We start from the raw sequence: 53,457 nt of genomic DNA on the forward strand, positions 1-53,457 counted from the left end.
ACTCTTTCTCATGGGCTCCTCGGGGGATGGAGCCATCTTCTCTTGGAATCAGTGTCTCGAAGAATCCGGGCAGGTCAGGAGCACGTAACAGCAGCCGTGGCGTTCGCAGCTCGGTGCTGGCGCTCATTGGAGCTGCGCTTTCAGAAAGGCCAGCATCTGCGCACGCGAGGCCTCCCTCGCCGCAGCGTTGCCGCCCACGTGGACGCCCTGGCCCGGATGCACGCCATTCGGCACGTCCTTGCGCAACTTGACGGGCGCACTCGAGTCAAAGCCGTGATAGGCGCCGGCATAGCTGTGGAGCTGCAACTGCGGCTCCGGCTTGGCAGCCGCAACCAATGCCGCGCAGGGCTCGGCCGGGGTCCAGTCATCGGCCGCGCCCACCAGCAGCTGCAGCGGCGCCGCCGGCGTATAGCCGCGCTTGAGTTCGGCCTCGCAGCCTGGGTAGAAGGCCACCGCGGCGCGCGGCCTGCGGCTGGCCTGCGCCACCTCGGCATGGGTCAGATTGGTGGCCGCCAGCACGGTGCTGCCGCCATTTGACCAGCCCAGCAGCGCCAGGCGCGCGGCGTCCACATCGCTGCGCTGCGCCAGCCAACTCAGGGCCCCGAGCACGTCCAGACGGCGATTTGCCATCGTCACCACGCGCGTGCCGATGCGCTGCGTGCAGAGCTCCGTTTCTCCACGCGCGCTGAGCGAGTCGAGGACCAGCACATGCCAGCCCTGCTGGTTCAGCAGGGCGCTGTAGTCGCGCATGCGGATCGAAAGCTTGCCTCGGCCGTCATAGGGGCCACCGCAGCCATGCAGCAGCACGACGGCGGGGCGAGCGCCCGGCGCCTCGGCGGCGTACCAGTAGGCCCGCAGAGGCAAGGCCTGACCCCCGCGCTGCTCCAGGCTGGGCACCGATAGCGGCACGGCAGGCGTGGCAGCGTTGGCCGCCATTCCCATCAGCAGTGCGCCGGCAAGCAGGTAATGGCGCTGCCGCTTCATGCTGCTGGGCGCGGCAGTGGCGGCGTGAAGCGCAGCGCTACCGCGATGCGGTTCCAGGCATTGATGTTGGCCACCGCCGCGGTGAGGTAGCCCAGCTGTGCCGGCCCGAACTCGGCCAGGGCCTCTGCATAGAGTGCGTCGCCGACGCCGTCGGCCGGCTTGCAGAGCGCCTCGGTCCAGGCCAGGGCGATGCGCTCGCGCGGGCTGTAGACCGGCGCCTCGCGCCAGGCCGCTAGCAGGTCGAGCTTGGCGGCCGGCATAGCGAGCCCGCGCGCCATATTGAGGTGGAACTGCAGGCAGAAGGCGCAGGCATTGATTTGCGACGCACGCAGCTTGATCAACTCCAGCAGGTCCTTGGGCAGGCTCGATTCGTTGATGGCCTTGCCCAGGGCGAGCAGGGCTTCGGACACACCGGGTGTCAGGCTGGCGAATTCGGGGCGGTCTATGCGTGCTTCAGTGCTCATGGCGTTCTCCTTGGCTCGCCATTATTCAGGAGCCGTGTTGCTGCTTGTCGGTGTGTGCCTGCCGGCGGGCGCCCCTCGCGCAAGGCCTTGCCTCGGGCTCAGGCATTCCAAATTTCTTTGTGAAAGTTCAGTAAATACTGAAAATACAGCAATACCTTGAGATGGATTAAACGAAGAGTGCCGGCGCTTTGCCCTGGCGCAAGGAGTGAAATGCAATGTCGTCAACAACCATGAGTCCCCTGGTGCGCAGCTTTGTGGCGCACTTCGGCGAGATGGGCAGCCGCTGGGGTATCAACCGCACGGTGGGGCAGATCTACGCGCTGATCTACGTCTCGCTGCGACCGCTGAATGCCGATGAGATGGCCGAGGCCTTGGAGTTCAGCCGGTCCAATGTGAGCATGGGCTTGAAGGAGTTGCAGGCCTGGCGCTTGGTCAAGCTCAGGCACCTCCCGGGGGATAGGCGCGAGTACTTCGAGGCTCCCAGCGACGCCTGGGAGATCTTCCGCACCCTGGCGGAGGAGCGGCGCCGGCGCGAGATCGAGCCGACGCTGTCGATGCTGCGCAATGCCCTGCTGGAAGCGCCGGCGAGCGAGGAGGACCGGGTGGCGCAGGAACGCATGCGCAGCATGCACGACCTGATCGAGCTGATGACGACCTGGTTCGACGATGTGCAGCGCATGGACTCGCAGACCCTGGCCCAGCTGATGAAGATGGGTTCCAAGGTGCAGAAGCTGCTGGAGTTCACCGGCAAGGTCAAGGTGCTCAGCGGCGGCAAGGAGGCACGTTGATGGATGCCGTCCTGCTCGCGCGCCTGCAATTCGCGCTCAACATCAGCTTCCACATCCTGTTCCCCACCATCACCATCGCACTCGCCTGGGTGCTGCTGTTCTTCCGCTGGCGCTGGCTGGCCACGGGCGCGGCCAGCTGGCTCTCGGCCTACCGTTTCTGGACCAAGGTGTTCGCGCTCAGCTTCGCGCTGGGCGTGGTCAGCGGCATCACCATGAGCTTCCAGTTCGGCAGCAACTGGCCGGGCTTCATGGAGCGGGCCGGCAATATCGCCGGGCCTCTGCTGGGCTACGAGGTGCTGACGGCCTTCTTTCTCGAGGCCAGCTTCCTGGGCGTGATGCTGTTCGGCCATGGCCGCGTCAGCGAGCGTGTGCACCTGATCGCCACCGCCCTGGTGGCCGGTGGCACCACGCTCAGCGCCTTCTGGATCCTGAGCCTGAACTCCTGGATGCAGACACCGCAGGGCTTCGAGATCATCCAGGGTGAATTCCATGCCAAGGACTGGCTGGAGGTGATCTTCAACCCGTCCTTCCCCTACCGCCTGGCGCACAAGCTGCTGGCCTCGGGCCTGACCGTCGCCTTCCTGCTCGCGGGCGTGAGCGCCTGGCAGTTGCTCAAGCAACGCGTGCAGCCGCATACCGGTGCGGTGCTGCGCGTGGGCCTGACCCTGGCGGCCGTGCTGATCCCGTTGCAGATCTTCATGGGCGACCAGCATGGCCTCAACACGCTCAAGCATCAACCGCAAAAAGTCGCGGCGATGGAGGGCTTGTGGGAGACCGAGCGCGGCGCGCCGCTGCTGCTGTTCGCATGGCCGAATGAGCAGACGCGCCGCAACGACTACGCGATCGAAATTCCGCGCCTGGCGAGTCTGATCCTGACCCATGAGGCCGATGGCGAGCTGCGCGGGCTGAACGAGTTCCAGGGCGCGCATCCACCGGTGGCACCGGTGTTCTTCGCCTTTCGCGTGATGGTGGGCATGGGGCTGGCGATGCTCGCTGCGAGCTGGCTGGCCTGGTGGCTGTACCGCCGCCGGGGCTGGCGACCCGAGGAACTGCCGAGGCCGCTGCTGCGGCTGCTCGCCTGGATGAGCTTCTCCGGCTGGGTGGCCACGCTGGCGGGCTGGTATGTCACCGAGATCGGCCGGCAACCCTTTCTGGTCTATGGCTGGCTGCGCACCGCCGAGCTGGCTTCCGCCACGCCGGCGCCCACCATCGCCCTGAGCCTGGCCGGCTATGCCGCGCTCTATCTGGGCCTGCTGCTGGCCTATGTGATGGTGGTCAAGACCATGGCCGAGAAGACGGCCGCGGCGGAGCCCGTTGCACCGGTCAATTTCAATCGGAGGGTGGCCGCATGAGCGCCGAACAATGGATGCCGCTGGTTTTCATGGCGCTGATGGGTTTCGCCCTGCTGCTCTACGTGGTGCTGGATGGCTATGACCTGGGCGTCGGCCTGCTGATGCTGGGCGCCAGCGATGCCGACAAGGATCGCATGATCGCCTCCATCGGCCCCTTCTGGGATGCCAACGAGACCTGGCTGGTGCTTGGCGTGGGGGTGCTGCTGATCGCCTTCCCCAAGGCCCAGGGCGTGGTGATGCAGGCGCTCTACCTGCCCATCGTGCTGATGCTGATGGGCCTGATGCTGCGCGGCGTGGCCTTCGACTTCCGCGTCAAGGTGCAGGCCGAGTGGAAGCCGCTGTGGAACCGCGCCTTCATGGGCGGCTCTCTGCTGGCCGCACTGGCGCAAGGCTGGATGCTGGGGCGCTATGTGACGGCGTTCCAGCCCGGCGGCTGGTTCGATGCCTTTGCCCTGCTGATCGCGCTGGCGCTGACGGCGGCCTATCTGCTGCTGGGCGCGACCTGGCTGATCATGAAGACCGAGGCCCAGCTGCAGCAGCGCGCCATCCGGCTGGCCAAGCGCGCCTGGCCCTTGCTGCTGCTGGGGCTGGCGGCCATCTCGGTGGCCACGCCCTGGCTCAGCCCGACGGTGCGCGAGCGCTGGTTCACCATGCCGGGCTTCATCGCCTTGCTGCCGATTCCGCTGACCAGCGCGCTGGCATTGCTGGCGCTGCGCGGGCTGCTCAACTCCAGCCGCATCGTCGGCAAGCTGTGCTGGGCGCCGTTTGCGCTCACGGTGCTGGTGATGCTGCTGGGCTTCTTCGGCCTGGCCTACAGCCTCTATCCCTATGTGGTGATGGACCGCATCACCGTCTGGCAGGCGGCCGCGGCTCCCAAATCGCTGCAGTTCATCCTGGTGGGCTGTGCCATCACCGTGCCAGCCACACTCGCTTACACCGCCTTTGCCTATCGGGTGTTCTGGGGCAAGGCCGGGGAGCTGAGCTATGCCTGAAGTCATTGCAACTCGTCGCGCTGCACCGCAAGTCGCGCCGGAAAGCCGGCAGTTCGTCACCTCCCCCTGGCAAGCCGGCGCGTGACTTCAGATACTTCTTCCAACGCTTCGAAGAGGGGGAGTCATGTTGCAAAAAGAAACCAGCAGGTCACGCAGCGCAATACGGGCACTGGGCATCGCCGCATTGAGCGCCGCCTGCCTGGCACCGAGCCTGGCGCAGGCCAGCGAGGTCGTCAAGCTGGCACGCCTGGTCATCACCGGCAAGCGCGCCAGCGCCGAAGCCACACTGCCGCGCGGCACCGAAGCGCAAACCGTGCAGCAATTGCCGCGCGTGCTGGTCGAAGGGCAGCGCCTGCAGCCCGAGGCCTCATTCAGCCCCATGGCGGTGCTGTTCGGTTCACGCCCGGTGGTCAAGCCGATCTGAGCTTGACCCGCGCTCAGGCCCAGGTCGGTGGCCTGGGATGCAGCCTCGCCATCGCCAGGCTGTCCACATACTGGCCGTCGCGCAGCGCATAGGCGCGCATGCGGCCCTCATGCTGAAAGCCGCAGCGCTCATAGAGGCGGATGGCACGCGTGTTGTCCGCGTAGACCCCCAGCTCGATACGCAAGACCTGACCCCAGTTGTCGGCATAGTCGAGCAGGGCATCCATCAGGGCCCGGCCAATGCCCTGGCCCTGGGCGGCCGACGCCACCGAGATGCCCAGCGACATCACATGGCGGCGCCGCAGCGCCAGCCCCGCGGGATGCAGCCCGGCCATGCCCAGCACCTTGCCATCGAGTTCGGCCACCAGATTGATGTCGCTCTTGCCCGGCGCCGAGGTTTCGAGCAGGCGCTGGCGCCACAGTTCCTCGGTGGGGTAGGGCAGTTGCAGCAGCCCGGCGTAGACCTCGGGCTCGCGCATGAACTGCATGACCGCGCTGGCATCGCTGGGCAGGGCGCGGCGTAAGGTCAATGGCATCTCGGCAGTCCTCGTCGTGAGCAGGGGGCTCCATAATGCCGTACGCCAGCGTCCCTGACCAAATGCCACGCCTCACCGAACTTCCCAGCCCAGCCGCGCTCACTGCGGCGCCATCGCCCTTGCCCAAGGGGCAGCCGCAGCCAGCGGAGAAATTCGCCTTGCATGCCGGCCCGTCGCGCATCGACGGCCAGGGCGTGTTTGCCGACGAGGCCATTCCGGCGCGCCGCAAGATCGGCGAGATGCGTGGCGAGCTGATCTCGGTGGCCGAGGCACGCCGCCGCATCAAGGGCCGCGAGCGCATCCATGTGGTCGAGCTGAGCGAGAAGCGCGCGGTCGACGCTACGCATGATGCGGGCGTGATGCGCTTCATCAACCATTCCTGCAGCCCCAACGCGGTGCTGCGCATCCGCCAGGGCCGGGCCGAGTTCTATGCGCTGCGCGATATCGAGCCGGGGGAGGAGCTCACCGCCCACTATGGCGAGAGCCACCACGAGGGGCGGCTGCGCTGCCGCTGCGGCGCGCCGAATTGCAGCGGCAAGCTGTGAGCCTGTTGGGCCCGCGGCTCAGGAGTTGAGCTGGGCGCCGGCGGGCGGTTGCAGCCAGAACAGGCGCAGATCCTGCGCCGCATAGAGCGCATCGTCCACCAGCACGTCCTGGTCCACCTCGTCCTCGGGCTCGTAGGCCTCGTTGATATAGGCCTCGCGCTGCTCGCCGGCCGGCATCGCCACGGCGGCGATGGCCATCAGCAGCGAGTCCAGCATCTGGCCGGCTTCGCCCTCGGCATCGTGGGCGTACCAGCTTTCCTCGAAATCATCCACGGCCTGCATAAAGCCCTCGGCCCACATCACGCCGGGGGCGGGCAGCTCGTCGAGCTGGTCGGCGGTGAGCACGCCTTGCGAGAGCAGGGAGGCGCGCGTGGCCTCGTCGAACTCGGTGATCAGCGGCGAGAGGCGCAGCGCGTCGGCGTTCTCCATCAGGGCCTCGGGATCGAGCGCCTCGGCGATCTCGTTCCACCGCTCGTGCAGCACTTCCATGAATTCGTCCACCGCCTCGCGCTCTTCCAGCACGGCCGGCCAGTCTTCGCCGAACAGGGCGTCCATGGCCTGCAGCGGCGAGGCATCGGCGGGGCCGCAGATGAGCGCCGTCATATAGCCGTCCAGCGTGTCGATGGGCACGGCGTCCTCATCGTCCTCCACGGCGGCAGCCAGGATGTTCAGCAGGGCGGCCAGGCGCTCTGCGTTGTCGTGGTCGATCTCTTGGCTCATGCGCGTTTCCTTGGCTACAGAAAGAACAAGGGCCCCCGCTTGAACCGGGGGCCCTTGCTGAAGTGATTGTCTATCGGATCAGAGCTTGCCCGCTACCCAGGCCTGCACGCCGGCCAGGGCCTGGGGCAGGGCCTTGGCATCGGTGCCGCCGGCCATGGCCAGATCGGGTTTGCCGCCGCCCTTGCCGCCGACCTGCTGCGCGACGAAGTTCACCAGCTCGCCAGCCTTGAGCTTGCCCACGCTGTCAGCCGTGACGCCCGCGGCGAGCTGGACCTTGTCGCCATCGACGGCGGCCAGCACGATGGCGGCGCTCTTGAGCTTGTCCTTGAGCTTGTCCATGGTCTCGCGCAGGGTCTTGGCGTCGGCGCCCACCAGGGTGGCGGCCAGCACCTTGATGCCCTTGACGTCCACCGCCTGGGCCAGCAGTTCGTCGCCCTGGGCCGAGGCCAGCTTGCTCTTGGCGGCGCCGAGTTCCTTCTCCAGCGCGCGCAGCTGATCCAGCACCGCATGCACGCGGCTCTCCAGCTCGGCGGGGGCGGCCTTGAGCGTGCCGGCCACCGCCTGCACGGTGGACTCCAGCGACTGCAGATAGGCCAGGGCGTTGTCGCCGGTGACCGCCTCGATGCGGCGCACGCCGGCGGCCACGCCGCCTTCTGCCACCACCTTGAACAGGCCGATGTCACCGGTGGCCTTCACATGCGTGCCGCCGCAGAGTTCCTTGGAGCTGCCGATGGAGAGCACGCGCACGGTCTCGCCGTACTTCTCGCCGAACAGCATCATCGCGCCGCTCTTCTGTGCATCGTCCAGCGCCATCACCTCGGCCTTGGCCCCGGCGTTGGCGAGGATCTCGGCATTCACGATGGCTTCCACGCGCTTGACTTCAGCCGCGCTCAGCGGCGCGTTGTGGGCAAAGTCGAAACGGGTGCGCTCGGCATTCACCAGCGAGCCCTTTTGCTGCACATGGGCGCCCAGCACCTCGCGCAAGGCCTTGTGCATCAGGTGGGTGGCGCTATGGTTGCGCACGGTCTTGGCGCGCGCCTCGGCATTCACGCGGGCCACGAACACATCGCCGGCCTTGATCGCGCCTTCCAGCACGCGGCCATGGTGGCCGAACACATCGGCCTGGATCTTCAGCGTGTCTTCCACGGCGAAGCGGCTCGTGTTGTTGCGCAGCTCGCCGCTGTCGCCCACCTGGCCGCCGCTCTCGGCATAGAAGGGGGTGTGGTCCAGCACGATGACGGCATCGTCACCGGCCTTGGCCTCGGCCACCGCCGCGCCATCCACGTAGACGGCCGTCACCACCGAGGTCTCGCAGACCAGATGCTCATAACCGTGGAAAGCGGTGGGCTGGCCCTGGTACTCCAGACCCTGGGCCATCTTGAACTTGCCGGCCGCGCGGGCCTGCTCCCGCTGGCGGTTCATGGCGGCCTCGAAGCCGGCCTGGTCCACTGTCACGCCGCGCTCGCGGCAGACGTCGCCGGTCAGGTCGACCGGGAAGCCATAGGTGTCGTGCAGCTTGAAGGCGGTTTCGCCATCGATCTGCTTGGCCCCGCTGGCCAGCGCGGCTTCCAGGATCTCCATGCCGTTGGCAATGGTCTGGAAGAAGCGCTCCTCTTCCTGCTTCAGCACCTCGGTGACGCGAGCCTGAGCCTGGCGCAGCTCGGGATAGGCGTCGCCCATCTGCTGCACCAGCTCGGCCACGATCTTGTGGAAGAAGGGGGTGCGGGCGCCCAGCTTGTAGCCATGGCGGATGGCGCGGCGGGCGATGCGGCGCAGCACATAGCCGCGGCCCTCGTTGCCGGGAATGACGCCGTCCACGATGGTGAAGCTGCAGGCGCGGATGTGGTCGGCGATCACCTTCAGCGAGGCGCTGTCCTTGTCACAGTCTTGTGCGCCGGCACTGTCGACGGCGGCCTTGGCCGCGGCCAGCAGGCCGACGAAGGTGTCGATCTCGTAGTTCGAGTGCACATGCTGCAGCACCGCAGCCAGCCGCTCCAGGCCCATGCCGGTGTCCACGCTGGGCTTGGGCAGCTTGTGCATCACACCGTCTTCGGTGCGGTTGAACTGCATGAAGACGTTGTTCCAGATCTCGATATAGCGGTCGCCGTCTTCATCGGGGCTGCCCGGGGGGCCGCCGGCGATCTCGGGGCCGTGGTCGTAGAAGATCTCGGTGCAGGGGCCGCAAGGTCCGGTATCGCCCATCATCCAGAAGTTGTCGGACATGTAGCGGCCGCCCTTGTTGTCGCCGATGCGCACGATGCGCTCGGCGGGCACGCCCACCACCTTGTTCCAGATGTCAAACGCCTCGTCGTCCTCGGCATAGACGGTCACCCACAGCTTCTCGGCCGGCAGCATGAAGTGCTTGGTCAGCAACTCCCAGGCATAGCTGATGGCGTCATGCTTGAAGTAGTCCCCGAAGCTGAAATTGCCCAGCATTTCGAAGAAGGTGTGGTGGCGCGCGGTGTAGCCGACGTTGTCCAGGTCGTTGTGCTTGCCGCCGGCGCGGATGCACTTCTGGCTGGTGGTGGCGCGGGTATAGGCGCGCTTGTCGAAGCCCAGGAACACATCCTTGAACTGGTTCATGCCCGCATTGGTGAACAGCAGCGTCGGGTCGTCGCCGGGCACCACCGGGCTGGATGCCACGATCTGGTGACCCTTGGATTCGAAGAACTTCAGAAATGTCTGGCGAATCTCAGCTGCTTTCATTCCGGGCGCTTTCTCGTCAACCCTCAGCGTGGCTGGGGTAAATGCTTGATTTTTGGGGGCCGTTGATTATAGGGGCGGGTGTTGCCCGGGCCACCCTCGGCGGCGGGGTAGAGTGCTGTCTCCAATCCCTGACGATCGACGGAGTTTTCGATGGACAGCAAGCCCACCCCCCTGGCCGCCCTGGATGACGCCAGCCTGCTCAAGACCCAGAGCCTGATCAACGGCGAGTGGGTGGCCGGCGGCGCGCGTTTCGCGGTGCACGACCCTGCCACCGGGGCCTTGCTGGCGGAGGTGGCGAACCTGGGTGCGGCCGATACCGAGGCGGCGATCGCCGCCGCCAACGCGGCCTGGCCGGCCTGGCGCAGCAAGCCGGCCAAGGAGCGCGCGGCCATTCTGATGCGCTGGCATTCGCTGCTGATCAAGCACACCGAGGACCTGGCCCGCATCATGACGGCCGAGCAGGGCAAGCCCCTGGCCGAGGCACGCGGCGAGGTGGCCTATGGCGCCAGCTTCATCGACTGGTTTGCCGAGGAGGGCAAGCGCGTCTATGGCGAGACCATCCCCACCACCGACAACAACAAGCGCTACATCGCCATCAAGCAGGCGATGGGCGTGTGCGCGGCGATCACGCCCTGGAACTTCCCGATCGCAATGATCACCCGCAAGGTCGCGCCGGCGCTGGCGGCCGGCTGCACCGTCATCATCAAGCCGGCCGAGCAGACCCCGCTGTCGGCGCTGGCGGTGGCCGAGCTGGCGCAGCGTGCCGGCATGCCGGCCGGCGTGCTGAACGTGCTGACGGGCGATGGCGAGCAATCCATCGCCATCGGCAAGGCGCTGTGCGAAAGCGATGTGGTGCGCCACCTCTCCTTCACCGGCTCCACCGAGGTGGGGCGCATCCTGATGCGTCAATGCGCGCCCACCATCAAGAAGCTCTCGCTGGAGCTGGGCGGCAACGCCCCCTTCATCGTGTTCGACGATGCCGATCTGGATTCGGCCGTCGAAGGCGCGATGGCCAGCAAGTACCGCAATGCCGGCCAGACCTGCGTGTGCGCCAACCGGCTCTATGTGCAGGAGGGCGTCTACGACGCCTTCGTCACCAAGCTGGCCGCCAAGGTGGCGGGGCTCAAGCTGGGCAATGGCTTCGAGCCCGGCGTCAACCTGGGCCCGCTGATCGACGCCCAGGCGCTGGCCAAGGTCGAAAGCCATGTGGCCGATGCCCTTGCCAAGGGCGCGCGTCTGGTGGCCGGCGGCAAGCCTGCCGAGGGGCAGGGCGGCGGCCAGTTCTACGAGCCCACCCTGCTGGCCGACGTTACCAGCGAGATGCTGTGCGCGCGCGAGGAAACCTTCGGCCCGGTGGCGCCGGTGTTCCGCTTCCAGACCGAGACCGAGGTCATCGCCCTGGCCAACGACACCGAGTTCGGCCTCGCCAGCTATTTCTACAGCCGCGACATCGGCCGCATCTTCCGCGTCGGCGAGGCGCTGGAGTACGGCATGGTGGGCGTCAACACCGGCCTGATCTCCACCGCCGAGGTGCCCTTCGGCGGCGTCAAGCAGTCGGGCCTGGGCCGCGAGGGTTCGCGCCATGGCATCGAGGACTATGTGGAGCTGAAGTACCTCTGCCTGGGTGACATCCAGAAATAACATCAGAGCCACGCGCTGAAAGGTCGATGATGGCGGATGGCAAACGGGGCGTCCATGTGGCTTTCAGCGCCTGGCTGCGCAGCCTGCGCTTTGTCGACGCCTCGCACGCCTCCGCCATGGCGGTGCTGGTGTTGGTCACCGGCATGGTGCTGAGCTGGTGGGTGGCGCTGTGGGTGGGCGAACAGAACCAGCGCGAGGCGCAGCAGCGCTTCGACGCCCATGCCCAGCGTGTCGAGCTCGAGCTGGAGCGGCGCCTGGCCGTGCCCGTCTACGGGCTGCACGGGGCGCGCGGCGTCTATGCGGCCAGCAGCGAGGTCAATCGCGATGAATTCAGGGCCTATGTGGCCTCGCGCGATCTTCCCGCCGAATTCCCCGGCATCCGCGGCTTCGGCTTTGTGCAGCGCGTGGTGCGCCAGGACCTTGCCGCCTTCGAGGCCGAGGTGCAGCGCGAAGCGGGCATGCCCTTCAAGGTGCGCAGCAGCGGCCAGGCCGCCGACCTGTACGTCATCAAATACATCGAGCCCCTGGCCGACAACATGCCCGCCTGGGGCTTTGACCTGGGCAGCGAGCCGGTGCGCCGCGAGGCGATCGAGCGCGCCATGCGCAGCGGGCAGAACGCGCTCACCGGCAGCATCGTGCTGGTGCAGGACGCGCAGAACCACCGCCCCGGTTTCCTGCTGCTGGTGCCGATCTATCGGCGCGGCGCCGACCCCATCACGCCCGCGCAGCGTGAACAGGCCCTGATCGGCCTGGTCTACGCCCCCATCGTCGCGGCCGAGCTGTTCAAGGGCCTGTCGGCGGTGGCCGAGCAGATGCTGACGGTGCAGGTCTACGAGGGCGCGCAGGTCGCGCCCGAGCATCTGTTGTTCGATTCGGCGCCCGAACGGCAAGACGATATGTCCGCGCTGACGGTGACGCGCGTGCTGCAGTTCGGTGGCCGCGAGTTGCTGCTGCGCCTGCGGCCCTCGGCGCAGTTCGAGCGCGCGCAGTTCGGTTCGACGCCCTCCTGGGTGGCGGCCATGGGCAGTCTGCTGGGCGCCTTGCTGGCGCTGACGGTGTGGCTGTTGGCGGTGGGCCGGCAGCGCGCCGAGCTGCTGGCCCGGCAACTCACGCAGGACCTGCAGCGTCTGGCCATGGTGGCCGAACGCACCACCAACGCGGTGATCTGCACCGACACGCAGCTGCGCGTCACCTGGGTCAACGAGGGCTTCACGCGCATGACCGGCTATGGCGCCGAGGAGGCGCTGGGCCGCATGCCCAACGACATCTTCGGCCATCCCGGGTCCGACCCGGCGGTGCAGCGCGCCTTTGCCGAAGCTGGCCGGGCCGGCCGGGGTTGCCGGCAGGAGGTCTGCAACCGGCGCAAGGACGGCAGCCTCTACTGGGTCGACACCGACATTCAGCCGGTGCACGACGACAACGGCCAGCTGACCGGCTTCATCGAGATCGCGCTGGACATCACCCAGCGCAAGCAGCATGACCTGCTGCTGGCCAATGTCATGCGCGAGAACGAGTCGCTGCTGGACACCATACGCAAGCACGCCATCGTCTCGATCACCGACCGCGCCGGCACCATCATCAGCGCCAACGAGGCCTTCTGCCGCATCAGCCAGTACAGCGAGGCCGAGCTGCTGGGGCAGAACCACCGCATCGTCAAATCGGATGTGCAGCCGCCGGTTTTCTGGGAGACGGTGTGGGGCGTCATCAGCCGTGGCAACTCATGGCGCGGGCAGATCTGCAACCGCGCCAAGGATGGCTCGCTCTACTGGGTGGACAGCATCATCGCGCCCATCCTCGGCGCGGACGGTCAGATCGAGCGCTATGTCTCGATCCGCCACGACATCACCGCCAGCCGCATGGCCGCGCGCGAGCTGCAGCGCGAGCGCGAGCGCCTCAGCAACATCATCGAGGGCACCAATGCCGCCACCTGGGAGTGGAATCTGCAGACCGGCGAGGTGGTGCTGAACGAGCGCTGGGCCGAAATGATCGGCTACCGCCTGGAGGAGTTGCAGCCGCTCAGCGTGGCCACCTGGCGCAGCCATGTGCATCCGGGCGATCTGCGCGAATCCAGCCAGCAGGCCAAACGCCATGTAGCCGGCGAGCTGCCCAGCTACGAGGCCGAGCTGCGCCTCAAGCACCGCGACGGGCACTGGATCTGGGTGCTGTCGCGCGGCAAGCTGACCTCGCGCACCGACGATGGCAAGCCGCTGTGGATCTCGGGCACCCATCTGGACATCACCGCGCGCAAGCTGGCCGAGGAGAGCCTGCGCAAGAGCAAGTCGCTGCTCAGCCGCGCCGAGCGCCTGGCCGGCGTGGGCGGCTGGGAGCTGGACCTGGACAGCCATGAGCTCAGCTGGTCGGCCGGTTGCTGGCGCCTGTTCGATCTCGAGCCCGGCGACATCACGCTGGAGCGGTCGCTGAGCTATTTCTCCGAGCGCGACCGCCAGCAGCTCAAGGACGCGATGTACCTCGCCATCCACGAGGGGCAGAACTGGGACATCGAGCTGGACCTGACCACCGCGCTGGGCCGCTTTGTCTGGCTGCGCGCCGTCGGCGAGGTCGAGCGCAATGCCGAGGGCAAGCCGGTGCGCCTGGTCGGCGCCTTTGCCGATGTCACCGCGCGCCGCGAGCTCGAGGCGCGCACCCGGCGCAACAACTCGGTGCTGCGCTCGGTGCTGGACAACCTGCCCTGCGCGCTCAGCGTGTTCGACGGCGACCTGGTGCTGGTGGCGCACAACCAGCAGTTCCGCGATCTGCTGGGCTTCCCGGACCAGCTCTTCGACGGTGCGAGCACCAAGTTCGAGGACATCATCCGCTTCAATGCCGCGCGCGGCGAGTATGGCGAGCATGAGGACCTGGAGCCCACCATCAGCGCCATCATCGAGCGCGCGCGCCACCCCGAGCAGCACCAGCTCGAGCGCACCCGGCCGAATGGCGTGACGCTGGAAGTGCGCGGCTCGCCGATGCCGGATGGTGGCTTCGTCACCACCTATGTCGACATCACCGAGCGCAAGCGCCTGGAGTCCGAGCGCCAGCGCAGCAACGAGCTGCTGCGCGTGGTGCTGGACAACCTGCCCTGCGGGCTCACCGTGATCGATCCGCAGTTCCAGGTGGTGCTGCACAACAGCATGTACACGCGGCTTTACGAGCTTGAGCAGGAGCCGGCGTTGCACGGGCTGGAGCGCTTTGGCGTGGATGAGTTGACGCGCTCGCGCTGGCGTGCGGGCGACTATGGCCCGATCGGCGAGGCCGATGCGGTCGAGTTGGCGCGCGCGCGGGTGCGCGAGGCCTTGCAGCAGCCGCATTTCTGGGAGCGCGTGCGCCCCGACGGCAGGTGCCTGGAGATCCGCAGCTCGCCGGTGGCCGGCTTGGGCTTTGTGTCCACCTACACCGATGTGTCCGAACAGCGCCGCGCCGCCCAGGAGCTGGCGCGCACCGTGTCGCTCTTGAACGCGGTGCTGGACTCCACCACCAAGGTGGCCATTGTGGCCACCGGCCAAGATCGCCTGGTCACGGTGTTCAATCGCGGCGCCGAGCAGATGCTGGGCTACAAGGCCGAGGAGGTGGTGGGCAAGCTCAGCTCGGCGGTCTTCATGCCCGAGGGCGACATGCGTGCCCTGGGCGAGCGAGTCTCGGCCGAGACCGGTGAGCCGCTCAGCGGCTTTGCCGCCCTGGTGCACCCCAGCCAGCTCAACCGAGAGCTGGAGGGCAGCTATCAGCGCAAGGACGGGCAGCAGTTCCAGGTCTTGCGCGTGGTCACCGAGCTGCGCGGCCGCGACGGCGCGCGCTACGGTTATCTGGGCGTCTTCATCGACATCACGCGCCAGAAGGAGTACGAGGCCAGCCTGCAGGAGGCGCGCATCGAGGCCGAACAGGCCAGCGTGGCCAAGAGCCAGTTCCTGGCCAATATGAGCCACGAGATCCGCACGCCCATGAACGCCATCCTGGGCATGCTCAGGCTCTTGCAGAAGACCGGGCTGGATGCGCGGCAGCGCGACTATGCGGGCAAGACCGAAGGGGCGGCGCGCTCGCTGCTGAACCTGCTGAACGACATCCTGGACTTCTCCAAGGCCGAGGCCGGCAAGATGACGCTGGACCCGCACCCCTTCCGCCCCGACCACCTGCTGCGCGACCTGGCGGTGATCCTGGCGGCCAATGTCGGCAACAAGCCGGTGGCGCTGCTGTTCGAGCTGGACCCGCAACTGCCCGAGCTGGTGCAGGGCGATGCACTGCGGTTGCAGCAGGTGCTCAACAACCTGGGCGGCAATGCCATCAAGTTCACCGCCCAGGGCGAGGTGCGCGTGTCGGTGCGCTGCCTGCGGCGCGAGGGCCATCAGCAGGAACTGGAGTTCGCGGTGCGCGACAGCGGCATCGGCATCGCGCCCGAGCACCAGGCGCGCATCTTCACCGGCTTCACCCAGGCCGAGGCCTCCACCACGCGGCGCTTCGGCGGCACCGGGTTGGGCCTGGCGATCAGCCGCAGCCTGGTGGAACTGATGGGCGGCGAGCTCAAGCTCGAGAGCGCGCCCGGCCAGGGCAGCCGCTTCTATTTCAGCCTCAAGCTGCCGGTGCTGGCCGAGGCCAGCCAGCAGCGCCCGGCCGGCGCCGATGGTCAGCCCATCAGCGCCGACATGCTGAACCAGCTGGTGGATGAATTGAGTGGCCGCCAGCTGGACGCGGCCGCCGTGGCGGCCGCTCACACGCAAGCCGGCCCGCGTCTGAGCGGGCTGCGCCTCTTGGTGGTGGAAGACAACGCCAACAACCAGCAGGTGGCGCGCGAGCTGCTGGAAGACGAGGGCGCCCGCGTCACGCTGGCCGAGCATGGGCAGCGCGCCGTGGACCTGCTGCAGGCCGACCCGCGCGCCTATGATGCGGTGCTGATGGACGTGCAAATGCCCGTGATGGATGGCTACACCGCGACTCGCCTGATACGTCAGCAGCTGGCCCTGACCGAGCTGCCGATTCTGGCGATGACGGCCAACGCCATGGCCTCCGACCGCGAGGCCTGCCTGGCCGCCGGCATGAACGCCCATGTGGGCAAGCCCTTCGATCTGCAGGAGCTGGTGGACTGGCTGTGCAAGCTGACGGGGCACGATGCGGGCGCCGGTGATGGCGTGCCGCGGGCCGCCGAGCCAGGTCGGGGCCTCACCCTGATCGACGACGCGCTGCAGGCGCAGGGCGAGGCCCAGGGCCTGGACCTGCGCGATGCGCTGGGCCGGCTGATGGGCAAGACCGAGCTACTGCAGCGCATGTGCAAATCCTTCCTGCCGCAGGCCCTGGCCCTGCCCGCCAGCCTGCGCGGCCAGGCGGATCTGGGCGCCGCGGCGCAGGCGCTGCACAGCTTCAAGGGGCTGGCCGCCACGCTGGGAGCGAAGCGGCTCGCCGCGCTGGGCGCCGAGGGTGAGCGTCAGGTCTTGCAGGGCCAGGCGCTGGATGCCGGCTGGCTGGACGCGCTGCAGGCCCGCATCGAGGCCGATGCGCGCGCCCTGCTGGCGCATGCCGAGGCCTTGCAGGCGCTGGCCGCGCCGGCCGAAATCGTTGTAGCGGCCGAGGCTGACGCCGCCGCGCTCGGCACTGGTCAACTCGGCGCCGGGCTCGATGGCCTGATCCGGCTGTTGCGCGCCTCCGACCTGGCGGCCCTGGACGCCTGCAGCCAATGGCGCGCCGAACTGCCGGCCGCCTGGCGTCAGGCGCAGCGCGAGGCCCTCGACCAGCTCGATGAAGCGATGGCGAACCTGGACTTCGCCGCCGCGCTGGCGGTGTGCGAGCGCTGGCGCGCGGCGGCCGGGGAGGGCAAGGCATGAGCGCAGCGCAGGGCCGCCCCAAGCAAGCTCGCTCCCGCTTGGCGGGACAGGCCGCAGGCCGAAGGGTGCACCAATGAGCCAGGCCAACTTGCCCAAGCGCCGCCTGCTGCTGGTGGACGACCAGCCCATCAATATCCAGGCCCTGCACCAGCTGTTCGCGGCCGACCACCAGGTCTTCATGGCCACTTCGGGCGCCCAGGCCCTCAAGGTCTGCGCCGAGATGCAGCCCGACCTGGTGCTGCTGGACGTGCAGATGCCGGGCATGGACGGCCATGAGGTGTGCCGGCGCATGCAGGCCGATCCGGCGCTGCGCGACATCCCGGTGATCTTCGTCACCGCCCACAGCGAGGCCGAGGCCGAGACCCAGGGCCTGGCGCTGGGCGCGGTGGACTTCATTTCCAAGCCCTTCAACCCGGCGGTGGTGCGCGCGCGCGTCAAGACCCATCTGACCCTCAAGGCGCAGAGCGATCTGCTGCGCCAGCTCGCCTACCTGGACGGGCTCACCGGGGTCTACAACCGCCGCCACTTCGACACCCAGCTGCCGATCGAGTACCAGCGCTGCATACGCAGCGGCGGCAGCCTGGCGGTGCTGCTGGTCGATGTGGACCATTTCAAGCGCTACAACGACTGCTACGGCCATCTGGCCGGCGACGACTGCCTGCGCCGCGTGGCCCAGACCCTGGCCCAGACCCTGCGCCGGCCCGGCGACCTGATGTGCCGCTACGGTGGCGAGGAGTTCGTCTGCCTGCTGCCCGACACCGACCTGGCCGGCGCCGTTACGGTGGCCGAGAGCCTGGTGAGCCGGGTCAGCGCGCTGGCGCTGCCGCATGCGCAGTCCGAGCTGGGCCAGATCGTCAGCGTCAGCGTGGGCGGTGCGGCCAGCCATCCGGTGCCGGGCGGCGAGCCGGCCCTGCTGCTGAGCAGCGCCGACCAGCAGCTCTATGCTGCCAAGCAGGCGGGCCGCGCGCGCGCCCTGTGCTGCGAATGCTGAGCGGCGGCGCTTCGACCTGCCGCCCCTAGCGCCGGGGCGGCCCATGCCGCATGGCGATGGCTGTTGGCGATTTCCTGCCTTGGCATGACGGCAAGGCCTGTCCACAATCGCCCCCAGGCTGGCAGCCAGGAGACCGCCCCGTGCGACAAACCGCGATTCCCTGCCTCTTGATGCGAGGCGGCACCTCCAAGGGGCCGTTCTTTCGCGCGGCCGATCTGCCGGCCGATGCCGCCACCCGCGACCGCGTGCTGCTGGCCGCGCTGGGCTCGCCCGACAAGCGCCAGATCGACGGCCTGGGCGGCGCCCATCCGCTCACCAGCAAGGTCGGCATCGTTTCACCCAGCCAGCGCCCCGGGGTGGATCTGGAATTCCTGTTCGCCCAGCTGCAGCCCGAGCTGGCCACGGTGGACACCACGCCCAACTGCGGCAATATGCTGGCCGCCGTCGTGCCCTTCGCGCTCGAGACCGGCATGGTCAAGGCGCAGGGCCCTGTCAGCACCTTCCGCGTGCTGACGCTGAACACCGACATGGCCTGCGACATCACGGTCCGAACCCCCGACGGCCTTGTGGCGTACGAGGGCGAGGCCCGCATCGACGGGGTGCCGGGCACGGCCGCGCCCATCAGCATCAATTTCCTGGACACCGCGGGTTCGGTCTGCGCGGGCCTGCTGCCCACCGGCCGCGTGCGCGATGTGATCGACGGCATTGCCGTGACCTGCATCGACAACGGCATGCCGCTGGTGATCCTGCGCGCCGAGGCGCTGGGCCGCAGCGGCTACGAGACGGTGGACGAGCTGAATGCCGACGGCGCGCTGAAGGCGCGCATCGAGCGGCTGCGCCTGGCGGCCGGGTTGGCCATGGGCCTGGGCGATGTGAGCGCCAAGAACTACCCCAAGATGACGCTGATCGCGCCGCCGCGCGCGGGCGGCTCGATCTGCACGCGCAGCTTCATCCCGCATGTCTGCCACGATGCCATCGGCGTGCTGGCCGCCGTCACCGTCGGCACGGCCTGCGTGCTCAGGGGCTCGGTCTGCGAGGGCGTGGCGCGGCTGGACGATGCGGCCCGACCCACCGTGGCGGTGGAGCATCCCAGCGGTGAGTTCAGCGTGGCGCTGGCTACCGACCCGCAGGATGGCCAGAAGGTCACCCAGGCGGCCCTGCTGCGCACCGCCCGGCTGCTGATGCGCGGCGAGGTGATGGTGCCCGCCACGCTGTGGCGCGGCGATTGAAAACGGATCGCGAACCGGAAGGCCCGCCATGATCATCGACGTCCACGGCCACTACACCACCGCCCCCGCCGCCCTGGGGGCCTGGCGCGAGCGGCAGATCGCCGCGCTGCATCATCCCGCCCAGGCGCCCAAGGCCGCCGAGCTGAACATCAGCGACGACGAGCTGCGCGAATCGATCGAGAGCAACCAGCTCAGGCTGATGCGCCAGCGCGGCAGCGATCTCACCATCTTCAGCCCGCGCGCCAGCTTCATGGCCCACCACATCGGCGACTTCAACACCTCGTCGAGCTGGGCCGCGATCTGCAACGAGCTCTGCTACCGCGTCTCGCAGCTCTTCCCCGATCACTTCATCCCCGCAGCGATGCTGCCGCAGTCGCCCGGCGTGGACCCGGCCAGCTGCATCCCCGAGCTGGTGAAATGCGTGGAGCAGTACGGCAATGTCGGCATCAACCTGAACCCCGATCCATCGGGCGGCCACTGGACCAGCCCGCCGCTGTCGGACCGCCACTGGTACCCGCTCTACGAGAAGATGGTGGAGTACGACATCCCCGCGATGATCCATGTCTCGACCAGCTGCAACGCCTGCTTCCACACCACCGGCGCGCATTACCTGAACGCTGACACCACCGCCTTCATGCAATGCCTGACCAGCGATCTGTTCAAGGACTTCCCGAGCCTGAAGTTCCTGATCCCGCATGGCGGCGGCGCCGTGCCCTACCACTGGGGGCGCTTCCGCGGTCTGGCGCAGGAGCTCAAGAAGCCGCTGCTGCAAGAGCATCTGCTGAACAACATCTTCTTCGACACCTGCGTCTATCACCAGCCCGGCATCGACCTGCTGACCAAGGTGATCCCGGTGCGCAACATCCTGTTCGCCAGCGAGATGATTGGCGCGGTGCGCGGCATCGACCCCGAGACCGGCCATCACTACGATGACACCAGGCGTTATGTCGAGGCCAGCGTCAACCTCAGCGACGCGCAGCGCCAGCTGGTGTTCGAGGCCAATGCGCGCCGCGTGTTTCCGCGCCTGGATGCGGCGCTCAAGCAGAAGGGGAAGTGAGATGTACGAGCTTGGCGTTGTCTATCGCAACATCCAGCGCGCCGAGCGCGCCGCCGCCGACGGCCTGGCCGCCCTCGGCTCGGCCACGGTGCACGAGGCGCTGGGCCGGGTGGGCCTGCTCCAGCCCTATCTGCGCCCCATCTATGCCGGCGCCCAGGTCTCGGGCACGGCGGTGACGGTGCTGCTGCAGCCCGGCGACAACTGGATGATGCATGTGGCGGCCGAGCAGATACGGCCCGGCGACGTGGTGGTGGCGACGGTCACGTCCGCCTGCTCGGACGGCTATTTCGGCGACCTGCTGGCCACCAGCTTCCAGGCCCGCGGCGCCCGCGCCCTCATCATCGATGCCGGCGTGCGCGACGTGAAGACGCTGCAGGCCATGGGCTTCCCGGTCTGGGCCAAGGCCATCAGTGCCAAGGGCACGATCAAGGCCACGCTGGGCTCGGTCAACATCCCCATCGTCTGCGCCAGCATGCTGGTGACGCCGGGCGATGTGATGGTGGCCGACGACGACGGCGTGGTGTGTGTGCCGGCCGCGCGCGCCGAGGCGACGCTGGCGGCCGCCCTCAAGCGCGCGAGCTTCGAGGGCGAGAAGCGCGCCAGGCTGGCCTCCGGTGTGCTGGGCCTGGACATGTACCAGATGCGCGAGCCGCTGGCCCAGGCCGGCCTGCGCTACGTCGACTGAGATGAGCGCCTTTGCCAAGACACCGGGTTGGCTGGACTGGTGCGCCAAGCCCAGCCAACCCCGCTTCCGGCTGCCGCCCGGCGCGGTGGACGCGCATTGCCATGTGTTCGGCCCCGGCGCCGAATTCCCCTATGCGCCGGAGCGCAAGTACACGCCCTGCGACGCCGGCAAGCAGCAGCTGTTCGCCTTGCGCGATCACCTCGGCTTCGCACGCAATGTGATCGTGCAGGCCACCTGCCATGGCGCCAACAACGCCGCGCTGCTGGACGCGCTGCGCGCCGCAGGGGGCCGGGCGCGCGGCGTGGTGACGCTGAAGCGCAGCGTCAGCGACGCCGAGCTGCAGGCCATGCACGCGGCCGGCGTGCGCGGCGTGCGCTTCAACTTCGTCAAGCGCCTGGTGGACTTCACGCCCAGGGACGAGCTGCAGGAGATGGCCGCGCGCATCGCCGGGCTGGGCTGGCATGTGGTGGTCTATTTCGAGGCGGCGGACCTGCCCGAGCTGTGGGACTTCTTCACCACCCTGCCCACCACCGTGGTGGTGGACCACATGGGCCGGCCCGACGTCGGCAGGCCGGTGGACGGCCCGGAGTTCGCGCTGTTCCTGCGGCTGATGCGCGAGCATGAGAACGTCTGGAGCAAGCTCAGCTGCCCCGAGCGGCTTTCGCTCAGCGGCCCGCCGGCGCTGCATGGCGAGCAGCGTGCCTACCGCGACGTCGTGCCCTTTGCGCGCCGCGTGCTGCAGGACTTCCCCGAGCGCGTGCTCTGGGGCACGGACTGGCCGCACCCCAATCTGAAGGACCATATGCCCGACGACGGCCTGCTGGTGGATTTCATCCCACAGATCGCGCCCAGCGCCGAGCTGCAGCAGCGCCTGCTGGTCGACAACCCGATGCGGCTCTACTGGCCCGAGGAATGCTGAGATGGCGCTCGACAAACCCTACCAGGACATCCCCGGCACCATCATCTTCGATGCCGAGCAGGCGCGCCGCGGCTACTGGCTCAACCAGTTCTGCAGCTCGCTGATGCAGGCCGAGAACCGCGCCCGCTTCAAGGCCGACGAGCGCGCCTATCTGGACGCCTGGCCGATGAGCGAGGAGCAGAAGCAGGCGGTGCTGGCGCGCGATCTCAACTGGTGCATGCGCACCGGCGGCAACATCTATTTCCTGGCCCGGCTGGGCGCCACCGACGGCCTGAGCTTCCAGCAGATGGCCGGTTCGATGACCGGCATGAGCGAGCAGGCCTACCGCGACATGATGATCAGCGGCGGCCGCAGCCCCGCCGGCGTGGTCGGCACGCTGCCCGCGCCAGGCCCGTGCAGGCCGGGCCCCGGGCTGGCCCGCATCAGCGCCAGCGTCTACACCTCGCACGTGCCCGCCATCGGCGTGGCGATCGATCAGGGCAGGACCGAAGAGCCCTATTGGCAGCCGCTGTTCGCCGGCTACGCGGCGAGCCGGCAGTGGATGCTCGAGAACCGGCCCGACGTCATCCTGCTGGTCTACAACGACCATGCCACGGCCTTCAGCCTGGACATGATCCCGACCTTCGCGATCGGCTGCGCGCCCGAGTTCAAGCCGGCCGACGAGGGCTGGGGGGCGCGCCCGGTGCCGGTGGTGCAGGGCCATCCGGAGCTGGCGGCGCATATCGCGCAGTCACTCATCCAGCAGGACTTCGACCTCACCATCGTCAACCGCATGGAGGTGGACCATGGCCTCACCGTGCCGCTCTCGCTGATGTGCGGCCAGCCGCCCGCCGACCATTTTTCCTGGCCCTGCAAGGTGATCCCGATCGCCGTCAACGTGGTGCAGTACCCGGCCCCGTCGGGCCGGCGCTGCTTCCAGCTGGGCCAGGCGATACGGCGCGCGGTCGAGAGCTTCGACGAGGCGCTGACGGTGCAGATCTGGGGCACGGGCGGCATGAGCCACCAATTGCAGGGCGCGCGCGCCGGCCTCATCAACCGTGCCTGGGACAACGCCTTCCTGGACCAGCTGATCGCCGACCCGGCCACGCTGGCGCAGCGGCCGCATATCGACTACGTGCGCGAGGCCGGTTCCGAGGGCATCGAGCTGGTGATGTGGCTGATCGCGCGCGGCGCCATGGCCGATGTGGCCGGTGGCCCGCCGCCGCGCCTGCGCCAGCGCTTCTATCACGTGCCGGCGTCCAACACGGCGGTGGGCCATCTGATCCTGGAGAACACATGAATAGCGGCCAATCCAAGCCCATCAAGGTCGCCCTGGCGGGCGCCGGCGCCTTCGGACTCAAGCATCTGGACGCGCTGCGGCAGATCGATGGTGTCGAGGTGCTCGCCCTGATCGGCCGCGAGCTGGACAAGACCCGCGAGGTGGCGCGCCGCTACGGCATTGACCATGCCGGCACCGAGCTGGGCGAGGTGCTGGCGATGCCCGCGGTGGACGCGGTGATCCTGTGCACGCCCACCCAGCTGCATGCCAGCCAGACCCTGGCCTGCCTGCGGGCCGGCAAGCATGTGCAGGTGGAGATTCCGCTGTGCGACATGCTGGCCGAGGGCGAGGCGGTGGTGCGCCAGGCCCAGGCCAGCGGCCTGGTGGCGATGTGCGGCCATACGCGGCGCTTCAACCCCAGCCACCAATGGGTTCACCAGCAGGTGCGAGCCGGCAGGTTCAACATCCAGCAGATGGATGTGCAGACCTATTTCTTCCGCCGCAGCAATATCAACGCGCTGGGCCAGCCGCGCAGCTGGACCGACCACCTGCTATGGCACCACGCCGCGCACACGGTGGACCTGTTCGCCTACCAGTGCGGCAGCCCGATCGTCAAGGCCAATGCCGTCCAGGGCCCCATTCACCCGACCCTGGGCATCGCGATGGACATGTCGATCCAGCTCAAGGCGGCCAATGGCGCGATCTGCACCCTGAGCCTGTCCTTCAACAATGATGGGCCGCTGGGAACCTTCTTCCGTTACATCGGCGACAGCGGCACCTATATCGCCCGCTACGACGATCTGTTCAACGGCCGCGACGAGAAGATCGACGTCTCACAGGTGGACGTGTCGATGAACGGCATCGAGCTGCAGGACCGCGAGTTCCTCGCCGCCATCCGCGCGGGCCGCGAGCCCAACGCCAGCGTGGCGCAGGTGCTGGACTGTTACCGCGTGCTGGACCAGCTGGAGCGGCAGCTGGGCTGATCGCAATGAGGCCTGTCCGCATGCTTGCCGCCGGTCTGCTGAGCTGGCTGTGCCTGCAGCCGGCCGGCGCGGCGGAGCCCGGCTGGACCGTGCTGACGCACAGCACGGCCGATGCGGTGCAGCAGGTGGACGGGCAACTGGTGGGCCGCGCGCATGGTGGCAAGCGCGCCTTCTACGTGGAGCTGGTGCGGGCCCTGCTCGCCGAGCTGGGGCTGGTGGCGCAGATCGAAACCGTGCCCCTGGCGCGCGGCTTGAAGTGGCTGGCCGCGGACGCGCATGTGGCCCTGTTCAACCTCAGCCGCACGCCGGCGCGCGAGGCGCTGTTCCGCTGGGTCGGCCCGATTTCGCATGAGCGGGATTACCTCTACCAACGCGCCGACGACGCGCTTGAATTGCGACAGCTGGACGACGCCAGACAGGGCGGCATCTGCGTGGTCAACCAGAACGTGCACGACCAGTTGCTGAGCGACAAGAAGTTCACCGACCTGACACGCGTGCGCAGCGTTGAGCAATGCCTGCGCATGCTGATGGCCGGCCGCGTGCGCTACCTCGCGGCCGCCGAAGCCGGCATGGAGCGCCGCCTGCAGCTGCTGGCCATCGCACCGGCGGCGGTGCGCAAGACGGCCGTGATGCTGTTGGAGTCACCGGGCTATATCGCCCTGTCGGCGCAGACGCCCGAGAGCGAGGTCGAGCGCTGGAATGCGGCGCTGCGCAAGCTGCAGCGGGACGGGGTGGTGGAGAGGCTGCAGGGGCTGTATGGGAGGTGAGGGGGCTGGGCTTTGAAGCCCGATGCCGTGTGCCAACTCGGGGCGATTGATGGTGAGTGCGATATCTGAGGTAGATTGAGGCGGCAGCGGGGTGCCCGGTCGGCGTCCACCGCGCGGCCAGCGAAGCCCAGCCGAGCACACAGGGGGAGCCATGGACCAACTCTTCAAGAGTCTGCCCGACATCATCAAGGCAGCGGCACAGAGCCAGTTGGGCATCCTCGCACTGCTGGTCGTTGCGCTGTCGATCTTGGCCTATGTCTTCTTTGCGAAGGCGGCGGTGAAGATCCGCGTCGGCATCTTTGTCTTGCTGTTTGCGGGCGTGTTCGGCTTCGGCGTCGCCATGTTTCACGCCTCGGATGCCAATCCGTCAAAGCTGCCGGGCGTGGGGGCTCCCGCGCCCGTGTTGTCGAAGGAGGCGCGCAGCTTGCTCGTGGCGACGGCGTCCGATCCCAGCGGCTACCTCTTGTACGAGAAGTTCGGCGCCAGCGTCGATCTGCACACGAATGGCGCGAGCCTGTTCACCGATAAGTCCGACCACCGTGCCCTGGCCACCTGGGAGTCGGCCCTGAAGGAGTTGGCCGACCAAGGCCTGCTCGTCGCGCACGGTGAGCGTGGCGAGGTCTACGAGATCACGCGCAAAGGCTACGAAGCGGCTGCGGCGGAGTCACGCAGCGCACGGTTGCCGTGATGGCCGTGCCACTGGCATGGCTTGAGCAGTTGTGGAGCGGGTGAAGGGAATCGAACCCTCGTCTTAAGCTTGGGAAGCTTCAGCTCTGCCATTGAGCTACACCCGCGTCTCGGCGGCGATTATAGGCAGCTCCTCGGCCAGTGCCGCTGCTTCCGGCCCGAAGGCGTAGGCGTCCATGCCCAGGCAGCCATAGGTGAGGCTGTCGTGCAGGCGCTGCGGCGCGTCTAGCCGGCCGCCCGCGCCGGCGGCGATGAACCAGGGCAGCAGGTGCTCGTCGGTCGGGTGCATGTCCACCGCATGCGGCGCCTGTTGGCGATAGTCGAGCAGGGCGTCCCAGTCGCGCGCGGCGCTGCGCGCCAGCATCCAGGCGCGGAACTCGGCCGACTCACGGATCTCGGGCGCGTCGATCGGCGGCATGCCTTGTGCGAACACGCGCCGCAGGTTGTGCGTGATCGAGCCGCTGCCGATGATGAGCACGCCTTCCTCGGCCAGCGGGGCCAGGTCTTGCCCGAGCTGGAACAGCTCGGCCGGGCTGGCGCGCGGCGACCAGGCCATCGGCAGCACCGGCACCTCGGCGTCGGGGAACATGAAGCGCAGCACCGTCCAGATGCCGTGGTCCAGGCCGGCCTCGGGCAGGGCGCGCACGCGCGCGTTGCCCAGGCGCTGCAGCAGCTCGGCGGCCAGGCCGGGCGCCCCGGGTGCGTCGTAGCGCAAGGTGTAGAGCTCGGGGTCGAAGCCGCCGAAATCGTAGACCGCATGCTGGCGCTCGCCGGCCAGCAGCAGAGGCTCGCGCGCCAGCGTGTGGGCCGAGAGCGCCAGGATGGCGCGCGGGCGGCGGCGCTGCAGGGCGGCACCCAGCTGGCGCCAGAAGGCGCCCACGGCGCCGGGCTGCAGGGCCGTCATGGGCGAGCCGTGCGAGACGAAGAGGGGGGCGAAGGTGCTGGTGCTCATGGCTGTATTGAAGCAGGGCGCGCGCCAACTGGGGCAGCACGGGCTTGCATGCAGGGTTCAAGCCATTTGCATGGCATGCAATTCCACACTGCCCGCCGGGCCGCCCCTGTGGGTACAGTGCGCCCCATGGATGACAGCCCCGCACTCGTCGCTCCGGCCGCCGCGCCGGCCCGCCCCGCCGCCAGGCGCCCCTCGGTGTTGATGCTGGCCTGGCGCCAGCTCTGGCGCGATTGGCGCGCCGGCGAACTGCGCCTGCTGATGCTGGCGGTGGCGCTGGCGGTGGCCGCCGTCTGTGCGGTGAGCTTTCTGGCCGACCGGCTCGACCAGGGCCTGCGGCGCGATGCGGCGCAGATGCTGGGCGGCGACGTGGTGGTGGCGAGCGACCAGCCCACGCCGCCCAAGCTGCGCGAACTGGCGCAGGCCCAGGGCCTGACGGCGGTGGATAGCACCGCCTTTCCCAGCATGGCGCGCGCCACCGATGCGCAGGGCGGCGCCAGCCGCCTGGTGGCGGTGAAGGCGGTGGGTGCGGGCTATCCGCTGCGCGGGCGCGTCGAGCTGAGCGATGGGCGGCGCGTCGGTGCGCCGGCGGCGGGCGAGGTCTGGGTCGATGCCCAGGTGCTCGATGCCCTGGGCCTGAAGCCGGGCGATACCCTGCTGCTGGGCGAGGCCAGCCTGCGCGTGGCCGGCGTGATCGCCAACGAGCCCGACCGTGGCGCCGGCTTCATGAGCTTTGCGCCGCGCGTGATGCTGGCCCAGGCCGATCTGGCGGCCACCGCGCTGATACAGCCCGCCAGCCGCGTGACCTACCGCTATGCGGTGATCGCGCCGGATGGTGCCGCGGGCCGCGCCAGCCAGGACTGGCAGCGCTATTCCCGCGAGGCCACGGCGCTGATCGCCAGCGAGGGCTGGCGCGGCGTGCGCCTGGAGTCGCTGGAAAGCGGCCGGCCCGAGATGCGCCAGACCCTGGACCGCGCCGGCAAGTTCCTCAACCTGGTGGCGATGCTGGCGGCCCTGCTGGCGGCGGTGGCGGTGGTCTTGAGCGCGCGCGACTTCGCCGCCCGGCACCTGGACGATTGCGCCATGCTGCGCGTGCTGGGCCAGCCGCAGCGCCGCCTGGCCTGGGCCTATGGCCTGGAGTTCGGTGGCGCGGGCCTGGTGGCCAGCGTGGCGGGCGTGCTGCTTGGCTTTGCGCTGCACTATGCCTTTGTGGCCCTGCTGGCCGGGCTGATCGAGGTGAAGCTGCCGGCCGCCAGCGGCTGGCCGGTGGCGCTGGGCCTGGGCATGGGCATGACCCTGCTGCTGGGCTTTGGCCTGCCGCCGGTGCTGCAGCTGGCGGCGGTGCCGCCGCTGCGCGTGATACGGCGCGAGCTGGGCAGCGCCAAGCTCGGCTCACTGGCGGTGCTGGGCGCGGGCGTGCTGGGCTTTGGCGCCATGCTGGTGACGCTCTCGGCCGATCCCACGCTGGGCTTGATCGCCGCGCTGGGCTTTGCCGCCGCGCTGGCGCTGTTTGCGCTGCTGGCCTGGGGTGCGGTGCTGCTGTTGCGGCGCCTGGTGCCGCAGGCGGGGGCGCCGCGCTGGTTGCTGCTGGCCACGCGCCAGCTGGCGGCACGCCCGTTGCTGGCGGTGGTGCAGGTGGCGGCGCTGGCGGTGGGCCTGCTGGCGCTGGCGCTGCTGGTGCTGCTGCGCACCGACCTGATCGCCAGCTGGCGCCAGGCCACGCCGGCGAACGCGCCGAACCGCTTCATCATCAATATCCAGCCCGAGCAGGGCGAGGCGATGCGCGCGGCGCTCGAGGGCGCGGGCGTGCATGGCTACGACTGGTATCCGATGATCCGAGGCCGCCTGGTGGGCATCAACGGCCAGGCGGTGCGGCCCGAGCAGTTCGCCCAGGAGCGCGCCCAGCGCCTGGCCGAGCGCGAGTTCAATCTGAGCCATGCGGCCGAGCTGCCGCAGCACAACCAGGTGGTGGGCGGGCGCTGGCAGAACGACGAGGCCGATGGCCTCAGCGTCGAGGAGGGCCTGGCCGAGCAGCTCGGGCTCAAGCTCGGCGACAGGCTGCGCTTCGACGTCGCAGGCATCCAGGTGGAGGCGCGCATCACCAGCCTGCGCAAGGTGGACTGGAGCTCGATGCGGGCCAACTTCTTCGTGATCTTCCCGCGCAAGGAGATGGGTGAGCTGCCCGGTAGCTACATCACCGCCTACCGCGCGCCCGCGGCGGAGGCCGGCCTGGCGCTGGACAAACGGCTCAGCCACGAGTTCCCCAACATCACCGCGGTGGATGTGTCGGCCCAGCTGAACCAGATGCAGGCGGTGCTGGGCCAGGTCATCAATGCGGTGCAGTTCCTCTTCATGTTCACGCTGGCCACCGGCCTGGTGGTGCTGCTGGCGGCGGTGAGCAGCACGCGCGAGCTGCGCACGCGCGAGTTCGCGTTGATGCGCGCGCTGGGTGCGAGTTCGGCCCTGCTGCGCCAGGTGCAGCGCGCCGAGCTGCTGGGCCTGGGCGCGTTGGCGGGCCTGCTGGCCGGCGCCGTGGCGCTGCTGCTGGGTCAGTTGTTGGCGCGTTATGTGTTCGAGTTCGATTGGCGCGCCAGCCCCTGGGTGCCGCTGGCCAGCATGGTCTGCGGCGCGCTGCTGGCGCAGCTGGCCGGCTGGTGGAGCCTGCGCAATGTGCTGCTGCAGCCGGTGGTGACGACGTTGCGCCAGGCCGATACGCAGTGAGCTGAGCGGCGAGAATGAAAAAGGGCCGCAGATGCGGCCCTTGTGGCTGGCGGAGGCAGGCCTCAGAAGGATTGCCAGTCGCCATGCGCGTCGTCCTGCGCCGCGGCGGCAGCAGGGGCGGGCGGAGCTGCTGCGGGCTTGGCGGGCTTGGCGCTCCAGCCATCGGCGGCTGCGGTGGTGGCAGGTTTGGCGGCCGCGGAGGTGGCAGGTTTGGCGGCGGGGTGTGGGCTGGCGGGCTTGGACGCCGCTGGCTTGGCCCCTGCGGCCTTCGGGGCCGGCTTGGGCGAGCTGGCGGCCATGGCATAGCCGCCATGCTTGGCGTCGTCGTTGCCCAGGCGGAACACCGACACCACCTCGGTGAGCCGATGCGCCTGGTCCTTCAGGCTTTCGGCCGCGGCGGCGGATTCTTCCACCAGCGCCGCGTTCTGCTGCGTCATCTGGTCCAGCTGCACCACCGCGCCATTCACCTGGCCGATGCCATCGCTCTGTTCGCTGGCGGCGGCGGTGATCTCGCCGATGATGTCGGTCACGCGCTGCACGCTGGACACGATGTCGGTCATCGACTGGCCGGCCGCCTCCACCAGGCGCGAGCCCACTTCCACGCGATCGACGCTGGCGCCGATCAGGGCCTTGATCTCCTTGGCGGCCTCGGCGCTGCGCTGCGCCAGGCTGCGCACCTCGCTGGCCACCACCGCGAAGCCGCGGCCCTGCTCACCGGCACGCGCCGCTTCCACCGCGGCATTCAGCGCCAGGATATTGGTCTGGAAGGCGATGCCGTCGATCACGCCGATGATGTCGTTGATCTTCTTGGAGCTGGTGTTGATCTCGTCCATCGTCGAGACCACCTGGCTCACCACCTCGCCGCCCTTGGCCGCGGCGCTGGAGGCCGAGGAGGCCAGCTGGTTGGCGGTCTGGGCGGCATCGGCGGTCTGGCGCACCGTGCCGGTGAGCTGCTCCATCGAGGAGGCCGCCTGCTGCAGGTTGGACGCGGTCTGCTCGGTGCGCTGCGACAGGTCCTGCGCGCCGGTGGCGATCTCGCTGGAGGCGGTGGTGATGGAGCTGCTGGCGGCGCGCACGTCCAGCAGGATGTGCTGGATCTTCTCGGCAAAGGTGTTGAAGGAGCTGGCAATGCGGCCGATCTCGTCCTTGCTGTCGGCGGGCAGGCGTTGGGTGAGGTCGCCGCCGCCGGCGCTGATTTCGTCCAGCGCCTTGCGCACGCGGTCCAGCCCGCGCAGCAGGCCGGTGATGCTGCCGGTCACCACCAGGCCGGCCAGCGCCATCATCACCAGGGCGGTGATGGCCGCGGCGCGCAGCAGCGAACTCAGCGAGGCGAGGGCCTCGCTGCGGTCGGCCGCCACATACAGCGTCCAGTCGGTGTCGGGGATGGCCACGCCGCGCACCAGATAGCTGGCATCGCCGACCTTGGCCTCGATCCATTCGCCCTTGGCTTCCTGCGCGGCCTTCAGGGCCTTGGCATCGAGCTGGGCCGAGAGATCGCTGGACGGCTTGAGCGCCAGATTGGCATCCGGGTGGGCGACGATGCGGCCGTCCGACATGGTCAGGAAGGCAAAGCCGTTGGGCGTGGGCTTGATGGCCTTGACGGTGGCCACCACGTCATCCAGGAACACGTCCGAGGCGGTCACGGCCTTGGTCGAGCCCCCGTCCTTGATGGCCTGGGCAAAGGTCACCACCAGCAGCTTCTTGGCCGCGTCCACATAGGGCGGCGTGATGATGCTGCCGCTGGCGCCTGCGGCCTGGGTGTACCAGGGGCGGCTGGTGGGGTCGTAGTCGGGCGGCAGGTTCTGCGGCGCGTTGAAGACGATCTTCTTGTCGGCAAAACCGATATAGGCCGCATCCAGCCGGCCCGACTTGGCGGCCTGCACCAGCAGCGGCACCGGGTCCGCGGCGGCCACGGCCGGCGCGAGCGCGCCGATGATGTCTTTTTGCGAGCGCACCCATTGGGCGATGGTGGCGCCGCGCGCGGCCGCCAACTCGTCCATGGAGGCGAGCACCTGGTGTTGCGTATGGCTGCGCACGGTGGCGTAGTTGGCCACCGTGGCGGCGAGCAAGCTCAGCACCACGACGCCGATGCTCAGCGCAATCAGGCGGGTCTTGATCGATTCAAACATGCGTGCTCCTTGGTGGCGCTCGGGCCTTGTCGGCCTCTTTTAGAAACTCTCCCACTCACCTTCGTTCACGGTCACTGCCTTGGCCTCGGCGCGTGCCGGCGCGGCCGCCACCACGGTTGCGGCTGCGGGCGCGGCCTTGGCCGGGGCGGCCTTGATCGGCGCGGCTTGCGGCGCCCTGGCGGGCTGCTGCGCGGGCCTGGCGCCGAGCGGCGCTGACTTGGCCGGGCCGGGCCGCGGCGCGGCCGGCTTGGCACTGGCATGGGGCTCGCTGGCGGAGACCTTGAAGACCGAGACGGCCTCCACCAGTCGCTGCGCCTGCTCCTTGAGGCTTTCGGCCGCGGCGGCCGACTCTTCCACCAGGGCCGCGTTCTGCTGCGTCATCTGGTCGAGCTGCACCACCGACTGGTTGACCTGGCCGATGCCGTCGCTCTGCTCACTGGCGGCGGCGGTGATCTCGCCGATGATGTCGGAGACGCGCTGCACGCTGGCGACGATCTCGGTCATCGACTGGCCGGCCGCTTCCACCAGGCGCGAGCCCACTTCCACGCGGTCGACGCTGGCGCCGATCAGGGTCTTGATCTCCTTGGCGGCCTCGGCGCTGCGCTGCGCCAGGCTGCGCACCTCGCTGGCCACCACGGCGAAGCCGCGGCCCTGCTCGCCGGCACGCGCGGCTTCCACCGCGGCGTTCAGCGCCAGGATATTGGTCTGGAAGGCGATGCCGTCGATCACGCCGATGATGTCGTTGATCTTCTTGGAGCTGGTGTTGATCTCTTCCATGGTGGCGACCACCTGGCTCACCACCTCGCCACCCTTGGCCGCGGCGGTGAAGGCCGAGGAGGCCAGTTGGTTGGCGGTGCGCGCCGAGTCGGCGGTCTGCTTCACCGTGCCGGTGAGCTCTTCCATCGAGGAGGCCGCGATCTGCAGATTGGAGGCGGTCTGCTCGGTGCGCTGGCTCAGGTCCTGGTTGCCGGTGGCGATCTCGGTGCTGGCGGTGCCGATCGAGTCGACCGAATGCCGCACCGTGCCGATGGTGTCGGCCAGGCGCTGCCGCATCGCCTCGGTCTCGCGTATCAGCGCGCCGATCTCGTCGTTGCGGTCGTTGCTGACGCTCTGGGAGAGATCGCCGCGCGCGATCGCCTGCACCGCCTGGCTCAGCGAGGCCAGCGGCGCCGCCACCCAGTTGCGCATCATCCAGAACAGGCCGTAACCCAGCGCCAGCGTGGCGCCGCCAAGCAGGATCCAGAACGGCACCATGGTGGCCCAGTGCGAGGCCATGGCCTCGCTGCCGGCCACCTGGGCAATCACCCAGAAACCGCCTTGGCCGTTGCGCTTGCCAACCGCGAAATAGCTGCTGGCCTTGCCGCCCAGCACGTTCGGGGCGTCGGAGACATAGCCGTCCTTGGCGCCTTCCAGTTCGGCGATGAATTTGTCCACATCGGGCACCAGCTCGCTCACCAGCTTGCCCTTGGCGCTCGGATGCGAGACGAAGCGTGCCTGCTTGGGGTCGCCGTTGGACGCCAGCACATAGGTGCCACCGGACTCGAAGAACTTGGCGTCGGCGGCCATCTGGTCCATGGCCTTCTGGAAGCCCTCCATGTCCAGCGCGATCGCCAGCAGGCCGATCACCTTGCCGGCCTCGCTCTTGAGCGGCTCGTAATAGGCCATGTAGACCTTGCCGTACATGACCTCGCGGGCGGCGTAGGCCGTGCCCTGCGAGAGCGTGGCAAAGGCCGGATGGGCCTTGCCCAGCGGCGCGGCGTCGCGCTCGCCATTGGCCAGCTTGATGGAGGAGGTGATGCGCACGAAGGCGCCATCCTTGAGGATGAAGATGGCGGCGGCGCCGCCGGTGGTGCCGGCGAACTTGTCCACCTGGGTGGTGTTGCCGTTGAGCTTGGGGCCCCAGTCGCGCAGATCGCCGCTGGCCTCATCCAGCGTGAACACCGGCCCGAAGTCCTGGCGGAAGGTGCCGAAGCTCTGCTTGACCATGGTCTTGGCCACGTCGTCCATGGCCTGCATGGAGTCGACCAGGGACTGGGTTTTGTCGCCTACCCAGGTGGTGACGCGGTCTTTGGCCGCGCTGGTGAGCAGCACGCTCAACACGCCACTGGTGCCCAGCAGCACCAGGGCCAGGGTGACCACGCCAACCAGCGATACGCGGCGCGCGATCGAGGTTACTCCAGAGCTCATGCGAGTCTCCCAACTTGAGATGTCTGGCGTGCAGTCAGGTTGCTGACGCCTTTGGTTTTCGGCTGATCGCCGCTCAGAGACTTTCCATCAAGCCCATGTCGGCGCTGCTCATCAGGCCCTCGATGTCCATCAGGATCAGCATGCGGTCGTTCACCGAGCCGATGCCGGTGATGAAGCTGGTGTCCACCGCGCTGGCGTTCAGCTCGGGGGCGGGGCGGATCGAATCGCGGCTGAGTTCCAGCACATCGGAGACCGAATCCACCACCGCGCCGACCACGCGGCTGCGCACGTTCAGCACGATCACCACGGTGAAGCTGTTGTACTCGGCGTTCGGGCAACCCAGCTTCAGGCGCAGGTCGACGATGGGCACGATCACGCCGCGCAGGTTCACCACACCCTTGATGAACTCGGGCGCGTTGGCGATGCGCGTGGGCGGCTCGTAGGAACGGATCTCCTGCACCTTCAGGATGTCGATGCCGTACTCCTCGGAGCCCAGGCGGAAGGTCAGGTACTCGCCACTGGCGGGCCCCTGGGCCTTCAAGGCCGTGCTGCCCGCGGCGTGAGGTACGACCTGATTGGATGCTTGTTGGACGATTTCCATGCTTGACCTCTGGTGGTGCGGGATGGTGGATGGAGAAGAGGGCTCAGAAGGTTTCCCAGCTGCCGTCGTCATGCGTGGCCGCCGCCACGGGCTTGGGCGCTGCCGGCTTGACGGGAGGCTTGAGGGCTGCGGCCGGCTTGGTCGCGGGCTTGGCGGCGGCGGGCGCGATGGCGCGCGGCGCCGGGCTCGGCTTGAGCGTCGCAGGGGGCGGGGCGGGCCTCGGCGCTGCCGCGGCATGGGCCGTCTTGGCATCGATGCGGAAGCGGTCCACCGCCATCGACAGCCGCTCCGCCTGGTCCTTCAGGCTCTCGGCCGCGGCGGCGGACTCTTCCACCAGGGCGGCGTTCTGCTGCGTCATCTGGTCGAGCTGCACCACCGACTGATTGACCTGGCCGATGCCGTCGCTCTGCTCGCTGGCGGCGGCGGTGATCTCGCCGATGATGTCGGTGACGCGCTGCACGCTGCTGACGATCTCGTTCATCGAGTTGCCGGCGTCCTGCACCAGGCGCGAGCCGGTCTCGACGCGCTCCACGCTGGCGCTGATCAGGCTCTTGATCTCGCGTGCCGCCTCGGCGCTGCGTTGCGCCAGGCTGCGCACCTCGCCGGCCACCACCGCGAAGCCGCGGCCCTGTTCACCCGCGCGCGCGGCTTCCACCGCGGCATTCAGGGCCAGGATATTGGTCTGGAAGGCGATGCCATCGATCACGCCGATGATGTCGCCGATGCGCTTGGAGCTGGTGTTGATCTCGTCCATGGTGCTGACCACATGGCCCACCACCTCGCCGCCCTTGGCCGCGGCGGTGGAGGCCGAGGTCGCCAGCTGGTTGGCGGTGCGCGCGGAGTCGGCGGTCTGCTTGACCGTGCCGGTCAGCTGCACCATCGAGGAGGCGGCCTGCTGCAGATTGCTGGCGGTCTGCTCGGTGCGGCCGGAGAGATCCTGGTTGCCCGAGGCGATCTCCACCGAGGCGGTGCGGATCGAATCGGCCGAGGTGCGCAGCTGCCCGACCAGGCTCTGCAGGCCTTGCTGCATGTGCAGCAGCGACTCCAGCAGATGCGAGGCCTCGTCCTTGCCTTCGACCTTGATGTCGTCGGTGGTGAGGTCGCCCTTGGCAATCGCACCGGCCAGCGCCTCGGCCTCGGCCAGCGGCTTGCAGATGCTGTGCATGTTCAGCAGGGTCAGGGGCACGACGATGAGGGCACTCACCGCCAGCACGGCAATGAAGACCGAGAGCACCAGGCGCTGCGTGCCCTCGGCCTCTCGCATGGCGGCTTGCGATTCGTCGCGCAGCGCCTTGCGCAGTTCGTCGATGAGCTGCTCGGCCGCATGGGCGCTGGCCTTGGCCTGCGCCATCAGCTTGTTGGCGGCGGCGGCGTTGTCGTAGCCGCCGGCTTCCAGCTGCTTGACGACCGGCTGCGCCTTGTCGGCGTAGTCCTGCAGCAGGGGCTGGAGCTTGCGCAGCACGACGTTGTCGGCGTCCTCTTCACCCGCCAGCATTTCCTTGATGACCTTGTCCACACCGGCGCGGGTCTCATCCCATTTCTGGTGGTAGGACTTGACGGCCTCGGCCTGCTCATAGTTGAGCAGCATGTCCTTCTCGTAGCGGCGCAGGTCCCCCATGCCGCGCACCAGCGCCGTCAGCGCGTTGGCTTCGTTGACCGACATGTCGGCGAAGTTCTTGGTCTGGCTTTTCAGCGAGCCCATGCCGTACAGACCAACGCCGCCCACCAGGGTCAGCAGGGCCAGCACCATCGCGATCGCACCGATCATGCGAACGCGGATGCTGAAGTGGCGCAACAAGGCGCTGAAGTTCATTCCAAATCCTCTAACAAACGAAGGGCGCGGCCTCAGTGCCGCGAACGGCGGATCAGGCTGCCCACATCCAGAATCAGGGCCACGCGGCCGTCGCCCATGATGGTGGCGCCGGAGACATCGGTGACCTTGCGGTAATTGGCCTCCAGGTTCTTCACCACCACCTGCTGCTGGCCGAGCAACTCGTCCACCATCAGGGCGACGCGGCCACCCTCGGCCTCCACCACCACCATGATGGAACTGACATGCTCGAAGTCGAAGCGGGGCACGTTGAAGATCTGCTCCAGCTCAAGCACCGGCATGAATTCGTCGCGCACCTCGACCACGCGGCCCGAGCCGCCCACCGTCTTGATGGTGTCGGCCTGCACCTGGAAGGACTCGACCACCGAGGACAGCGGCAGGATGTAGACCTCTTCGCCCACGCCCACGCTCATGCCGTCCATGATGGCCAAGGTGAGCGGCAGGCGCACCGAGACCTTCATGCCATAGCCTTCGGCCGAGTCGATCTCGACCGTGCCGCCCAGCGAGGTGATGTTGCGCTTCACCACGTCCATGCCCACGCCACGACCGGAGACGTCGGTGACCTGGTCGGCGGTGGAGAAGCCGGGCGCGAAGATCAGGCCCCAGACCTCGGCATCGGTCATCGAGTCGGGCGCATCGATGCCCTTCTCGCGTGCCTTGCGGATCAGTTTCTCGCGGTTCAGGCCGCGGCCATCGTCGCGCACCTCGATGACGATGGAGCCGCCCTGGTGGGAGGCCACCAGGGTGATGGTGCCATGCTCGGGCTTGCCCTTGGCGGCGCGCTCGGCCGGGGTCTCGATGCCATGGTCGCAGCTGTTGCGCACCAGGTGGGTGAGGGGGTCGGTGATCTTTTCCACCAGGCCCTTGTCCAGCTCGGTGGCCTCGCCCTGGGTCACCAGCTCGACCTTCTTGCCCAGCTTGGCGGCCAGGTCGCGCAGCATGCGCGGGAAGCGGTTGAACACCACCGACATCGGAATCATGCGGATCGACATCACCGATTCCTGCAGATCCCGGGTATTGCGTTCCAGATCGGCCAGGCCCGAGGTCAGCTGCTGATACAGGCCCGGATCCACATTGCGGCTGTTCTGCGCCAGCATGGCCTGGGTGATCACCAGCTCGCCCACCAGGTTGATCAGCTGGTCGACCTTCTCGACCGAGACGCGCAGGGTCGATTGGTCCATGCCGCCGGCGGCCGCGCGCGGCTCGACCTTGGCGGCGGGCTTGACGGCCACTGCGGCCGGCTTGGCCTCGCTGGCGGCCACCGCCTGCACCTCGGTGCCGGCGGTGGTGCCGGCCGGCAGGCCGGGGGCATCGTCGAAGAAGCCGTAGCCCAGGTCCTCGGGCTTGGCCTCTTCCACCGGCGGCGCGCCCGGCGCACCCTCGTGGAAACCGAAGCCGGGGCCCAGCGGCATGAGCTTGACCTGCTCGCGCGCCACATGGAAGGTGAACAGGTCCAGCAGATCGCTGTCGGTGCTGCCGGTGAGAATCTTGAAGCGGCGAATGCCGTCTGCGGCCACGCCCGCGTCGAGCGGTTCGATGGTGCCGAGGTCGGTGATCTCCTTGAACAGCTCGACCAGGTTGTCGGCCAGGCTCAGATCGGTCAGCGGGCCCACCTGCAACTCGAGCTGGCGCGTGGTGGCCTTGGGGATGGGCGCAGGCTTGGCCGGCGGCGGGGCCGCGGTGGCCACCTTGGGCGCGGGCGCCGGGGCGGCCTCGCCCTCCACGTGCGCACGGATGCGGGCCAGCAGATCGCTGGTGTCCACCGCGTCGGCGCCCGAGCCCTGGTGGCGGCCCAGCTGCGCGCGCAGGGCATCGCCCGACTGCAGCAGCACGTCCACCATCTCGGAATTGGGTTGCAACTCGTGGCGGCGCAGCTTGTCCAGCAGCGTCTCCATCTGGTGCGTCAGTTCGGCCACATCGCTGAAGCCAAAGGTTGCAGCGCCCCCCTTGATGGAGTGGGCGCAGCGGAAGATCGCGTTCAGTTCCTCGTCGTCGGCGGTCTCGATGTTTAGGTTCAGCAGCAGCTGTTCCATGTTGTCGAGGTTCTCGCTCGCCTCCTCGAAGAAGACCTGATAGAACTGGCTCAGGTCAATGCCGGCACTCAGGCTGGCGCCTTCATTGGTCATTTCGCCCATGTCTTGCTCCTGGTTGCGGGGCCGTTCAGCGAATGACCTTGCCGATCACCTCGATCAATTTGGCCGGGTCGAAGGGCTTCACCAGCCAGCCCGTCGCACCTGCCGCTCGGCCGGCCTGTTTCATCTGGTCGCTCGACTCGGTGGTCAGGATCAGGATCGGCGTGGTCTTGAACTTGGGGTTGTCGCGCAGTTTCTTGGTGAGGCTGATGCCGTCCATGCGTGGCATGTTCTGGTCGGTGAGCACCAGATCGAAGTCGCGTGTGCCGGACTTTTCCCAGGCGTCCTGCCCGTCCACCGCTTCGACCACGTTGAAACCCGCGTTCTTCAGGGTGAAGGAGACCATCTGGCGCATCGAGGCCGAATCGTCCACAGCAAGAATTGAATGCATCGCTTTCTCTCCGGATAACAGGCTGTTTTCGGTTGTACTTGAAAATTCTTTAGAACAATTCGATGGAACCCGCGTCCATCTCGTCCTGCGTGACGGGGTTGGGCCGCAGCGGCGCAATTTCCACCACCGCCTCGCCGTCCTCGTCGTCGCCAAAGGTATCGCGCGCCAACTGGTCGGCGCAGTTGCGCAGGCGCTGGCTGGTATGGGCGATCAGCTGCGTGGCCATGTCCTGGAACTGCAGCGCGGTGATGGCGCCGGCAATGTGTTCCATCACCTTGTGCAGGCTGCCATTGCTCGCGTCGGGGTGCTCGGCCGCCAGGCGCAGCAACTCGTTCACATGGTTGGAGGCGCTGTAGAAATGGGTGGAGAGCGACTCTCCGGCATCGTCCAAGAGGCGCTGCAAGCGCTCCAGATCATGGGTCACCGTCATCAGGTGATCCTGCAGCTCAGCCGCGGCCAGCAAGGGAATGAGCCCTGATTCTGGTGGGACTGGCGATTCATTCATCTGCATCTTGGCTCCGCGGTTGATCTTCCAGGTGCAAGCCCGTGATGAGCGCGCAATTGCTTGCGGCCAGGGCCGCCGCAGCAATTGCTTACATGGCTGGAATCTTCGGCATTTCTTGTTCTCGTGTCGACAGGACAATGAAGTCAAAGCCGGGCTATTTGTTGGAATCGGCTATTTTGTTGCAGCCCCAATACGGGTTAACCCGTCAAGGCGTGTTATTCCGTGCAATCGGTTGGATTTCTCCTGGGAATGTCCGGGCCGGGGCGTCTCGCAAACTTGGCATACTCGCGGCCATGACGATCCCCACCGCCGATCGCCGATTGCGCGTTTTGCATGTAGAAGATTCAGAGCTGGACCACCAGCTGATATTGGCCCAGTTGCGACGGGCCGGGCTGGAGCTTGACGTTGAACGTGTCGATTCGCTGGCCGAAGTTGCCCAAGCGCTGCAGCAGCCTTGGGATGCAATCGTGTCCGACTACAACCTGCCCGGTTTCTCGGGCCTGGTGGTACTGGACCTGCTGAAGGAAAGCCGCAAGCTGATCCCCTTCATCCTGGTCTCGGGCGAGATCGGCGAAGACACCGCGGTGGCCGCGATGCGCACCGGCGCTTCCGACTACCTGCTGAAGAACAATCTCGCGCGGCTGGCGCCGGCGCTGCTGCATGCGATAGAGGCCAACGAGGCACAGCTGGCGCGCGTCGAGGCCGACCGCGAACTGCACAAGTCCAAGCAGCGCCTGCACGAGCTGGCCGGCCATCTGCAGACCAGCGTGGAGATGGAGCGCGCCGCGATCGCGCGCGAGATCCACGACGACGTCGGCGGCTCGCTCACCGCGCTCAAGTTCGACCTCGCCTGGATCGCCCGCCATGCCCAGGACGAGGGCGTGCGCCAGCGCGTGCAATCGGCGCTGGAAACGGTCAGCAATGCCATCGAGGCGAGCCAGCGCATCATGCACAACCTGCGCCCGGCCATCCTCGAGCAAGGCCTGGTGGCGGCGGTGCAGTGGATGGCGGGGCGCTTCGAGCGCCGCACCGGCATCCTCACCTCGGTGCGCACCAGCCAGGAGCAGATCCAGCTGCCCGCCGGTGTGCCGCTGGTGGCCTACCGCACCGCGCAGGAGGCGCTCACCAATGTCTCCAAGCACGCCAATGCCAGCAAGGTCAGCATCGAGCTGAGCATGGACTCCGGCGTGTTGACCCTGGAGGTCAGCGACAACGGCAGCGGCATCGCGCCGGGCGACCTCGCCAAGGCGCGCAGCTTCGGCATCCGCGGTCTGCACGAGCGCGCGGCCACGGTGGGCGGCTGGGTGGACCTGAGCAGCAGCGCGCGCGGCACCAGCCTGATCCTGTCGGTGCCGCTGGAAGCGCCGCGCGCCCAGCAGCTGGACGATGAAGCAAACTCCGAAGCGGAGCATGACCCATCTGCTTGGGGCGGAACATGATCAAGGTAATTCTGTGTGACGACCATGCGCTGATACGGCGCGGCATCCGCGACACGCTCTCGGACGTGGCCGATATCGAGGTCGTCGGCGAGGCCGGCGATTACGGCGAGCTGCGCAGCCTGCTGCGCGATCTCGGCCCCGACCAGCCCTGCGACGTGCTGGTGCTGGACATCAATATGCCGGGCCGCAGCGGCCTCGACGTGCTGCATGTGCTGAAGGACGAGGGCAATCCGCTGCGCGTGCTGATCGTCTCCATGTACCCGGAAGACCAGTACGCGATCCGCGCGCTGCGCGCGGGCGCCTTCGGCTATGTCAACAAGGGCGGCGATCCGCAGCTGCTGGTGCAGGCGGTGCGCACGGTGGCTCAGGGGCGCAAGTACGTGACGCCCGAAATCGCCCAGATGCTGGTGGAGAGCCTCACCGCGCCGGTGACCGAGCAGGCGCACCAGAAACTTTCCGATCGCGAGCTGCAGACCCTGGTGATGATCGCCTCGGGCAAGCGCCTGTCGGACATCGCCGAAGAGCTGATGCTGAGCCCCAAGACCGTGAGCGTCTACCGCGCCCGCGTGCTGGAGAAGCTGGGGCTGGCGAACAACTCCGAGCTCACCGTCTACGCGATCCGCAACGGCCTGGTGCAGAGCTGACGCGCCCGCCCGGCTCAAGTCCGGCGCCGGGGCGCCGATAAAGCGCTTACTCCCTCCACAGGCTGTTGCAGCCCATGCCTCTATCCGCGCCTCACAAGCTGAGCGAGCCCAGCCCTGCCGCGTCGCGCGCGGCCGGGCCGAGCTCGCTGGTGCGGCGGCTCACGCTGCTGAACCTGCTGGTGCTGAGCCTGACCATGCTGCTGACCTTTGCCTTCATTGCCGAGGCCTTCTGGCTGGCCGCGCGCGAGCGCCAGCAGCGTGCGGCCGAGCTCAGCGCCATGCTGCTGGCCAACAACCTGGCGCCCATGATGGCCTTCGAGGACGGCGCAGCGGCGCAGGCCGAGTTGCAGGCCTTCGCCAGGCGCGGCGATCTGCGGCTGGTGCAGGTGCTGCGCACGGACGGCAGCCCCTTCGCCAGCTGGGCGCCGGGGCCGGCGCCGGCGGCTGCGCCGGGCGCGCTGGGCGATGCCGAGCTGGAAGTCTGGGCCGCGGTGCAGCTCAAGGGCGAGAACATCGGCTCGATCCGCCTGCGTGAAAGCCTGCAGCAGCTGCGCCAGTTTGCGTGGCAGATGAGCCTGATGGGCCTGGTGCTGATCCTGCTGGCCATCCTGGTGGCGGCCTGGGTGCTGGGGCGGGTGCAGCGGCGCGCGCTGGCGCCCATCGTCGAGCTCTCGCAGCTGGCCGACCGCGTGGCCCGGCAGCGCGACTACGGCCTGCGCGCGGCGGTGCGCCGGCGCGACGAGGTGGGCCGGCTGGCCGAGCGCTTCAACGCCATGCTCAAGCGCATCGAGGTCTGGCAGGGCGAGCTGAACGAGCAGCTGCACCAGGAGCAGGTGGCGGGCCAGCAGCTGCAGCAGCTGGCGCACCGCGACGCCCTGACCCAGCTGCCGAACCGGCTGTTCTTCCAGTCCGAGCTGCAGCGCCAGGTCGGCCATGCGGTGCAGGCCGGGGAATTGATGGCGCTCATGTTCATCGATCTCGACAACTTCAAGACCGTCAACGACAGCCATGGGCACGAGGCCGGCGATGCGGTGCTGCGCGAGATGGCGCATCGCATGGCCTCGGTGCTGCGCAGCACCGACCTGCTGTGCCGGCTGGGCGGCGACGAATTCGCGCTGCTCCTGCCGGGGCTGGCCGATACCGCCGCGGCCGAGCATCTGGCCGAACGCCTGATCGCCGCGGTGCGCGCACCGCTGCATGTGCAGGAGCAGCTGATGCCGGTGGGCGCGACCGTGGGGCTGGCCTTCTGCCCCCAGGACAGCAGCGACCCGGCCGAGCTGCTCAAGCTCGCCGACCAGGCCATGTACGAGGCCAAGCGCGCCGGCAAGAACACCTATCGCAGGGCAGGACATGTGGATGAATGATCGCGTATCGGTGCCAGGATTGGCCTTGGGCCTGGCGCTGGCGCTGGGCCTCAGCGGGCCGGCGGCCTGGGGCCAGAATGCTGCGGCCGAGGAGCCGCCCAGCCTTGAGGAACTGCTGCGCCAGGGGCTCTCGGAAGTACCGCGCGACATCGAGGTGTCGACCGCGACGCGTTTTGCCCAGGGCGCGACGCGCGCACCGGCGCTCACCCATGTGCTGACGGCGGCCGACATCCAGAGCTATGGCCTGCGCCATATGGCCGACATCCTGCGCCTGCTGCCCGGCCTGCAGGTCAGCAGCAACACCGTCTTCACCTATGTGGGTGCGCGGGGCTTAGGCCGCCCGGGCGACTACAACACCCGCTTGCTGTTTCTGCTGGACGGCCGCCGCATCAACGAGAACGTGCACGACGCCGGCTTCGTCGGCGGCGAGTTCCCGGTCGAGGCCGATCAGATCGAGCGCGTCGAGTTCACGCCCGGGCCGGGTTCGGCGCTGTATGGCAACAACGCCTTCTTCGGCGTCATCAACATCGTCACCAAGCGGGCCGACAAGCTGTCCGGCCTGGAGCTGCGCGCCAGCGCCGCCTCGCACCGCTATGGCGAGCTGCGCGCCAGCACCGGCGGGCGCCTGCACGAGGGTGGGCTGGAGTGGGGCGCCTGGGTGAGCGGCTACGAGCGCCCCGAGCTGGAACTGCCGCCCTATGTGGGCCCGCGCACGGCGCTGCAATACCTGCCCAGGGATTGGGACCGCGGTGGCAAGTTCGGCGCCTATCTCAGCTGGCAAGGCCTGACCCTCAGGCTGGGCCATGTGGAGCGCCTGCGCGGCACGCCCACCGTGCTGGATCGCCTGCCGCAGCTGCAGCTGGACCAGCGCCGCGCCGCGCTGCGCGACAGCTTTGCCTCGGTCGCGCTGGAGCGCACGCTGGGCGAGGACTGGGACCTGTGGCTGAGCCTGTCGACCCAGCGCTTCCTGTTCCGCGACGACGATCCCTACCGCGACGAGCAGGGCCTGCGCCAGCAGTTCCGCAGCGACAACCTGGGGCGCTGGAGCATCGCCGAGGCGCGCCTGGGCACGCAGCGCTGGGCGGGCCATTACCTCAGCCTGGGCGTCGAGTACCAGCATGACGCGCAGCAGCGCATCAGCTATGGCAATGTCGGCGAGCCCGAATGGGGCGCCTTCTGGGGCAATGACCGACGCTGGGGCCTGTTCATCCAGGACGAATGGCGCGTTGCCAGCCAGCACACGCTGGTGCTGGGCCTGCGGCGCGACGATGCGGTGGAGGCCGGCAAGAGCCTCAACCCGCGCGCGGCCTGGGTCTGGGCGCTGCGCGAGGACGCCACGCTGCGCCTGGCCTATGGCAGCGCCTTCCGCGGCGCCAATCTGTACGAGTTCCAGGTGAATGCGCTGTACGAGCGCGAGCAGCCGCGGCGCGAGCGCATCCGCACCCTGGAGCTGTCGCTGGACCATGCGCTCACGCGCCAGTGGCGCTACCAGGTCTCGGTCTACCAGTCGCGCCTGCACGACCTCATCACCGCCAGCGGCGCGCAGGGCATCTTCGAGAACGCCACGCCGGTGCGCAGCCGCGGGCTGGACCTGGCGCTGCAGGGGCAATGGGCCGGCGGGCAGCGCGGCGAGCTGAGCTGGAGCCTGCAGCAGTGCCGCGATGCCGAGGGCCAGCGCCTGAGCAATTCGCCGCGCCAGCTGCTGAAGGCGCGCTGGAGCATGCCGGTGTTGCCGCAGGTTTTGCGCCAGGACCTGCGCCTGGGCCTGCAGGCCCTGGCCCTGAGCCGGCACGACACGCCGGCCCTGCCGCAGCCCGGCTATGCGCTGCTGCACGCCAACCTCTTGTGGCAGCCCGATCACGCCACCGATGTGGCGCTGGGCATCTACAACCTGGCGGACAAGCGCGTGATCGAGCGCGCCGATCCCGGCAGCGGCCCGGGCGAGAAGCAGGAAGGGCGCATGCTGCAGCTGAGCCTGACGCGGCGCTTCGGATCATGAGCCGCCTGCGCATCTTGCTGTGGCTGTGCCTGGCCCTGTATCTGGCCCTGTGCCAGCCGGCGGCGCGCGCGGCGGGCGGCCTGGACGAGGCGCAGATGCGCGCCGCCTTCGTGCACCGCTTTGCCCAGTACACACAATGGCCGCCGCCGCCGCTGCGCGAGTTCACCTATTGCACGGCCGGCATCGAGGGGGATGGCGAGGCCTGGCGCAACCTGCCCAACCGGCCCATGGGCGGGCTGCCGATCCAGATCCTCAACCTGGATTCACCGCAGCAGGTCGGGCAATGCCAGCTGCTGGTGCTGGGCCATAGCGACCGCGCCGAGCTGCGGCGCTGGATGCATGCGCTGGGCGACCTGCCGGTGCTGGTGGTGGGGGCCTCGCCCGAGGCCTACCGCGCCGGCGCCAGCATCGTGCTGATGCTGGAGCCGCAGGGCCTGGCCTTCCGCGTCAACAACACCGAGGCCAAGCGGCGTGGCCTGCTGCTGAGCTCGCAGATGCTGAAGCTGGCGCGCGAGGTGCGATAGCGCTGTCGGCGGGACTCAGGTGAAGGCGGCGAGCAGCCGCTCCATCGCCACCATGAAGGGCGTCTGCATCAGCGGCAGGGTGGCGACCATGCCGATTAGGCCGATGCTCACGGTGAGCGGAAAGCCCACCGAGAACACGCTGATCTGCGGCGCCACGCGTGCGATCACGCCCAGCACCAGGTTGACGAACATCAGCATGGTGATGAGGGGCAGGGCGATCCACAGGCCGATGCGGAAGATCTCGGCGCCCCAGACCTGGGGCTGGGCCACGCGCAGAAAGTGGAAGGGCTCGTCGCCCACCGGAAAGGCCTGGAAGCTCTGCACCATCGCGTTGATGAGCAGCAGGTGGCCGTTGATGGCGATGAAGAGAAAGGCCACCATGCTGCCGAAGAAGCGCGCGCTGGCGGTGCCCTGGCTGCCGGTGGCGGGGTCGAAGAAACCGGCGAAATTCAGCCCCATCTGCAGGCCGATCAGCTCGCCGGCGAACTCCAGCGCGGCGAACACCAGGCGCACCGCGAAACCCATCGACAGCCCGATCAGCAGTTGCTGCGCCACCAGCAGGAGCAGCATGGGCAGGGAATCCAGCGGCGTCAGCGGCATCGGCGGCAGCGAGGGCTGGGCCGCCATCGCCACGAAGATCGAAAGCCCGACGCGCACGCGCATGGGCATATTGCGCTGGCTGAACACCGGCAGGCCGGCGAACAGCGCCAGCGTGCGCACGAAGGGCCACAGCAGCGGATTCAGCCAGGCCAGCAGCTGGGCCTCGGTGAGGCTGAACATATGGGCCTGCCTCAGCCCACGACTTGCGGGATCGTCTGCAGCGTGCGCTGGATGTACTCGACCAGGGTGGTCACCATCCAGGGCCCGGTGATGGCCAGCACCAGCACCGCCGCGAGCACCTTGGGCACGAAGGACAGGGTGGCTTCGTTGATCTGGGTGGCGGCCTGGAAGATGCTCACCACCACGCCCACCGCCAGCACGGTCAGCAGCACCGGCGCGGCCACCAGCATCAGCATGTAGAGGCCTTGCTGGCCGAAAGTGAAGACTTGTTGTGCATCCATGGTGGTCGGAACTTCAGGTGACGAAGGAGGCGGCGAGCGAGCCCAGCAGCAGATTCCAGCCGTCCGCGAGCACGAACAGCATCAGCTTGAAGGGCAGGGCCACCAGCACCGGTGACAGCATCATCATGCCCAGGCTCATCAGCACGCTGCTGACGATCATGTCGATGACGAGGAAGGGGATGAAGATCAGGAAGGCGATCTGGAAGGCGCTCTTGAGCTCGCTGGTGACGAAGGCCGGCACCAGCACCTTGAAGGGCACGGCCTCGGGCTTGACGCCGGCATCCAGCTTGGCCAGGCGGCTGAACAGCGCCATGTCGGCCTGGCGCGTCTGCTTGAGCATGAAGCCGCGCATCGGCACCTCGGCGCGCTTGAGCGCCTCGTCGAAGGCGATGCTGCCGGCCGAGTAGGGCTGCCAGGCCTCGGCATAGACCTTGTCCAGGGTCGGGCTCATCACGAAGAAGGTGAGGAACAGCGACAGCCCCACGATCACCTGGTTGGGCGGCGCGGCCTGGGTGCCGAGCGCCTGGCGCAGCAGCGAGAGCACGATGACGATGCGGGTGAAGCCCGTCATCATCAGCAGCACCGCGGGCAGGAAGCCCAGGGCGGTGAAGAACAACAGGGTCTGGATCGGCACCGAGTAGCTGCCGCCTGCGCCCTGGCCCACCAGCAGGGGCAGGCTGGCGGGTGCTGCGGATTGCGCTAAAGCCGCTCCAGCCAGCGCCGATAAGACCGAGAGGGTCAGGCCTTGCCTGAGCCAGCGTGGGCAGCGAACAAAAAAGTCAGCTCGCATCGCTGGCCCCGTCATGCTTGCCGCCCGCCAAGCGCTGGCGCAGCTGCTCGGCAAACGAGCCGCCGGGCGGTGTGGCGCTCTCGGGCTGCGGCGGCATCACATGCAGGGTGCTGATCTGCTGGCCGGTCACGCCCAGCACCAGCCAGCGCCGGTCCTCGCCCTGGCCGACCTCGATGGTGACGATTTTCTGATTCGGCGCCAGCGGCAGCACGGCGACGGTACGCATCTGGCCTTGGCTCAGCGCTGCGCCCATCGGGCTTCGCTTGAGCAGCCAGAGCGCCACCGGGATCATGGCCAGGATGGCCAGAAACCAGAGGAAGGGCAGGAATTGATTGTTCATGGCCCCCCGATTCTGCGAGCGCAGTGGCGGGCTGGGTCAAATGAAAAAGAGGCCTTGCTGGCCTCTTCAAGGGGGACTCAGGCCTTCGACAGCCGTCGCATGCGCTCCGAGGGGGTGACGATGTCGGTCAGGCGGATACCGAATTTGTCGTTCACCACCACCACCTCGCCCTGGGCGATCAGGTAGCCGTTCACCAGCACGTCCATGGGCTCGCCGGCCAGCGCGTCGAGCTCGACCACCGAGCCCTGGGCCAGTTGCAGGATGTTCTTGATCGGGATGCGCGTGCGCCCCAGTTCCACCGTCAGCTGGACCGGGATGTCCAGGATCATGTTGATGTCGCTGCCCGGCATATTGCCCGGGGTGGGCGAGAAATTGGTGAAGCTGGCCGGCGCCACCTGCTCGGGCGCGGCCTGCACCTCGTCGGCGATCTCGGGCTGCTTGGCCTCGGCAAGTGCGGCGGCCCATTCGGCCGCCATCGCGTCTTGTTCGTCCTGGCTCGGGCTATCAGGTGGCATTGCGCGCTCCCAGCCAACCGGTCTCGGGGCCGGTCAGCATTTGTTCAATCTTGATGGCGTATTTGTTGTTGGAGGTGCCGTAATGGCAGTCGAACACCGGCACGCCATCGACCTTGGCCTTGATCATCTGCTCCAGGTCGAGCTCGATGAAGTCGCCCGGCTTGAAGGACAGCAGCTGCTCCACCGTGGCCGGCGCGGTGCCGAGCTCGGCCACCAGCTCGACCTCGGCCGACTGGATCTGGTGCTTGAGCAGATTCACCCAGCGGCGGTCCGGCTCGGTGGAGTCGCCCTGCGTGGTCGAGTACAGCACGTCGCGGATCGGCTCCAGCGTGGAGTAGGGGATGCAGAAGTAGACCGTGCCGCTGGTCTCGCCGATCTCCAGCGTGAACGAGGTCGAGACCACGATCTCGCTGGGCGTGGCGATATTGGCGAACTGCGGCTGCATCTCCGAGCGCTGGTATTCCAGCTCCAGGGGGTAGATGCCCTTCCAGGCCTTCTGGTATTCGGTGGTGATCACCTCCACCAGGCGCGTGATGACGCGCTGCTCGGTGGGCGAGAAATCGCGGCCCTCGATGCGTGCATGGAACTTGCCGATGCCGCCGAACAGCGAATCGATCACCGCGAACACGAGCGTCGGGTCGCAGACGATCAGCCCCGAGCCGCGCAGCGGCTTGACCGAGACGATGTTGAAGTTCGTCGGCACGACGATCTCGCGCAGGAAGGCGCTGTACTTCTGCACCTTGATGCCGCCGATCGCGACTTCCGGGCTCTTGCGGATGAAGTTGAACAGGCCGATGCGGATGTTGCGGGCAAAACGCTCGTTGATGATCTCCATCGTGGGCATGCGCCCACGCACGATGCGTTCCTGGCTGGCCAGGTTGTAGTCGCGGATGCCCCCTTGCTGGACCTCCTCGGCTTCGAGCTTCTGGCTCTCACCGGTGATGCCCTGCAGCAGTGCATCAACTTCGTCTTGCGAGAGTATTTGCTGGTTCATGGCGCGTCAGCAGATGGGTGCCGCCTCATTGAACGATGAAGGTCGAGAACAGGACCTGGGTCACCGGGCTGTCGACCTTGGCCTTCTTCTTTTTCTTCGGCTTCGCCTTGCCACCGGACGTATCTTCCTCTTCGTCCGGGTCCAGCTCAATCCCCATCGGGCGCACCGACTCGCGCATGATGTCCTTGGCCAGCTGCTCCTTGCCTTCGCGCGTGAGCAGTTCGGCCGAGGTCTTGTGCGCCAGCACCATCAGGATGTTGCTGCGGATGGCAGGCAGGTAGGCCTTGATGGTGTCGGCCGTCTTCGGGTCCGGCACCTCCAGGCTGATGCCGATCTGGGCGAAGCGGTCCACCTCCTTGTCGGCCAGGTTCACCGTGAAGGGGTCCAGCGGCACATAGGTGGGCGGCGTGCCGGGCTTGGGCTTGGCATGGCTGGTGGTTTCGGCCGTGGGTTCGGCGTCGGCACCTTCCTCGTCGCTGGCATGCTGCTTCTTCTTCATCAGCAACAGTGCGGCGCCCCCGCCCAGCACCACCACCAGCAGGACGGCGGCGATGATGATGACGAGCTTTTTCTTGCCGCCACCCTTGGGTGCGGCATCGGCTGCGGCGGGCGCTGTGGCCATGAGGACTCCTTAGACGGACAGACCCGGCGGCGCGCGGTACGCACCCGGACGGGCCCAGTTCGCCCCATTATCAAAAAATGCGCTCCCGGCCATGCTGCGATAAGGCAGGCAAAGCGCTGGGACTTTCGGCCCGCTGCGCATGGCGCGCTCAGGCGTAGGTGTCGAGCACGCCGCGCGCGACGGCAGCGCGGCGCGGTGCTGCCGGCAGGGGCTCAGGCTCGCCCATGCCGCTGTTCAGATGGCCGCGCGCCTGGCCACGCGCCTGCGCGGCGGCGTCGGCCTGCTGTTGCTGGCGCGTGCCGGCGTCCTGCTGGAACACGCCGCCACCGCTCAGCGTGAGGCCGTTCTCGCGCAGCGCCGCCGCCAGGTCGGGCAGGCTGCGCTCGAGCACGGCGCGCGTCTCCGCCTGGTCGCTGTGGAAGGAGATCTGGGCCTGCTGGCCGTCGAGCACGATCTGCACCGCCACCGGGCCCATCTCGGCCGGGTTCAGCAGCAGCTGGGCGCTCTGCACGCCCTCGCTGGCCAGCAGGCTCAGCTGCGCACCCATCGCGGGCGCGAAGCCGGGGCTGTGCAGCTCCTGCCGGATCGGCAGCATGCGGGTGTCGGCGGCCGCGCCGCCGGGGCTGGCCGCGGCGTTGGCCTGGGTCTGGCTGGCCTGACCCAGCATCTGCTGGAAGCTGAGCGCGCCATGGCCTTCGGTGTCCGCTGGCTTGAGCGGCGCGGCCGAGGCCTCGGCGCCGGCGGCCTGCAGGCCCGCAAGTTCGGGTCGCGCGAGCGGGTTGGCCGGGCCGGCCGCCGTGGCCGCGCTCTGGGCCGCAGCCGGGTCCGCGCCGGCGGTGGCCGCGTCGGCAGCGGCCAGCTCTGGCGCGCCCGGGCGAGCGTGCGCGTGTTCGATCCGGTGTTCGCCGCCGCTCACGGCGCCTTCCTCGGAACCGGCAGCGGTGGGCTCGTCGGACTCGGGCCGGCGCGTGGCGGCCTGCAACTGGGCAGCGAGCTGCTCGGCGCTGAGTTGGGGCAGGGCCGCGGCAGCGGCCTGCGGCGGCTGTGCGCCGGCCGCGATGGCGGCGCCTGACTGGTCTTCGCCGTCCGCCTCGGCCTTGTCGGTGCCCGCCTCATCGCCCAGCTCGGTGGGGTCGGTGCAGCGGGCATCCATGGCCACGTCGGCGGCGTCCGCCTGGGCGCGCTGGCCCGCCTCGGCAGTGTTCGTGTCGGGCGCCTGCTTGGCGGCTGCATGCTTGGTGCTCGCGCGCGCCTTGCTCTCGGCGGCCGGTGCGGTGGCGTCCTCGGCGTTACGGTCCTGCGTGTGCTCGGCGTCCGGGCCCTGTTGGCGCGTGGCGCCGGGCTTGGGCGCAGCCGGCTTGGCAGCGGTGGCACTCGGCGCGGGCGCCGGAGCAGGTGCGGATGCCGGCGCGGGTGCAGGGCTGGCCGCCTTGGGCGGCGCGGCGGGCGTTTGCTCGCGGCTGCTCTTGAACAAGGTGGCGAAGCTGGCGCCCAGCTCCGTGCCCACGCTGCGCTGCTTGCCTGCGGCGCTGCCCGGCAAGAGATTGGTGAGCGTGTTGCTCAGCGCGGCGGACTTGTTCGTGTGCATGGGAATCTCTCGCTGGCTCGTGCTGGCCGGTTCAGGCGCTCACGCGGGCGTAGGCGCCAAAGCCGGCCAGGGCGGCACGTGCCGCCTGTTCGTCGGTGGCTTTCTGTTCCTGGCGCAGGGCGACGCGCAGGCCTTCCTGGCGCCGGCGTTCGATCAGCTTGCGGATCGAGGCCACGCGCAGCTCGCAATCGGCGAGGCGGTTGCGCGCCAGCTCCTGGCGCTGTTCGGCGTAGCTGCTGACCTGGTCCTGCTGGTTGATCGCCTGGTCCAGGCGCAGGCCGAAGGTCTGGTAGCAGCCCAGGATGTCGACCGTGGTGCGCTGGGCAAAGGTCTGGGTCCAGCGCTGCTGGTAATCGTTGCGGTACTGCGCCAGCTGGCCATGCTGGTTGCGCGCCTGCTCGGCCTGGTTCTGGGCATCGCGCAGGGCACGCAAGGCCTCGTCGCGCTCGGAAACGGCGCGGTCCAGCAGCAGGGTCAGGGCTTGAAGATTGCTCGTGCTCATAAGGTTCCCCCAGTTTCTGGTTTATCGGCAGCTGGGGGTCCGGGGATAAGGGCTGGAAAAGCCCGCGCTTTTCCAGACCCTAGGCTTCGTGAACCACCGCACGCAGATGGGTGATGCTCTGGTTCAGGGCGGCCGGGGTGTGCATGTCCTGCTGCAGCAGCTGCAGCATCTCGGGGTGCAGGCGCACCGCCAGGTCGAGCTCGTGGTCGTGGCCGGGCACATAGGCGCCCAGCTGGATCAGATCGCGCGCCTTGTTGTATTTGGCGAGCAGCTGGCGGAAGCGCCGCGCCGCTTCCACATGGGACTTGTCGGCCACATTGGTCATCACGCGCGAGATCGAGCGCTCGATGTCGATGGCGGGGTAATGGCCGGCCTCGGCGAGTTCGCGCGAGAGCACGATGTGGCCGTCCAGGATGCCGCGCGCGGCGTCGGCGATCGGGTCCTGCTGGTCGTCGCCCTCCGACAGCACGGTGTAAAAGGCGGTGATCGAGCCCTCGCCATGCAGGCCGTTGCCGCTGCGCTCCACCAGCTGCGGCAGCTTGGCGAAACAGGAGGGCGGATAGCCCTTGGTGGCGGGCGGCTCGCCGATCGCCAGCGCGATCTCGCGCTGCGCCATCGCGTAGCGGGTCAGCGAGTCCATCAGCAGCAGCACATGCAGGCCTTGATCGCGGAAATGCTCGGCGATCGCGGTGGCATAGGTGGCGCCCTGCATGCGCACCAGCGGCGGCGCATCGGCGGGCGCGGCCACCACCACCGAGCGGGCCAGGCCCTCCTCGCCGATGATGTCCTCGATGAATTCCTTGACCTCGCGGCCGCGTTCGCCGATCAGGCCCACCACGATCACGTCGGCCTGGGTGTAGCGCGCCATCATGCCCAGCAGCACCGACTTGCCCACGCCGGTGCCGGCGAACAGGCCCAGGCGCTGGCCGCGGCCCACCGTGAGCATGGCGTTGATGGAGCGCACGCCGGTGTCCAGCGGGGTGCGCACCGGGTCGCGGTCCATCGCGTTGATGGGGCGGCGCACCATCGGTTCGGGGCGCACGTTTTCCAGCGGCCCGCGCCGATCGAGCGGATGGCCATGCGAGTCGACCACCCGGCCCAGCAGGCCCTCGCCCATCGGCAGGTGCAGGCCGCGGTCCTCGTCGCGCCGCCAGGGGTGGCGCTCCTCGCCCAGCACCGGCCCGTGCAGGGCGGCGGGGCGCGGCACCACCATGGCGCCGCTGGAGAGGCCCTGCACCTCGTCGGTGGGCATCAGGTAGGCGCGGTCGCCCGAGAAGCCCACCACCTCGGCATTCACCGGCCGCTCGCCGCGGCGCGGGTTGCTGCTCGAGCTGGGCATGTGGATCTGGCACACCGAGCCCACCGGCACCTTCACGCCGGTGGCTTCCAGCACCAGGCCGGCCACGCGCACCAGCTTGCCTTGCGATTCCAGCGGCACGGGGGTGGCGGCAAAGGCCTGCAGGTCTTCCAGGTACTGGCCCCAGCGCTGGCCACGCTCCGGGTTCATGGCGCCTCGCCCGTGTCGCTGAGCGGCTCGCCGTCGCTGCCGCGGCGGTCTTCCCACAGCGAGGCCTGGCCCAGTGCGGCCATCACCTGCTGCCAGCGCAGCGCCAGCGTGGCGTCGACGCTGCTGATGTCGGAATCGACCCTGACGCCGCCGCGCGGCAGGCTGGGGTCGGGCAGCACCTGGGCCTCGCGGGCGCGCAGCTCCTCGCCGGCGCCTTCCAGCACCAGGGGCAGGTCGGCCGGGTTGACGCGCACGCGCACATGGCGGGCCGAGACCAGCAAGGCCTCCACCGCGTCGTGCGCCACCTTGGCAATGTGTTCGGGGCGCTGCGTGATCTCGCTGCGCACCACCTGGCGCGCCAGCTCCATCGCGCAGCGCGTCATGGCCTGGGCCATCTCATGCTCGAGGGCCTGGAAATCCTCGTCGAAGCTCCTCACCAGGGCGCCGATCTGGGCGCTCATCTGCTGGGCAAAACTGTGCTTGAAGGCATCCAGCGCGGCCATGCCGTCGCGGTAGCCGTCCTGGTAGCCGGATTGGCGCGCCGCATGCACCAGCTCGTCGGTGGTGGGTTCGGGCGGCGGGGGCGGTGGC

At 68.5% G+C, this 53,457-nt stretch carries 46 protein-coding genes, 1 tRNA gene and 1 pseudogene; 23 read left to right on the forward strand and 25 right to left on the reverse strand.

Annotation, left to right across the window (positions count from 1 at the left end):
• Positions 1–123: 123 nt before the first annotated feature.
• Together AC3WQY_RS19935 and AC3WQY_RS19940 are read right to left on the reverse strand one after the other, a co-directional pair.
• Positions 124–984 (reverse strand): dienelactone hydrolase family protein, encoded by an 861-nt coding sequence (locus AC3WQY_RS19935; protein ID WP_492710287.1) that lies wholly within the window; start codon positions 982–984, stop codon positions 124–126.
• Positions 981–1,448: a carboxymuconolactone decarboxylase family protein gene (locus AC3WQY_RS19940; RefSeq protein ID WP_492710288.1), complete on the reverse strand. Its 468-nt coding sequence runs from the start codon at positions 1,446–1,448 to the stop codon at positions 981–983. Before AC3WQY_RS19940 ends, AC3WQY_RS19935 begins: the two co-directional genes overlap by 4 nt.
• 215 nt (positions 1,449–1,663) lie before the next feature.
• Here AC3WQY_RS19940 and AC3WQY_RS19945 point away from each other — a divergent pair, with 215 nt between their 5' ends.
• The 4 genes from AC3WQY_RS19945 (at position 1,664) to AC3WQY_RS19960 (ending at position 5,004) form a co-directional block, all read left to right on the forward strand.
• Positions 1,664–2,236 carry a GbsR/MarR family transcriptional regulator gene (locus AC3WQY_RS19945; protein ID WP_285231324.1) on the forward strand — a complete coding sequence of 191 codons (573 nt, stop codon included), beginning with the start codon at positions 1,664–1,666 and terminating at the stop codon, positions 2,234–2,236.
• Positions 2,236–3,588 (forward strand): cytochrome ubiquinol oxidase subunit I, encoded by a 1,353-nt coding sequence (locus tag AC3WQY_RS19950; protein WP_492710289.1) that lies wholly within the window; start codon positions 2,236–2,238, stop codon positions 3,586–3,588. The genes AC3WQY_RS19945 and AC3WQY_RS19950 overlap by 1 nt, the downstream gene beginning before the upstream one ends.
• Complete coding sequence (locus tag AC3WQY_RS19955; RefSeq protein ID WP_492710290.1) at positions 3,585–4,580, forward strand: cytochrome d ubiquinol oxidase subunit II; 996 nt, start codon at positions 3,585–3,587, stop codon at positions 4,578–4,580. Before AC3WQY_RS19950 ends, AC3WQY_RS19955 begins: the two co-directional genes overlap by 4 nt.
• 124 nt (positions 4,581–4,704) lie before the next feature.
• On the forward strand, positions 4,705–5,004 hold the full coding sequence (locus AC3WQY_RS19960) for a hypothetical protein (RefSeq protein ID WP_492710291.1): 300 nt from the start codon (positions 4,705–4,707) through the stop codon (positions 5,002–5,004).
• Between the two features lie 13 nt (positions 5,005–5,017).
• On the opposite strand, the gene AC3WQY_RS19965 is transcribed toward AC3WQY_RS19960, so the two are convergent.
• The gene (locus AC3WQY_RS19965; protein WP_492710292.1) at positions 5,018–5,539 is read right to left on the reverse strand and encodes a GNAT family N-acetyltransferase; all 522 of its coding nucleotides are present in this window, start codon (positions 5,537–5,539) and stop codon (positions 5,018–5,020) included.
• A 158-nt stretch (positions 5,540–5,697) separates the two neighbouring features.
• On the opposite strand from AC3WQY_RS19965, the gene AC3WQY_RS19970 reads away from it, so the two are divergent.
• Entirely contained in the window at positions 5,698–6,084 is a 387-nt protein-coding gene (locus AC3WQY_RS19970) for an SET domain-containing protein (protein WP_285231329.1), read from the forward strand.
• A gap of 18 nt (positions 6,085–6,102) precedes the next feature.
• Here AC3WQY_RS19970 and AC3WQY_RS19975 read toward each other — a convergent pair whose 3' ends face one another.
• Both AC3WQY_RS19975 and alaS read right to left on the reverse strand, forming a co-directional pair.
• A complete protein-coding gene (locus AC3WQY_RS19975) occupies positions 6,103–6,804 on the reverse strand; it encodes a YecA/YgfB family protein (protein ID WP_285231330.1) in 702 nt (233 codons plus the stop codon).
• Positions 6,805–6,882: 78 nt separating this feature from the next.
• Positions 6,883–9,510 (reverse strand): alanine--tRNA ligase, encoded by a 2,628-nt coding sequence (alaS, locus tag AC3WQY_RS19980; RefSeq protein ID WP_492710293.1) that lies wholly within the window; start codon positions 9,508–9,510, stop codon positions 6,883–6,885.
• A 150-nt stretch (positions 9,511–9,660) separates the two neighbouring features.
• Here alaS and AC3WQY_RS19985 point away from each other — a divergent pair, with 150 nt between their 5' ends.
• The 12 genes and pseudogenes from AC3WQY_RS19985 to AC3WQY_RS20040 all read left to right on the forward strand — a co-directional run bounded on the left by AC3WQY_RS19985 (position 9,661) and on the right by AC3WQY_RS20040 (position 25,532).
• On the forward strand, positions 9,661–11,151 hold the full coding sequence (locus AC3WQY_RS19985; RefSeq protein WP_285231332.1) for an NAD-dependent succinate-semialdehyde dehydrogenase: 1,491 nt from the start codon (positions 9,661–9,663) through the stop codon (positions 11,149–11,151).
• A gap of 56 nt (positions 11,152–11,207) precedes the next feature.
• The gene (locus tag AC3WQY_RS19990; protein WP_492710294.1) at positions 11,208–16,955 is read left to right on the forward strand and encodes a PAS domain S-box protein; all 5,748 of its coding nucleotides are present in this window, start codon (positions 11,208–11,210) and stop codon (positions 16,953–16,955) included.
• Positions 16,956–17,028: 73 nt separating this feature from the next.
• Positions 17,029–17,946, forward strand: a complete 918-nt coding sequence (locus AC3WQY_RS19995) for a diguanylate cyclase domain-containing protein (protein ID WP_285231334.1) — start codon at positions 17,029–17,031, stop codon at positions 17,944–17,946.
• A gap of 140 nt (positions 17,947–18,086) precedes the next feature.
• Positions 18,087–19,175, forward strand: a complete 1,089-nt coding sequence (locus tag AC3WQY_RS20000; protein WP_492710295.1) for a 4-oxalomesaconate tautomerase — start codon at positions 18,087–18,089, stop codon at positions 19,173–19,175.
• A 28-nt stretch (positions 19,176–19,203) separates the two neighbouring features.
• A complete protein-coding gene (locus tag AC3WQY_RS20005; protein WP_492710296.1) occupies positions 19,204–20,232 on the forward strand; it encodes an amidohydrolase family protein in 1,029 nt (342 codons plus the stop codon).
• Position 20,233: 1 nt separating this feature from the next.
• Positions 20,234–20,917, forward strand: a complete 684-nt coding sequence (gene ligK, locus AC3WQY_RS20010) for a 4-carboxy-4-hydroxy-2-oxoadipate aldolase/oxaloacetate decarboxylase (protein WP_492710298.1) — start codon at positions 20,234–20,236, stop codon at positions 20,915–20,917.
• A 1-nt stretch (position 20,918) separates the two neighbouring features.
• Complete coding sequence (locus AC3WQY_RS20015) at positions 20,919–21,836, forward strand: amidohydrolase family protein (RefSeq protein WP_492710299.1); 918 nt, start codon at positions 20,919–20,921, stop codon at positions 21,834–21,836.
• 1 nt (position 21,837) lies between these two features.
• Positions 21,838–22,191 (forward strand): annotated as a pseudogene (gene ligA / locus AC3WQY_RS20020) (protocatechuate 4,5-dioxygenase subunit alpha); the annotation flags it as partial.
• A gap of 57 nt (positions 22,192–22,248) precedes the next feature.
• Complete coding sequence (locus AC3WQY_RS20025; RefSeq protein WP_285235606.1) at positions 22,249–23,115, forward strand: class III extradiol dioxygenase subunit beta; 867 nt, start codon at positions 22,249–22,251, stop codon at positions 23,113–23,115.
• Positions 23,112–24,077: a Gfo/Idh/MocA family oxidoreductase gene (locus AC3WQY_RS20030; protein WP_285231338.1), complete on the forward strand. Its 966-nt coding sequence runs from the start codon at positions 23,112–23,114 to the stop codon at positions 24,075–24,077. Before AC3WQY_RS20025 ends, AC3WQY_RS20030 begins: the two co-directional genes overlap by 4 nt.
• Positions 24,078–24,097: 20 nt before the next feature.
• Positions 24,098–24,844, forward strand: coding sequence for a substrate-binding periplasmic protein (locus AC3WQY_RS20035; RefSeq protein ID WP_285231339.1), 747 nt, complete (start codon positions 24,098–24,100; stop codon positions 24,842–24,844).
• Positions 24,845–24,995: 151 nt separating this feature from the next.
• Entirely contained in the window at positions 24,996–25,532 is a 537-nt protein-coding gene (locus tag AC3WQY_RS20040) for a hypothetical protein (protein WP_285231340.1), read from the forward strand.
• Between the two features lie 32 nt (positions 25,533–25,564).
• Here the strand turns inward: AC3WQY_RS20040 and AC3WQY_RS20045 are convergent.
• A tRNA-Gly gene (locus tag AC3WQY_RS20045) sits at positions 25,565–25,638 on the reverse strand.
• Positions 25,629–26,483 carry a dioxygenase family protein gene (locus tag AC3WQY_RS20050; RefSeq protein ID WP_492710301.1) on the reverse strand — a complete coding sequence of 285 codons (855 nt, stop codon included), beginning with the start codon at positions 26,481–26,483 and terminating at the stop codon, positions 25,629–25,631. The genes AC3WQY_RS20045 and AC3WQY_RS20050 overlap by 10 nt, the downstream gene beginning before the upstream one ends.
• Positions 26,484–26,684: 201 nt before the next feature.
• Here AC3WQY_RS20050 and AC3WQY_RS20055 point away from each other — a divergent pair, with 201 nt between their 5' ends.
• Positions 26,685–29,201, forward strand: coding sequence for an ABC transporter permease (locus tag AC3WQY_RS20055; protein ID WP_492710323.1), 2,517 nt, complete (start codon positions 26,685–26,687; stop codon positions 29,199–29,201).
• Between the two features lie 62 nt (positions 29,202–29,263).
• On the opposite strand, the gene AC3WQY_RS20060 is transcribed toward AC3WQY_RS20055, so the two are convergent.
• The 7 genes from AC3WQY_RS20060 to AC3WQY_RS20090 form a co-directional block, all read right to left on the reverse strand.
• The gene (locus tag AC3WQY_RS20060; protein ID WP_492710303.1) at positions 29,264–31,330 is read right to left on the reverse strand and encodes a methyl-accepting chemotaxis protein; all 2,067 of its coding nucleotides are present in this window, start codon (positions 31,328–31,330) and stop codon (positions 29,264–29,266) included.
• A gap of 39 nt (positions 31,331–31,369) precedes the next feature.
• Positions 31,370–33,517 (reverse strand): methyl-accepting chemotaxis protein, encoded by a 2,148-nt coding sequence (locus AC3WQY_RS20065; protein WP_492710304.1) that lies wholly within the window; start codon positions 33,515–33,517, stop codon positions 31,370–31,372.
• Positions 33,518–33,590: 73 nt separating this feature from the next.
• Positions 33,591–34,118 (reverse strand): chemotaxis protein CheW, encoded by a 528-nt coding sequence (locus AC3WQY_RS20070; RefSeq protein WP_492710305.1) that lies wholly within the window; start codon positions 34,116–34,118, stop codon positions 33,591–33,593.
• Positions 34,119–34,161: 43 nt separating this feature from the next.
• Positions 34,162–35,931, reverse strand: a complete 1,770-nt coding sequence (locus AC3WQY_RS20075) for a methyl-accepting chemotaxis protein (protein ID WP_492710307.1) — start codon at positions 35,929–35,931, stop codon at positions 34,162–34,164.
• 32 nt (positions 35,932–35,963) lie between these two features.
• Positions 35,964–38,084 carry a chemotaxis protein CheA gene (locus tag AC3WQY_RS20080; RefSeq protein WP_492710309.1) on the reverse strand — a complete coding sequence of 707 codons (2,121 nt, stop codon included), beginning with the start codon at positions 38,082–38,084 and terminating at the stop codon, positions 35,964–35,966.
• A gap of 25 nt (positions 38,085–38,109) precedes the next feature.
• Positions 38,110–38,472 (reverse strand): response regulator, encoded by a 363-nt coding sequence (locus AC3WQY_RS20085; protein ID WP_285231347.1) that lies wholly within the window; start codon positions 38,470–38,472, stop codon positions 38,110–38,112.
• Between the two features lie 49 nt (positions 38,473–38,521).
• On the reverse strand, positions 38,522–38,983 hold the full coding sequence (locus tag AC3WQY_RS20090; protein WP_425334611.1) for a hypothetical protein: 462 nt from the start codon (positions 38,981–38,983) through the stop codon (positions 38,522–38,524).
• Between the two features lie 287 nt (positions 38,984–39,270).
• Here AC3WQY_RS20090 and AC3WQY_RS20095 point away from each other — a divergent pair, with 287 nt between their 5' ends.
• From AC3WQY_RS20095 to AC3WQY_RS20115, 5 genes are all read left to right on the forward strand, one after another.
• A complete protein-coding gene (locus AC3WQY_RS20095) occupies positions 39,271–40,416 on the forward strand; it encodes a hybrid sensor histidine kinase/response regulator (protein WP_285231349.1) in 1,146 nt (381 codons plus the stop codon).
• Entirely contained in the window at positions 40,413–41,060 is a 648-nt protein-coding gene (locus AC3WQY_RS20100) for a response regulator (protein ID WP_285231350.1), read from the forward strand. The genes AC3WQY_RS20095 and AC3WQY_RS20100 overlap by 4 nt, the downstream gene beginning before the upstream one ends.
• Positions 41,061–41,134: 74 nt before the next feature.
• Positions 41,135–42,424, forward strand: a complete 1,290-nt coding sequence (locus tag AC3WQY_RS20105) for a diguanylate cyclase domain-containing protein (protein ID WP_492710311.1) — start codon at positions 41,135–41,137, stop codon at positions 42,422–42,424.
• Positions 42,417–44,423, forward strand: a complete 2,007-nt coding sequence (locus AC3WQY_RS20110) for a TonB-dependent receptor plug domain-containing protein (protein WP_492710313.1) — start codon at positions 42,417–42,419, stop codon at positions 44,421–44,423. The genes AC3WQY_RS20105 and AC3WQY_RS20110 overlap by 8 nt, the downstream gene beginning before the upstream one ends.
• Positions 44,420–44,947, forward strand: a complete 528-nt coding sequence (locus AC3WQY_RS20115) for a YfiR family protein (RefSeq protein WP_285231353.1) — start codon at positions 44,420–44,422, stop codon at positions 44,945–44,947. Before AC3WQY_RS20110 ends, AC3WQY_RS20115 begins: the two co-directional genes overlap by 4 nt.
• Before the next feature lie 15 nt (positions 44,948–44,962).
• On the opposite strand, the gene fliR is transcribed toward AC3WQY_RS20115, so the two are convergent.
• The 11 genes from fliR to AC3WQY_RS20170 all read right to left on the reverse strand — a co-directional run.
• Complete coding sequence (fliR, locus tag AC3WQY_RS20120; RefSeq protein WP_285231354.1) at positions 44,963–45,727, reverse strand: flagellar biosynthetic protein FliR; 765 nt, start codon at positions 45,725–45,727, stop codon at positions 44,963–44,965.
• A gap of 11 nt (positions 45,728–45,738) precedes the next feature.
• Positions 45,739–46,008 (reverse strand): flagellar biosynthesis protein FliQ, encoded by a 270-nt coding sequence (fliQ, locus tag AC3WQY_RS20125; RefSeq protein WP_285231355.1) that lies wholly within the window; start codon positions 46,006–46,008, stop codon positions 45,739–45,741.
• A 13-nt stretch (positions 46,009–46,021) separates the two neighbouring features.
• Entirely contained in the window at positions 46,022–46,798 is a 777-nt protein-coding gene (gene fliP, locus AC3WQY_RS20130; RefSeq protein ID WP_285231356.1) for a flagellar type III secretion system pore protein FliP, read from the reverse strand.
• Complete coding sequence (locus AC3WQY_RS20135) at positions 46,788–47,138, reverse strand: FliO/MopB family protein (protein WP_285231357.1); 351 nt, start codon at positions 47,136–47,138, stop codon at positions 46,788–46,790. Before AC3WQY_RS20135 ends, fliP begins: the two co-directional genes overlap by 11 nt.
• A 77-nt stretch (positions 47,139–47,215) precedes the next feature.
• On the reverse strand, positions 47,216–47,653 hold the full coding sequence (gene fliN, locus AC3WQY_RS20140; RefSeq protein WP_285231358.1) for a flagellar motor switch protein FliN: 438 nt from the start codon (positions 47,651–47,653) through the stop codon (positions 47,216–47,218).
• Positions 47,643–48,647 (reverse strand): flagellar motor switch protein FliM, encoded by a 1,005-nt coding sequence (gene fliM, locus AC3WQY_RS20145; protein ID WP_285231359.1) that lies wholly within the window; start codon positions 48,645–48,647, stop codon positions 47,643–47,645. The genes fliN and fliM overlap by 11 nt, the downstream gene beginning before the upstream one ends.
• Before the next feature lie 25 nt (positions 48,648–48,672).
• Positions 48,673–49,269 (reverse strand): flagellar basal body-associated FliL family protein, encoded by a 597-nt coding sequence (locus AC3WQY_RS20150; protein ID WP_492710316.1) that lies wholly within the window; start codon positions 49,267–49,269, stop codon positions 48,673–48,675.
• Positions 49,270–49,417: 148 nt separating this feature from the next.
• Positions 49,418–50,857 carry a flagellar hook-length control protein FliK gene (locus AC3WQY_RS20155; RefSeq protein WP_492710318.1) on the reverse strand — a complete coding sequence of 480 codons (1,440 nt, stop codon included), beginning with the start codon at positions 50,855–50,857 and terminating at the stop codon, positions 49,418–49,420.
• 31 nt (positions 50,858–50,888) lie between these two features.
• The gene (gene fliJ / locus AC3WQY_RS20160; protein WP_285231362.1) at positions 50,889–51,359 is read right to left on the reverse strand and encodes a flagellar export protein FliJ; all 471 of its coding nucleotides are present in this window, start codon (positions 51,357–51,359) and stop codon (positions 50,889–50,891) included.
• Positions 51,360–51,438: 79 nt separating this feature from the next.
• Complete coding sequence (gene fliI / locus AC3WQY_RS20165; protein ID WP_492710320.1) at positions 51,439–52,866, reverse strand: flagellar protein export ATPase FliI; 1,428 nt, start codon at positions 52,864–52,866, stop codon at positions 51,439–51,441.
• Positions 52,863–53,457, reverse strand: a 595-nt coding sequence (locus tag AC3WQY_RS20170) for a FliH/SctL family protein (protein ID WP_492710321.1), incomplete at its 5' end; no start/stop codon positions are given. The genes fliI and AC3WQY_RS20170, both read right to left, overlap by 4 nt.

The sequence above is a fragment of the Roseateles sp. FW301-B2 genome (assembly GCF_058788955.1).

Bases quoted from the DNA above. Each gene is read 5' to 3' on its own strand.
- AC3WQY_RS19935 (WP_492710287.1), bottom strand. From the start codon at position 984: ATGAAGCGGCAGCGCCATTACCTGCTTGCCGGCGCACTGCTGATGGGA.
- AC3WQY_RS19940 (WP_492710288.1), bottom strand. From the start codon at position 1,448: ATGAGCACTGAAGCACGCATAGACCGCCCCGAATTCGCCAGCCTGACA.
- AC3WQY_RS19945 (WP_285231324.1), top strand. From the start codon at position 1,664: ATGTCGTCAACAACCATGAGTCCCCTGGTGCGCAGCTTTGTGGCGCAC.
- AC3WQY_RS19950 (WP_492710289.1), top strand. From the start codon at position 2,236: ATGGATGCCGTCCTGCTCGCGCGCCTGCAATTCGCGCTCAACATCAGC.
- AC3WQY_RS19955 (WP_492710290.1), top strand. From the start codon at position 3,585: ATGAGCGCCGAACAATGGATGCCGCTGGTTTTCATGGCGCTGATGGGT.
- AC3WQY_RS19960 (WP_492710291.1), top strand. From the start codon at position 4,705: ATGTTGCAAAAAGAAACCAGCAGGTCACGCAGCGCAATACGGGCACTG.
- AC3WQY_RS19965 (WP_492710292.1), bottom strand. From the start codon at position 5,539: ATGCCATTGACCTTACGCCGCGCCCTGCCCAGCGATGCCAGCGCGGTC.
- AC3WQY_RS19975 (WP_285231330.1), bottom strand. From the start codon at position 6,804: ATGAGCCAAGAGATCGACCACGACAACGCAGAGCGCCTGGCCGCCCTG.
- alaS (WP_492710293.1), bottom strand. From the start codon at position 9,510: ATGAAAGCAGCTGAGATTCGCCAGACATTTCTGAAGTTCTTCGAATCC.
- AC3WQY_RS19985 (WP_285231332.1), top strand. From the start codon at position 9,661: ATGGACAGCAAGCCCACCCCCCTGGCCGCCCTGGATGACGCCAGCCTG.
- AC3WQY_RS19995 (WP_285231334.1), top strand. From the start codon at position 17,029: ATGAGCCAGGCCAACTTGCCCAAGCGCCGCCTGCTGCTGGTGGACGAC.
- AC3WQY_RS20005 (WP_492710296.1), top strand. From the start codon at position 19,204: ATGATCATCGACGTCCACGGCCACTACACCACCGCCCCCGCCGCCCTG.
- ligK (WP_492710298.1), top strand. From the start codon at position 20,234: ATGTACGAGCTTGGCGTTGTCTATCGCAACATCCAGCGCGCCGAGCGC.
- AC3WQY_RS20015 (WP_492710299.1), top strand. From the start codon at position 20,919: ATGAGCGCCTTTGCCAAGACACCGGGTTGGCTGGACTGGTGCGCCAAG.
- AC3WQY_RS20030 (WP_285231338.1), top strand. From the start codon at position 23,112: ATGAATAGCGGCCAATCCAAGCCCATCAAGGTCGCCCTGGCGGGCGCC.
- AC3WQY_RS20035 (WP_285231339.1), top strand. From the start codon at position 24,098: ATGCTTGCCGCCGGTCTGCTGAGCTGGCTGTGCCTGCAGCCGGCCGGC.
- AC3WQY_RS20040 (WP_285231340.1), top strand. From the start codon at position 24,996: ATGGACCAACTCTTCAAGAGTCTGCCCGACATCATCAAGGCAGCGGCA.
- AC3WQY_RS20050 (WP_492710301.1), bottom strand. From the start codon at position 26,483: ATGAGCACCAGCACCTTCGCCCCCCTCTTCGTCTCGCACGGCTCGCCC.
- AC3WQY_RS20055 (WP_492710323.1), top strand. From the start codon at position 26,685: ATGCTGGCCTGGCGCCAGCTCTGGCGCGATTGGCGCGCCGGCGAACTG.
- AC3WQY_RS20060 (WP_492710303.1), bottom strand. From the start codon at position 31,330: ATGTTTGAATCGATCAAGACCCGCCTGATTGCGCTGAGCATCGGCGTC.
- AC3WQY_RS20065 (WP_492710304.1), bottom strand. From the start codon at position 33,517: ATGAGCTCTGGAGTAACCTCGATCGCGCGCCGCGTATCGCTGGTTGGC.
- AC3WQY_RS20070 (WP_492710305.1), bottom strand. From the start codon at position 34,118: ATGGAAATCGTCCAACAAGCATCCAATCAGGTCGTACCTCACGCCGCG.
- AC3WQY_RS20075 (WP_492710307.1), bottom strand. From the start codon at position 35,931: ATGAACTTCAGCGCCTTGTTGCGCCACTTCAGCATCCGCGTTCGCATG.
- AC3WQY_RS20080 (WP_492710309.1), bottom strand. From the start codon at position 38,084: ATGGGCGAAATGACCAATGAAGGCGCCAGCCTGAGTGCCGGCATTGAC.
- AC3WQY_RS20085 (WP_285231347.1), bottom strand. From the start codon at position 38,472: ATGCATTCAATTCTTGCTGTGGACGATTCGGCCTCGATGCGCCAGATG.
- AC3WQY_RS20090 (WP_425334611.1), bottom strand. From the start codon at position 38,983: ATGCAGATGAATGAATCGCCAGTCCCACCAGAATCAGGGCTCATTCCC.
- AC3WQY_RS20095 (WP_285231349.1), top strand. From the start codon at position 39,271: ATGACGATCCCCACCGCCGATCGCCGATTGCGCGTTTTGCATGTAGAA.
- AC3WQY_RS20100 (WP_285231350.1), top strand. From the start codon at position 40,413: ATGATCAAGGTAATTCTGTGTGACGACCATGCGCTGATACGGCGCGGC.
- AC3WQY_RS20105 (WP_492710311.1), top strand. From the start codon at position 41,135: ATGCCTCTATCCGCGCCTCACAAGCTGAGCGAGCCCAGCCCTGCCGCG.
- AC3WQY_RS20110 (WP_492710313.1), top strand. From the start codon at position 42,417: ATGAATGATCGCGTATCGGTGCCAGGATTGGCCTTGGGCCTGGCGCTG.
- AC3WQY_RS20115 (WP_285231353.1), top strand. From the start codon at position 44,420: ATGAGCCGCCTGCGCATCTTGCTGTGGCTGTGCCTGGCCCTGTATCTG.
- fliR (WP_285231354.1), bottom strand. From the start codon at position 45,727: ATGTTCAGCCTCACCGAGGCCCAGCTGCTGGCCTGGCTGAATCCGCTG.
- fliQ (WP_285231355.1), bottom strand. From the start codon at position 46,008: ATGGATGCACAACAAGTCTTCACTTTCGGCCAGCAAGGCCTCTACATG.
- fliP (WP_285231356.1), bottom strand. From the start codon at position 46,798: ATGCGAGCTGACTTTTTTGTTCGCTGCCCACGCTGGCTCAGGCAAGGC.
- AC3WQY_RS20135 (WP_285231357.1), bottom strand. From the start codon at position 47,138: ATGAACAATCAATTCCTGCCCTTCCTCTGGTTTCTGGCCATCCTGGCC.
- fliN (WP_285231358.1), bottom strand. From the start codon at position 47,653: ATGCCACCTGATAGCCCGAGCCAGGACGAACAAGACGCGATGGCGGCC.
- fliM (WP_285231359.1), bottom strand. From the start codon at position 48,647: ATGAACCAGCAAATACTCTCGCAAGACGAAGTTGATGCACTGCTGCAG.
- AC3WQY_RS20150 (WP_492710316.1), bottom strand. From the start codon at position 49,269: ATGGCCACAGCGCCCGCCGCAGCCGATGCCGCACCCAAGGGTGGCGGC.
- AC3WQY_RS20155 (WP_492710318.1), bottom strand. From the start codon at position 50,857: ATGCACACGAACAAGTCCGCCGCGCTGAGCAACACGCTCACCAATCTC.
- fliJ (WP_285231362.1), bottom strand. From the start codon at position 51,359: ATGAGCACGAGCAATCTTCAAGCCCTGACCCTGCTGCTGGACCGCGCC.
- fliI (WP_492710320.1), bottom strand. From the start codon at position 52,866: ATGAACCCGGAGCGTGGCCAGCGCTGGGGCCAGTACCTGGAAGACCTG.